This window comes from Sphingomonas sp. DMC6, assembly GCF_056314225.1.
Window position 1 is genome coordinate 1 of record NZ_JBQUYT010000003.1, and the last position, 55,541, is coordinate 55,541.

The 55,541-nt window shown below is 66.0% G+C and carries 57 protein-coding genes and 1 tRNA gene (1 of these 58 running past the window's edge); 27 read left to right on the forward strand and 31 right to left on the reverse strand.

Annotation, left to right across the window (positions count from 1 at the left end):
* Positions 1-222: 222 nt before the first annotated feature.
* The gene (locus ACT53M_RS07275) at positions 223-1,725 is read left to right on the forward strand and encodes a lipopolysaccharide biosynthesis protein (RefSeq protein ID WP_476232413.1); all 1,503 of its coding nucleotides are present in this window, start codon (positions 223-225) and stop codon (positions 1,723-1,725) included.
* 6 nt (positions 1,726-1,731) lie between these two features.
* Here the strand turns inward: ACT53M_RS07275 and ACT53M_RS07280 are convergent, their stop codons facing one another.
* Entirely contained in the window at positions 1,732-2,160 is a 429-nt protein-coding gene (locus ACT53M_RS07280) for a CBS domain-containing protein (protein ID WP_476232415.1), read from the reverse strand.
* Between the two features lie 74 nt (positions 2,161-2,234).
* Here ACT53M_RS07280 and ACT53M_RS07285 point away from each other — a divergent pair, with 74 nt between their 5' ends.
* Positions 2,235-2,531, forward strand: a complete 297-nt coding sequence (locus ACT53M_RS07285) for a hypothetical protein (RefSeq protein ID WP_476232416.1) — start codon at positions 2,235-2,237, stop codon at positions 2,529-2,531.
* Between the two features lie 3 nt (positions 2,532-2,534).
* On the opposite strand, the gene ACT53M_RS07290 is transcribed toward ACT53M_RS07285, so the two are convergent.
* The 11 genes from ACT53M_RS07290 to ACT53M_RS07340 form a co-directional block, all read right to left on the reverse strand.
* The gene (locus ACT53M_RS07290) at positions 2,535-4,082 is read right to left on the reverse strand and encodes a DUF4139 domain-containing protein (protein ID WP_476232417.1); all 1,548 of its coding nucleotides are present in this window, start codon (positions 4,080-4,082) and stop codon (positions 2,535-2,537) included.
* Positions 4,083-4,086: 4 nt separating this feature from the next.
* The gene (locus ACT53M_RS07295) at positions 4,087-5,484 is read right to left on the reverse strand and encodes a DUF4139 domain-containing protein (protein WP_476232418.1); all 1,398 of its coding nucleotides are present in this window, start codon (positions 5,482-5,484) and stop codon (positions 4,087-4,089) included.
* 95 nt (positions 5,485-5,579) lie between these two features.
* Complete coding sequence (locus tag ACT53M_RS07300) at positions 5,580-6,263, reverse strand: Fe2+-dependent dioxygenase (protein ID WP_476232420.1); 684 nt, start codon at positions 6,261-6,263, stop codon at positions 5,580-5,582.
* Entirely contained in the window at positions 6,257-6,955 is a 699-nt protein-coding gene (locus tag ACT53M_RS07305) for a tetratricopeptide repeat protein (protein ID WP_476232422.1), read from the reverse strand. The genes ACT53M_RS07300 and ACT53M_RS07305 overlap by 7 nt, the downstream gene beginning before the upstream one ends.
* A 4-nt stretch (positions 6,956-6,959) precedes the next feature.
* Entirely contained in the window at positions 6,960-9,497 is a 2,538-nt protein-coding gene (locus ACT53M_RS07310) for a TonB-dependent receptor (protein WP_476232423.1), read from the reverse strand.
* A 135-nt stretch (positions 9,498-9,632) separates the two neighbouring features.
* Positions 9,633-9,953, reverse strand: coding sequence for a hypothetical protein (locus ACT53M_RS07315; RefSeq protein ID WP_476232425.1), 321 nt, complete (start codon positions 9,951-9,953; stop codon positions 9,633-9,635).
* Between the two features lie 337 nt (positions 9,954-10,290).
* Positions 10,291-10,884 (reverse strand): hypothetical protein, encoded by a 594-nt coding sequence (locus ACT53M_RS07320; protein WP_476232427.1) that lies wholly within the window; start codon positions 10,882-10,884, stop codon positions 10,291-10,293.
* Complete coding sequence (locus tag ACT53M_RS07325; RefSeq protein ID WP_476232429.1) at positions 10,881-11,417, reverse strand: glycoside hydrolase family 108 protein; 537 nt, start codon at positions 11,415-11,417, stop codon at positions 10,881-10,883. Before ACT53M_RS07325 ends, ACT53M_RS07320 begins: the two co-directional genes overlap by 4 nt.
* A 144-nt stretch (positions 11,418-11,561) precedes the next feature.
* The gene (locus ACT53M_RS07330) at positions 11,562-11,780 is read right to left on the reverse strand and encodes a ribbon-helix-helix domain-containing protein (protein WP_476232430.1); all 219 of its coding nucleotides are present in this window, start codon (positions 11,778-11,780) and stop codon (positions 11,562-11,564) included.
* 52 nt (positions 11,781-11,832) lie between these two features.
* On the reverse strand, positions 11,833-13,659 hold the full coding sequence (gene cobT / locus ACT53M_RS07335) for a cobaltochelatase subunit CobT (protein WP_476232432.1): 1,827 nt from the start codon (positions 13,657-13,659) through the stop codon (positions 11,833-11,835).
* 68 nt (positions 13,660-13,727) lie between these two features.
* Entirely contained in the window at positions 13,728-14,612 is an 885-nt protein-coding gene (locus ACT53M_RS07340; RefSeq protein ID WP_476232434.1) for an SPFH domain-containing protein, read from the reverse strand.
* 458 nt (positions 14,613-15,070) lie between these two features.
* On the opposite strand from ACT53M_RS07340, the gene ACT53M_RS07345 reads away from it, so the two are divergent.
* Positions 15,071-16,624 carry a CpaF family protein gene (locus ACT53M_RS07345; RefSeq protein WP_476232435.1) on the forward strand — a complete coding sequence of 518 codons (1,554 nt, stop codon included), beginning with the start codon at positions 15,071-15,073 and terminating at the stop codon, positions 16,622-16,624.
* Between the two features lie 71 nt (positions 16,625-16,695).
* The gene (locus ACT53M_RS07350) at positions 16,696-17,700 is read left to right on the forward strand and encodes a hypothetical protein (RefSeq protein ID WP_476232436.1); all 1,005 of its coding nucleotides are present in this window, start codon (positions 16,696-16,698) and stop codon (positions 17,698-17,700) included.
* Here ACT53M_RS07350 and cobS read toward each other — a convergent pair.
* Together cobS and ACT53M_RS07360 are read right to left on the reverse strand one after the other, a co-directional pair.
* A complete protein-coding gene (gene cobS / locus ACT53M_RS07355) occupies positions 17,697-18,701 on the reverse strand; it encodes a cobaltochelatase subunit CobS (RefSeq protein WP_476228718.1) in 1,005 nt (334 codons plus the stop codon). The two genes, ACT53M_RS07350 and cobS, sit on opposite strands and share 4 nt — an antisense overlap.
* A 77-nt stretch (positions 18,702-18,778) precedes the next feature.
* Positions 18,779-19,465 (reverse strand): winged helix-turn-helix transcriptional regulator, encoded by a 687-nt coding sequence (locus ACT53M_RS07360; protein WP_476232437.1) that lies wholly within the window; start codon positions 19,463-19,465, stop codon positions 18,779-18,781.
* Positions 19,466-19,542: 77 nt separating this feature from the next.
* Between ACT53M_RS07360 and ACT53M_RS07365 the strand changes: the two genes are divergently transcribed.
* Genes ACT53M_RS07365 through ACT53M_RS07395 form a run of 7 tightly spaced genes read left to right on the forward strand, consistent with a single transcriptional unit; the run spans position 19,543 to position 23,270 of the window.
* Entirely contained in the window at positions 19,543-19,974 is a 432-nt protein-coding gene (locus ACT53M_RS07365) for a VOC family protein (protein ID WP_476232438.1), read from the forward strand.
* A gap of 16 nt (positions 19,975-19,990) precedes the next feature.
* Entirely contained in the window at positions 19,991-20,221 is a 231-nt protein-coding gene (locus tag ACT53M_RS07370) for a DUF4287 domain-containing protein (protein ID WP_476232439.1), read from the forward strand.
* A 47-nt stretch (positions 20,222-20,268) separates the two neighbouring features.
* Complete coding sequence (locus ACT53M_RS07375; protein ID WP_476232440.1) at positions 20,269-20,751, forward strand: VOC family protein; 483 nt, start codon at positions 20,269-20,271, stop codon at positions 20,749-20,751.
* Positions 20,752-20,767: 16 nt separating this feature from the next.
* The gene (locus tag ACT53M_RS07380; RefSeq protein ID WP_476232441.1) at positions 20,768-21,439 is read left to right on the forward strand and encodes a glutathione S-transferase family protein; all 672 of its coding nucleotides are present in this window, start codon (positions 20,768-20,770) and stop codon (positions 21,437-21,439) included.
* Positions 21,440-21,450: 11 nt separating this feature from the next.
* Positions 21,451-21,807, forward strand: a complete 357-nt coding sequence (locus ACT53M_RS07385) for a DUF1428 domain-containing protein (RefSeq protein ID WP_476232442.1) — start codon at positions 21,451-21,453, stop codon at positions 21,805-21,807.
* Positions 21,808-21,840: 33 nt separating this feature from the next.
* Positions 21,841-22,614, forward strand: coding sequence for a VOC family protein (locus ACT53M_RS07390; RefSeq protein WP_476232443.1), 774 nt, complete (start codon positions 21,841-21,843; stop codon positions 22,612-22,614).
* Positions 22,611-23,270 carry a glutathione S-transferase family protein gene (locus ACT53M_RS07395; protein ID WP_476232444.1) on the forward strand — a complete coding sequence of 220 codons (660 nt, stop codon included), beginning with the start codon at positions 22,611-22,613 and terminating at the stop codon, positions 23,268-23,270. Before ACT53M_RS07390 ends, ACT53M_RS07395 begins: the two co-directional genes overlap by 4 nt.
* Before the next feature lie 57 nt (positions 23,271-23,327).
* On the opposite strand, the gene thiL is transcribed toward ACT53M_RS07395, so the two are convergent.
* The 4 genes from thiL to hisG form a co-directional block, all read right to left on the reverse strand.
* On the reverse strand, positions 23,328-24,227 hold the full coding sequence (thiL, locus tag ACT53M_RS07400; RefSeq protein ID WP_476232445.1) for a thiamine-phosphate kinase: 900 nt from the start codon (positions 24,225-24,227) through the stop codon (positions 23,328-23,330).
* A 250-nt stretch (positions 24,228-24,477) separates the two neighbouring features.
* Complete coding sequence (gene nusB, locus ACT53M_RS07405) at positions 24,478-24,939, reverse strand: transcription antitermination factor NusB (RefSeq protein WP_476232446.1); 462 nt, start codon at positions 24,937-24,939, stop codon at positions 24,478-24,480.
* A gap of 14 nt (positions 24,940-24,953) precedes the next feature.
* Positions 24,954-26,240 carry a histidinol dehydrogenase gene (gene hisD / locus ACT53M_RS07410; protein WP_476232447.1) on the reverse strand — a complete coding sequence of 429 codons (1,287 nt, stop codon included), beginning with the start codon at positions 26,238-26,240 and terminating at the stop codon, positions 24,954-24,956.
* Positions 26,237-26,887: an ATP phosphoribosyltransferase gene (gene hisG, locus ACT53M_RS07415; RefSeq protein WP_476232448.1), complete on the reverse strand. Its 651-nt coding sequence runs from the start codon at positions 26,885-26,887 to the stop codon at positions 26,237-26,239. The genes hisD and hisG overlap by 4 nt, the downstream gene beginning before the upstream one ends.
* A 61-nt stretch (positions 26,888-26,948) precedes the next feature.
* Between hisG and ACT53M_RS07420 the strand changes: the two genes are divergently transcribed.
* Positions 26,949-28,034 (forward strand): DUF2332 domain-containing protein, encoded by a 1,086-nt coding sequence (locus ACT53M_RS07420; protein WP_476232449.1) that lies wholly within the window; start codon positions 26,949-26,951, stop codon positions 28,032-28,034.
* A 4-nt stretch (positions 28,035-28,038) separates the two neighbouring features.
* On the opposite strand, the gene ACT53M_RS07425 is transcribed toward ACT53M_RS07420, so the two are convergent.
* The 3 genes from ACT53M_RS07425 to ACT53M_RS07435 form a co-directional block, all read right to left on the reverse strand.
* On the reverse strand, positions 28,039-28,941 hold the full coding sequence (locus tag ACT53M_RS07425) for an alpha/beta fold hydrolase (protein WP_476232450.1): 903 nt from the start codon (positions 28,939-28,941) through the stop codon (positions 28,039-28,041).
* An 85-nt stretch (positions 28,942-29,026) separates the two neighbouring features.
* Positions 29,027-29,926 (reverse strand): pirin family protein, encoded by a 900-nt coding sequence (locus ACT53M_RS07430; protein WP_476232451.1) that lies wholly within the window; start codon positions 29,924-29,926, stop codon positions 29,027-29,029.
* A 102-nt stretch (positions 29,927-30,028) separates the two neighbouring features.
* The gene (locus ACT53M_RS07435; protein ID WP_476232452.1) at positions 30,029-30,313 is read right to left on the reverse strand and encodes a BolA family protein; all 285 of its coding nucleotides are present in this window, start codon (positions 30,311-30,313) and stop codon (positions 30,029-30,031) included.
* 89 nt (positions 30,314-30,402) lie between these two features.
* On the opposite strand from ACT53M_RS07435, the gene ACT53M_RS07440 reads away from it, so the two are divergent.
* The 8 genes from ACT53M_RS07440 (at position 30,403) to ACT53M_RS07475 (ending at position 38,463) form a co-directional block, all read left to right on the forward strand.
* Entirely contained in the window at positions 30,403-30,966 is a 564-nt protein-coding gene (locus tag ACT53M_RS07440; protein ID WP_476233221.1) for a J domain-containing protein, read from the forward strand.
* 321 nt (positions 30,967-31,287) lie between these two features.
* Positions 31,288-33,477 carry a sodium-translocating pyrophosphatase gene (locus ACT53M_RS07445; protein WP_476232453.1) on the forward strand — a complete coding sequence of 730 codons (2,190 nt, stop codon included), beginning with the start codon at positions 31,288-31,290 and terminating at the stop codon, positions 33,475-33,477.
* 201 nt (positions 33,478-33,678) lie between these two features.
* Positions 33,679-33,897: a translation initiation factor IF-1 gene (infA, locus tag ACT53M_RS07450; RefSeq protein WP_003049127.1), complete on the forward strand. Its 219-nt coding sequence runs from the start codon at positions 33,679-33,681 to the stop codon at positions 33,895-33,897.
* A 13-nt stretch (positions 33,898-33,910) separates the two neighbouring features.
* Positions 33,911-34,480, forward strand: a complete 570-nt coding sequence (locus ACT53M_RS07455; protein ID WP_476232454.1) for a Maf family protein — start codon at positions 33,911-33,913, stop codon at positions 34,478-34,480.
* A complete protein-coding gene (locus tag ACT53M_RS07460; RefSeq protein WP_476232455.1) occupies positions 34,473-35,423 on the forward strand; it encodes a ribonuclease E/G in 951 nt (316 codons plus the stop codon). The genes ACT53M_RS07455 and ACT53M_RS07460 overlap by 8 nt, the downstream gene beginning before the upstream one ends.
* A 4-nt stretch (positions 35,424-35,427) precedes the next feature.
* Positions 35,428-35,610, forward strand: coding sequence for a DNA gyrase inhibitor YacG (locus ACT53M_RS07465; RefSeq protein ID WP_476232456.1), 183 nt, complete (start codon positions 35,428-35,430; stop codon positions 35,608-35,610).
* Between the two features lie 29 nt (positions 35,611-35,639).
* A tRNA-Phe gene (locus tag ACT53M_RS07470) sits at positions 35,640-35,715 on the forward strand.
* Complete coding sequence (locus tag ACT53M_RS07475) at positions 35,683-38,463, forward strand: glycosyl hydrolase 115 family protein (RefSeq protein WP_476232457.1); 2,781 nt, start codon at positions 35,683-35,685, stop codon at positions 38,461-38,463. The genes ACT53M_RS07470 and ACT53M_RS07475 overlap by 33 nt, the downstream gene beginning before the upstream one ends.
* On the opposite strand, the gene ACT53M_RS07480 is transcribed toward ACT53M_RS07475, so the two are convergent.
* On the reverse strand, positions 38,439-39,344 hold the full coding sequence (locus ACT53M_RS07480; protein WP_476232458.1) for a PEP-CTERM sorting domain-containing protein: 906 nt from the start codon (positions 39,342-39,344) through the stop codon (positions 38,439-38,441). The genes ACT53M_RS07475 and ACT53M_RS07480 overlap by 25 nt on opposite strands.
* Positions 39,345-39,617: 273 nt before the next feature.
* On the opposite strand from ACT53M_RS07480, the gene ACT53M_RS07485 reads away from it, so the two are divergent.
* Complete coding sequence (locus ACT53M_RS07485; RefSeq protein WP_476232460.1) at positions 39,618-41,084, forward strand: S41 family peptidase; 1,467 nt, start codon at positions 39,618-39,620, stop codon at positions 41,082-41,084.
* 10 nt (positions 41,085-41,094) lie between these two features.
* Here the strand turns inward: ACT53M_RS07485 and ACT53M_RS07490 are convergent, their stop codons facing one another.
* Entirely contained in the window at positions 41,095-41,742 is a 648-nt protein-coding gene (locus tag ACT53M_RS07490; protein WP_476228692.1) for a TetR/AcrR family transcriptional regulator, read from the reverse strand.
* A 98-nt stretch (positions 41,743-41,840) separates the two neighbouring features.
* Between ACT53M_RS07490 and ACT53M_RS07495 the strand changes: the two genes are divergently transcribed.
* From ACT53M_RS07495 to ACT53M_RS07510, 4 genes are all read left to right on the forward strand, one after another.
* Entirely contained in the window at positions 41,841-43,040 is a 1,200-nt protein-coding gene (locus ACT53M_RS07495; RefSeq protein WP_476232462.1) for an efflux RND transporter periplasmic adaptor subunit, read from the forward strand.
* 5 nt (positions 43,041-43,045) lie between these two features.
* Positions 43,046-46,225, forward strand: a complete 3,180-nt coding sequence (locus tag ACT53M_RS07500; protein WP_476232464.1) for an efflux RND transporter permease subunit — start codon at positions 43,046-43,048, stop codon at positions 46,223-46,225.
* An 11-nt stretch (positions 46,226-46,236) separates the two neighbouring features.
* The gene (locus tag ACT53M_RS07505; RefSeq protein ID WP_476232465.1) at positions 46,237-47,664 is read left to right on the forward strand and encodes an efflux transporter outer membrane subunit; all 1,428 of its coding nucleotides are present in this window, start codon (positions 46,237-46,239) and stop codon (positions 47,662-47,664) included.
* Positions 47,665-47,725: 61 nt separating this feature from the next.
* On the forward strand, positions 47,726-47,995 hold the full coding sequence (locus ACT53M_RS07510; RefSeq protein WP_476232466.1) for a hypothetical protein: 270 nt from the start codon (positions 47,726-47,728) through the stop codon (positions 47,993-47,995).
* Positions 47,996-48,181: 186 nt separating this feature from the next.
* On the opposite strand, the gene ACT53M_RS07515 is transcribed toward ACT53M_RS07510, so the two are convergent.
* The 3 genes from ACT53M_RS07515 to ruvB form a co-directional block, all read right to left on the reverse strand.
* Positions 48,182-48,649, reverse strand: a complete 468-nt coding sequence (locus ACT53M_RS07515; RefSeq protein ID WP_476232467.1) for a GreA/GreB family elongation factor — start codon at positions 48,647-48,649, stop codon at positions 48,182-48,184.
* Complete coding sequence (gene mgrA, locus ACT53M_RS07520; protein ID WP_476232468.1) at positions 48,646-49,707, reverse strand: L-glyceraldehyde 3-phosphate reductase; 1,062 nt, start codon at positions 49,705-49,707, stop codon at positions 48,646-48,648. The genes ACT53M_RS07515 and mgrA overlap by 4 nt, the downstream gene beginning before the upstream one ends.
* A 77-nt stretch (positions 49,708-49,784) precedes the next feature.
* Complete coding sequence (ruvB, locus tag ACT53M_RS07525; RefSeq protein ID WP_476228683.1) at positions 49,785-50,810, reverse strand: Holliday junction branch migration DNA helicase RuvB; 1,026 nt, start codon at positions 50,808-50,810, stop codon at positions 49,785-49,787.
* 92 nt (positions 50,811-50,902) lie between these two features.
* Between ruvB and ACT53M_RS07530 the strand changes: the two genes are divergently transcribed.
* The gene (locus ACT53M_RS07530) at positions 50,903-51,793 is read left to right on the forward strand and encodes an NAD(P)-dependent oxidoreductase (RefSeq protein WP_476232469.1); all 891 of its coding nucleotides are present in this window, start codon (positions 50,903-50,905) and stop codon (positions 51,791-51,793) included.
* Between the two features lie 203 nt (positions 51,794-51,996).
* Here the strand turns inward: ACT53M_RS07530 and ACT53M_RS07535 are convergent, their stop codons facing one another.
* Together ACT53M_RS07535 and ruvA are read right to left on the reverse strand one after the other, a co-directional pair.
* On the reverse strand, positions 51,997-52,554 hold the full coding sequence (locus ACT53M_RS07535) for a DUF4337 domain-containing protein (protein WP_476232470.1): 558 nt from the start codon (positions 52,552-52,554) through the stop codon (positions 51,997-51,999).
* Positions 52,555-52,732: 178 nt separating this feature from the next.
* Positions 52,733-53,329, reverse strand: coding sequence for a Holliday junction branch migration protein RuvA (gene ruvA / locus ACT53M_RS07540; protein WP_476232471.1), 597 nt, complete (start codon positions 53,327-53,329; stop codon positions 52,733-52,735).
* A gap of 231 nt (positions 53,330-53,560) precedes the next feature.
* Here ruvA and ACT53M_RS07545 point away from each other — a divergent pair, with 231 nt between their 5' ends.
* Positions 53,561-54,001 (forward strand): hypothetical protein, encoded by a 441-nt coding sequence (locus ACT53M_RS07545; protein ID WP_476232472.1) that lies wholly within the window; start codon positions 53,561-53,563, stop codon positions 53,999-54,001.
* A 41-nt stretch (positions 54,002-54,042) separates the two neighbouring features.
* Here ACT53M_RS07545 and ruvC read toward each other — a convergent pair whose 3' ends face one another.
* The 3 genes from ruvC to ACT53M_RS07560 form a co-directional block, all read right to left on the reverse strand.
* Complete coding sequence (ruvC, locus tag ACT53M_RS07550) at positions 54,043-54,531, reverse strand: crossover junction endodeoxyribonuclease RuvC (RefSeq protein ID WP_476232473.1); 489 nt, start codon at positions 54,529-54,531, stop codon at positions 54,043-54,045.
* A 23-nt stretch (positions 54,532-54,554) separates the two neighbouring features.
* Complete coding sequence (locus ACT53M_RS07555; RefSeq protein WP_476232474.1) at positions 54,555-55,298, reverse strand: YebC/PmpR family DNA-binding transcriptional regulator; 744 nt, start codon at positions 55,296-55,298, stop codon at positions 54,555-54,557.
* Positions 55,299-55,379: 81 nt separating this feature from the next.
* A protein-coding gene (locus ACT53M_RS07560) for a DUF2312 domain-containing protein (RefSeq protein ID WP_476228678.1) crosses the window boundary here: on the reverse strand, positions 55,380-55,541 show its 3' portion. Its footprint extends 75 nt past the window's final position; only the last 162 of its 237 coding nucleotides appear in the window; the start codon falls outside the window, past its right edge — the gene reads right to left on this strand; its stop codon occupies positions 55,380-55,382.

Sequence of the window (55,541 nt, forward strand, 5' to 3'; positions counted from 1 at the left end):
CAAAGAGCGACAAAAACCGACGCTGCGCCTCTCCCCTTTTTCTCGGGGCGGCCGCCGCGCCTGATTTTCGGTGACCGCCGCGCCGTCCAGTGAAGTGCACCGCGTCGGTGGAGCGGCTTCTATGCGGGGCTTTTGATTCGGTCAACACCGATTTGAAACTTTCTGTCTTTTTTTTGAAACCGCCCCCGAAACCCGCAGAAAACCGCGCTTTACGCCTTCTCAATGGGTCTGGGGCATACCCGCAGCGTGACCGAAACCACTGCCCAGACCCCGAATCAGCCCGTGGAATCGCTGCGCGAACAGGTGCGCAGCGCCGTCATCTGGCGTTCGGGCACCCAGATTCTGGGCCAGATGCTCACCTGGGCATCGACCTTCCTCGTGATCCGGATCCTCAACCCCGCCGATTATGGCCTGTTCGCGATGACGCAGGTGATTCTCGTTCTGCTCAACATGCTGAACGGCTATGGGCTGGCGAGTGCACTGATCCAGCGCGGCGATGCAGACGCCCATGCCCAGCGCCAGCTGTTCGGCATGTTGCTGCTGCTCAATGGCGGCCTGGCTGCGATACAGGTGATCGCCGCGCCACTCGCCGCCGCTTATTATCGCCAGCCGATCGTCGCCGAACTGCTGCGCGTGCAGGCGCTACTCTATCTGGCAACGCCATTCATCGCGCTTCCCTATGCACTGCTCGCGCGGACGATGGACTTCCGCAAACAGGCGCAGGTCAATTTCGTCTCCTCGCTGGTCGGCGCCTGCACGGCGCTGACCGGTGCGCTGTCGGGCTGGGAGATGTGGACGCTGGTCGCCGCGCCGATCGCGCTGTTCGCGACGCGCGCGATCGGGATGACGATCGCGGCACGCTCGCTGATGTGGCCGAGCTTCAATTTCCGCGGCGCCGGCGACATTGCCCGCTATGGCGGGGTGATGGCAGCGGGGCAGATTTTCTGGTTCCTGCAGAGCCAAGCCGATGTGTTCATCGCCGGCCGCATGTTCGATCCGCACACGCTGGGCATCTATACGACCAGCCTGTTCCTCACCCAGATCTTCGTATCCAAGTTCGTGCCGCCGCTGAACGAAGTGGCTTTCTCGGCCTATGCGCGGATCAAGACAGACCGCGCCGCCGTGGCATCCGCCTTTGTGAAGGGTGCGCGGCTGATCATGCTCGTGGCGATGCCCTTCTATCTGGGGCTGGCAGCGACGGCCGAGCCGCTGGTCGCCGTCGTGCTCGGGCCGAAATGGATGCAGGCGGTGCCGATCGTCCATTGGCTGGCGCTGGCGATGCCGATGATGACGCTGCAGATTCTGTTCGCCCCGGCGAGCGACGCCTGCGGGCGCCCCGGGATCAGCGCGCGCAACGGCGCCACCGGGGCCTTGCTGCTGCCGATCGCCTTTCTCGTCGGGGTGCATTGGGGATTGATGGGGCTGGTGGCGGCATGGTTCGCCGCTTACCCCTTCTACCTCGCGATTTCGGCGCACCGGACCCTGCCGGTGATCGGCGTGCGGCTGGCAATGCTGGTCGAGGCGCTGGCCCCGCCCGTGCTGGCGGCAGCGGCGATGGCGCTGCTTGTCGCCATGGTCGATCACGTGCTGCCGCCGCTGCACCCGCTGCCGCGGCTGGCGCTGCTGGTGACGACGGGCGGCGCCAGCTATGGCGGGCTGCTGCTCGTCTTCGCCCGGCCGGCGCTGACCGAAGCGGTTGCGCTGGTGCGCCGGCGCGGGCGCTAAGGCGCTTCAGGCCGCCTGGATATAAGCGCGCATCGCATCGGCTTCCGACTCGATCCGCTCGATCCGGTACTTCACCAGATCGCCGATCGACACGAAGCCGATGCACGCCTCGCTGTCCACCACCGGCAGATGGCGGATGCGTCGCCGCGTCATCAGCGCCAATGCGCCGAGCACGGTTTCCTCGGGACCGACGGTGATCGCCGGGGCAGTCATCACTGCGGATACCGGCTTGTCGAGCGCGTCGGCGCCCTCCCGCTCAAGGCAGTAGATCACGTCGCGTTCGGAAAAGATCCCGGCCACCTGACCGCGATCGATTACCGGCACGGCACCGATCCGCCGTGTCGCGAGCAGCGCTATCGCTTCTCTTACGCTGTTGTTGGCGGCGATCGACACCACGTCGCGCCCTTTGCCTGCCAGGATTGCCGCGATGGTCATCGCATTCTCTCCTCAAACGGCTGTGCTATTTTTTGGACGTTGTTTGTCCCACGATTCGTCCCCAATTGCAAAGCATGGAACAGCGCACCGGCCTCGACGATCCCGATTATGCCGCCTTTGCCTGGGGGCGGTTCCGCCGCATCCTCGGCTGGATGGCAGTGGTGGCGGTGCTGGCCGCGCTGGCGGCCGAATATTGGCTGTACTGGTCGATGGGCGAGCTGTACCTTTTCACCGCCATCGCGACCTTTTTCGGCGTGTTCCTGACGGTGATGATGGCAGCGGCGCTGATGGGGCTGATGTTCCTCAGCTCGGGGAGCGGCCATGATGCGCAGGTCGAAGACCCGCTGAAGGGCGAAGTCGACCTCGACTGAGGCTCAGCGACCGACCTTCAGCGACAGGTTCAGCGTGACAGTGCCGTTGGCGGGAATCGTGACGGCCCAGGTCTTCATGCCCTTGCGCTCGACCAGCTTCGCGCTGGCGGTGGCCCCGCGATAGGGGATCGGCAGTTCGAACGTGACGGGCCGGTCATAGGCATTGCTGACGGCGATGCGGTAGTCAGCATGACGGCGGTCGGCAGGCAGCGCGGTGACGGTGTAACGCACATCGCTCGCCGTGCCGGGGAGAAACTCGACGTCTTCGCCAATGGCCCGATCCGTCAGGTTGCTTTCGCCGATCAGCAGCGACTGGTCGCCATGCGGCGCGAACAGGGCAACCTTGCCGGCGGGCAGCGGCAGGCCAAGCCCCTCGGCGGTCTTGTTCTCGGCGCGCAGCACCAGCGTGGCGGCGCGCGCGGTGGGGCGCTGGTCGGCGGCATAGGGAAAGGACCAGAATTCGCCGCGATAGATATGCGCGACCTTCACCCGCTCGCGGTGGAGCATCGCCACCTGCTTGGTCGAAAGGGCGGCGACCGTCACCGGCTCAGGGACCCGATAAAGCTTGAGGTCGCCCAGATCCTCCTGTTCGGCCATCATCGCAGGCTCAGCGAGCCTCTTCGCACGCATACCGGTTACGACGATGTCCATCGCAGGCGGCGCGGGTGCCGGCGCCGCCATCATCACCTCCGGCGGCGCGGGCAAAGACTGAGACACGTCGCTCGTGGTCCCCATCGGCCAGCATTGCAGATGCAGTTCGGGTTCCGGCCCGGACGGCAGTTGCGCCGAGCGCCCCTTGTTCGGCTTGCCCGCCACGGCGGCCGTGCGGGCATCGGCAAAGCCCTGCGACCCGCCATTCTGCACCGTCAGCCAGGCGAACAGGTCGAGCGTCTCGCCATCGGGCGCAAGTTCGGCGACATAATTGGCATCCCAGTCGAAGCCCTGCGCCAGATAGGAAAGCTGCACCGTCACCGTCTGGGCGGCGGCGCTGTCGGTCGTCACCGACAGCGTGGGCTTGGCGGCAAGATCGGCCGGGACACCGGGATAGCGGATCGCCTCGGGCAGGCCCGAACAGCCCAGCGCTTCCACCCCTGCCGCCGTCGTCAGCACCACCCCGTCCGCCGGTCCTGACTGGATGACGCCCTCGCTCTCGGTCACCTTGCCGGTGGCGGGATCGGTGCGGCGCACCGTCACCCGGCGTTTGAGATAGGCATCAACCAGCGCGGCCGGCGACAGCAGCCGGGCATCGCGATTCTTCTCGCCCACGCCGCGCGGCAGGCCGGTGACGATCGCGGTTTCGGGCATCCTCCCTTCGGACACGCCGACGAAGCGGATCACCGAAGAACCGGCGGGAAGCGTGATCGTCCGTGTCTCGGTAACCAGCGCATAGCCGCCGGGCCAATAGCGCGACATAGGCCGGTCGCCGCGATCGGGGTCGCGATAGAGCGTCACCGCCACACTGTCGGGCTTTTCCGACACGACCAGCGCCTGTGCCGCCGCCGGCGCGGCTGCGACCAGCGCGGTCAAGGCAAGGGCGATGCGCGCCAGCATCGGATCAGTAGCGCGTATCGAACACCACGGTCACCGATGCCTTGCCATTGGCGGGCACCGGCACCTTCCACTCCATCCGCTCCGCCGAGACGCGCTCGCCGGTCAGGCTCTGGCTGGTGATGCGGACATCGCCCCACAGACCGTTCTGCGCGAGATCGACCGTCACCGGCTCCGGCCGCGCATTGGTGAAGTCATAGCGCATCGTGGTCGTCCAGCGCCGGCTCGACTCGCGCTTGCGCTCGACCACCGTCGCCTTGCCCTTCACGTCGAAAGCGTCGCCGGTACGGATCGCCATGGCCGATCCCATCGGCGCGGCATCCACCCGGCTCTCACCGATGAACTGCGGCTCGCCGCGCTTGTCGCGCATATAGACGCGGATCGTGCCCGAGGGCAGCTGATCACCCAGCCCGCCGTTCCGGGAGGTCGAGAATTTGAGCACGCTCGCGGCGCTGCGAAACTCGTCCTCGCTCGCCAGCCAGCCATTGACCCATTCATAGGCCTTGCGCGCCGGCGCGCCCTTCACGTCGAGGAAGCTGACCTGCTTCTGCTGGGCATTGGCGATCGTGGTGCGGTGGCCGAGCGGATAGAGATAATAGTCGCCAAGTCTTTCGCGGGTGCTGGTCTCGGTCCCCGCCTCGTCGATCGTATCGTCCCCGCCCTGGCCGAACTGCGGCATTTCCCGCCGTCCGCCGCCGTTGTTGGGCTTGCCTGCCACCAGCAGCACATCGGCGTTGCGATAGGTGGTGCCGGTGTTGTTGGTCAGCGTGATCCAGCCCTGCATGTCGATCGCGCCCCTGGCTTCGTCGAACAGCATCACATAGTCGCTGGTCCAGCCCAGCCCCGGCGTCAGATAGCTGAGCGATGCCGGCACGCGGCCGCCCTTCGCCACCTGCAGCGTCACCGACAGCGTCGGGCGGGCACGGAGATTTTCAGGCACCTTGTCGAAGATCACGCGGACGGGAAGACCGTCGTCGCGCAGCACTTCGATACGGTTGCCGATCTGGAGCACGACGCCGCCATTGGCCGCCAGCACCCGCGCCTGTTCGCGCGTTTCCGCGCCCGTCGCCGGATTGGTGCGAACGATGGTGATGACCGAACCGACCGCCTTTTCCATCAGCTTGCCGGGCGTCAGCAGATCATAGTCGAAATTCTGTTCGACAATGCCGATACCGGAGCCGGACAGCGTCACCGTCTCGGGCCGGATCTGCGCCGATACGTCGGGAAATTCCTGGCGGGTGCGGCCGGCGGTCAGGTCGAGCTGGCGCACATCCTGCACCAGCGACTGGCCGTTCTGATAAATGGTGATTGCCAGGTCGCCCTGTGCGCTCTGGTCGGGGGCGGGGATTTCCTGTGCCTGCGCTGCCAGCGGGCATGCCGCAACGAGCCACATCAGATGCCGCATCACCATCCTCCCCCTTGGTTGGTCGAATCCCATGTAGCAGGTTGAAGGCCCTGCGACAGCGCTATTTTCCCGTGCCGTTTGCGACGGGCGCCGGCCTAGGCATCCGCCCAGCGGCGCAGCAGATTGTGATAAACGGCAGTCAGCTCCACCACCTGCGCATGCCCCTGCCCCAGTTGCCCGGCGAGCGACTGGATCGACCGGTCGAGATCGAGCAGGATGCGCCGTTCGCCATCATCGCGCACCATCGACTGCAGCCAGAAAAAGCTCGCCACCCGCGCCCCGCGCGTGACCGGCGTCACCTGATGCAGGCTGGAAGATGGATAAAGCACCGCATGACCGGCAGGCAGCTTGACCGACTGGCCGCCGAACAGCCCGTCGATCACCAGCTCGCCGCCGTCATACGCCTCGGGCGGTTCGAGAAAGACCGTCATCGACAGGTCCGAACGGATGCGAAAATCGCTGCCGCGCTGGATGCGGATGGCGTTGTCGACATGGGTGCCGAACGTCTGGCCCCCGGCGTAGCGGTTGAACAGCGGCGGAAACACCTTGAGCGGCAGCGCGGCGGCAACGAACAGCGGCGAGCGCGCCAGCGCATCGAGAATGATCGCGCCCGCCTGGCGATGCGCGTCGCTGCCTTCGGGCAGTTGTTCGTTGCGCTTGGCCAGTGCCGATTGGGCACCTGACGTAACATTGCCGTCTATCCATTCGGCTGCATCGATAATGGCGCGGACCTGCGCGACTTCCTGCGGAGCCAACAGGTCGGGAATGGCGATCAGCAAAGATGTGTCTCCAGTTCGGGCCAGGGCGAGGCCCGCAGCCATGCCCGCCCTTTTTCAAGAAATGCCGGCGTGGCCGTTTCGCGACAGCGCGCCAGCCAGTGCGCAGCGGCGTCTATTTCGCCCGCCTGCGCCAGCATCCGCGCATGGTTGAAGGCGCCGCGAAAATCGCCTCCCTCTGCCGCGCGCGCATAGCATTCGGCCGCCTTTGCCATGTCCTGCGACACCACCCAGCCATCTTCATGGAAGCTGCCGACATAGTTGATGGCCTTGGCATTGCCCATTGCGGCGGCCTTCTCGAACCAGGCGAGCGCGGCGGCCTTGTCCTCGGTCAAGCCCTCGCCCAGCGCCAGCGCGGTGGCGTAATTATACATGCCCCAGTCGAGCCCGCGTTCGGCAGCGACGCGGAAGCATTCGGCAGCGCGAACCTTGTCCACCGCCACGCCCCAGCCGAGGTCGTAACAACGCCCCAGCATGTTGAGCGCCATCAGATGGCCGGCACGGGCGGCCCGCTCGAACCAGCCGAACGCCTCGTGTGCGCGCCCCTCGTCCAGCAGCATCTGGCCCCATACGGCCTGCGCCTCGCTGACGCCGGCCTCTGCGCCTTCCCGAATGAGCGCCGCCCGCGCCCCCGGCGAACCGGAGAGGCGGGCGGCGATTTCCTCGGCCGTCAGGGTGTCGAGCGCAGGGGCCAAGGGATCAGAACTTCACATTGATGGTCGCCAGCGCCGAGCGCCCCGGCGCGATGGTGGCGTAATGCGACGTATAGGCCTGGGTATAATAGGTCTTGTCGGTCAGGTTCTGGACATTGACGCTCAGCTGGATACGCGGCGTGATGTCGTAGCCCATCCGCGCGTCGAAGCGCCAATAGGACGGCACCGAGCGGAGCAGCACGATCGTCGCCGGGCTGACCGTGACAACGCCGTTCGCATCCTGCGTTGCGGCGCGGTTGTCCTGATACCCGCCATAGACGCGGCTGGTGTAGAAAGCGCCGCCGCCCAGGGTGAGCCGGTGCACCGGCTTCAGATCGGCCCACAGGGTGAAGCTGTCTTTCGCGGTCTGGGTCGCCTGACGACCGGTGTTGACCGAAGGCACTAGCACCGTCTTGGCCTTCTGGTTCCCCACTGCGGCCGCAGTCAGCGCCGTGAAGCCGCCATCGACGATCACCGGATCGAGATGGGTATAGCCGCCGAACACGCTCAGCCACTTGGTGATATTGCCGTTGAAGGTCAGCTCGACGCCGCGGATACGCCGCTTGCCTACAAACTGGACGGTGTTGTCCGCACCGGTGACCCGGGCATTGTCGGTGTCAGTCTGGAACAGCGCGGCGCCCAGCGCCAACTGGTCCTGGAACAGGCTGGCCTTGGCCCCGACCTCGTACGACTTGGTCTTCTCGACCTTCAGGCTGTCGAGCAGCGCAGCGGCGCTGGTGGTGGTGCCCAGCGTATTGGCATCCTGCCCCTCGCCTAACAGGCTGTTAGGCGGCGTCGCAGCGGTGGCGTAGCTGGCGTACAGGCTGGTGTTCGCCGTCGGCTTGAACACCAGGCCGGCCTGACCGTTCACCAGATCGTCGGTACGGCTGAGCGAGAAGGTGCTGGTGGCGCTCACCGGCTGGCCCGGCGTCACCTTCGACGTGAAGTGGTCGTAGCGCAGGCCGAGATTCAGGATCAGTTGCGGCAGCAGCGTGATCGAATCGAAGCCATAGACCGAGACGGTATGCGCCTCGTTCTGCGTTTCTTCGATCGGCAGCGTGCGGACGATCGGCGACGTCGTGGTCGACGTGTCGCTGGCATAGTTGACCCAGGGATCGTTCGGGTTCGCATTGAACACGCTGGCGCAATAATAGCGCGCGATCGTTGCCGCGTTGCAGCGGGGGCTGGTCTGGCTGCCGGTGGACAGGATTTCAGTGCCGGCGCTGTTGAGATAGCCGCGCGTTACAAAGGTACCGCGCCGGGCCTTTTCCCAGCTTATTTCGGTACCGACCGAGAAGCTGTGCTTCACCGATCCCGTTTCCACGGTGCCGTACAGGTCCGTCTGGTTGGTCAGGTTCTGGGTATAGCCATAGCGGGTATTCGCGCGGCGCCAGACATAACCGCCGGTCAGGACATCGCCGCGCGCGCCCGCCGGACCGCTGGTCGGATTGGCGGTGGCGGTGCCATAGACATTGCCGGTGCTGTCGTCCGGCAGCGTGTAGATATAGGCCTGGTCGGTATAGGTGTAGCGCGCGGTGTTGCGCAGCGTGACGCCGCCAAAGTCATGCTCATAGCGCATCGTCGCCTGATGCGTTTTGGCATCGCGGAAGTCGCGGCTGGTAACGCCGTAGAAGCGGTTTCGCGAGACATTGCCCGATACGCCCCCGATGGTCGTGAAATTGCCGACCACCGGCTGGTTGAGGATGTTGCCGGTGCCCGGCGCATTGGCCAGCGCATAGCGGAACGGGATGCCGCTGTCGGGCATCTCGTGGCTTTCGAGATAATAATAGGCAACGGTCAGCCGGCTTTCGGTGCCCATACCCAGCGTGACCGACGGCGCGATGCCCCAGCGGCGCTGCCAGATCGAATCGCGACCGGCCACATCCTGATCGTGCCACAGCGCAGCGACGCGAACGCCGATCCGGTCGGTGACGTTCTGGTTCACGTCGAGCGTGAAACGGCGATAGTCGGCCGTGCCATAGCTGGCGGAGGCGGCCATGAAGTTGCCGGCAAGCGGCAGCTTGGAAATGATGTTGATCGAACCGCCTGCACTGCCACGGCCGCCGAGCGTCGAATCCGAACCGCGCACGATCTGCACCTGCTCGGTCGCGAACACTTCGCGCGTCTGCGACGAGGTATCGCGCACGCCGTCGACGAACATCGATCCCTGGCTGTCGAAGCCGCGAATGAACGGCCGGTCGCCGATCGGATTGCCGCCTTCCGCAGCACCAAAGGTGATGCCGGGCACGGTGCGCAGCGCATCGGCAAGCGAGGCTGAGGCGGTTTGCTGGATCACGTCTTCGGACAGAACCACCACCGATCGCGGCGTGTTGACGACGCGCGCAGTCGCTTTCGGCCCGACCAGTTCTTTCGCCCGGGTTCCGGTGACGACCACCTGCTGGCGATCCTGATCGTCCGCACCCGGATCTTTCTTGCCGTCGGCGTCCGCATGGGCGGGCGCGGAGGCGACGAAACCCACACAGGCAAGTGCCAGGAAGGCGGGAACACGAGGCGAGACCAGTGGCTCGGAACGCAGCTGTACCAAGGAGAGACCCCCAAAAATTGTTGTTGGGGCCTCGCTATTGCGACTTGTTCGCAGAGTCAACGCTAATGCGAGCGGTTTGCAAAAATCGGCGCTATAAGGGTCCAATTAGCGTTTTTGGTTCGTTATATTGCACGATCACGCCCATTTGGCGTGTAGTGCCGTGCCGGCAGCTGCCAGGCTGACCACCAGCAGAACCGCCGCGACGGTTTCACGCTTCGAATGGCAGTTCCATTCCCAGAAGCGATAGCCCGCAAAGACCGGCATGTTGCGCCGCCTGCCGCCGCCGAACTGCTCGATCCACTGATATTCGCGCTGGGTGATCTCCCGCGCCACGCACACGGCCGTGGCGCAAAACGCGCCCAGCCAGCTACCCGCCACGACATCGACGCCGAGTGCTCGGGCAAGCAAAAGAGTGGCGGCCTGGATCAGCAAGGCGAGTGGCAGATGTGCGAACATCTGCAATCAACGGCCGGAAATGCGACGGGTTCAAGGGGTGCACATCGGCTGTCGCACTTGGCTGGCTCGGCAGCGGCTCAGCTTGGGCAGCAAGCGGCGCGCGTCGCCGACCGTCCTTCTGTACCGCGGGGTCGCTTTACCGCGTCGGGCTTGCGCTTGGCCCCGGGCTTGGCGGGGGTGCCGAACAGGTTCTCACCTCGCCAAGGATGATCGCCGAGCCGAATGCCAAGACAATTACGGCCAGCGATGCGAACGCCAGCCCTGAATCCGTCGTCGCGAACGGGCTGTCGTCGCGCGACGATGTGTTTTGCTGGTCCGCCATGGTCGGTTACCCTCCTTAGCCCGGCAGTGTCGTCGATTTTGGCGGCGTGCTTGCTTCGCCCAGAATGGCCGTCTTCTCCTTCGAACCGACGCTCGACCCATAGTAGAAGGCAATCACCGATGCCCAGCCGGTGCCCAATATGCCCAGCAGCGTCTGCAGCACCGGATTGCTCTGCGACGCCTGGTTGCAATAGGCGACCAGAACGATGGTGAGGAGAAACCCGACCGTCACCACATAGGCGAGATAGGCATTGGTGCGATCATTGGTCACCTGTTGCCGCTGCCGGGCGTTGGCGCGATCGCCGGCAGCATCCAGTTCTCGCTGAATCAACGCCTGCCGCGCCTTTTCCGCGCTGTCGGCGCCGATCTCCGCAAGCTGCACCTCCATGTTCGCGGTATAGCGGCGATAATCGGCTTCGGCCGCGGCGATCTTCAGCGACTTGGAATCGTCCGCCTGTTTCAGCGCGGCGACAAGGGCTTCGACGCTCGCATCCTCGTCCCCCAGCACCGCGCGGGCTAGCAGACGCAGCGCCAGAGCGGCATTGCGGCCGGCAAGTGCTGTCGCAAGCTGGGAGGAGACGGGCGAAATCAGCGCGATGAGGTCGTTCATGACGTGCTCCCCTCAGGCGCCGTGAGGATAGAAACGGCGCGGTTGATCCACCCCTGCAGGAAACGAAGCTGTGTGGCATCTTTGCTGACGATTGCCGCATAGCGCTGGATTCGCAGGCCCAGCACCTTGTTTGCCACATTCGCAACCTCCGGCTCGCCCAGCGCCCTGAGCGCCTGAAGCGTCTGGTCGCCCATGATTCCATCGACCGTGACGCCCAGCGCCTGTTGCAGAAACTTGATCGCGGTCTTCGGCCCATGCAGCACGCCGGTATCGACCAGCACCCATCGAAGTCGGACATTCGCAATCCCGTCAAAGCCGGGCGCCATGATATAGGACTGGACGTAGATCGCCTTCGCCTGATCTCGCGATAAGTTTTTGACTTCGTCGACCGTGGCTAGACGTGGCGGATTGAAGGTCTGACCCAACACGCCGGCGGTAATACCAAAGTTTGTGGCACCACCACGGTCCGCCGGATCGTTGACGAACCCGCCTTCGTATTGAAAAATCGCATTGATGATGTCGTCGTTCGTCACGTTGCGCCCCCCGCCGCCCGAAACGATAGCCTCCGAAGCCGACCGCCCCCGAAAACGGGCAGGCAGGCACTCGAAGTACGCGCAGAGAAATAGCATGATCTCGCGCCACCGACCGGTACTAAAAGTACCGATCTGGGCCTGATCTTATAATGTCTGTGCGCTTTGCCGCGTCATCAGCCAGGTGCGAATCGCGCTGGCAAGGTTCGGCGGCACCTCGCCGCCGATTCGGGCATGATCGATTGCCGCAACCAAGGCGCTGAGCGGCAGGCCGGCATCCGCCGCGGTTTGTTCGAGTGCAGCCCAGAAAATCGGTTCAAGGCTGATCGACGTCTGATGGCCGGCAATGGTGATCGACCGTTTCACCGGCCCGTGAAAGCCCCCCGGCGGCGGCAGTATCTCCGGCACCGCCACCGCGTCACTCGGTGTCGAACAGCGCCGCCAGCTGCTCGACCATCGTGCCGGCGAGCTGTTCGGCATCCATGATCGTCACGGCGCGCTGGTAATAGCGCGTCACGTCATGGCCGATGCCGATCGCGGCCAGTTCCACCGGCGAGCGCGTCTCGATCCAGCCGATCACTTGCCGCAAATGGCGTTCCAGATAGGAGCCCGAATTGACGGACAGCGTCGAGTCGTCGACCGGCGCGCCGTCGGAAATCACCATCAGGATCTTGCGGTCCTCGGGCCGGGCGAGCAGCCGGGCATGCGCCCAGAGCAGCGCCTCGCCGTCGATATTTTCCTTGAGCAGACCCTCGCGCATCATCAGGCCCAGCGACTTCTTCGCGCGGCGCCACGGCTCATCGGCCTGTTTGTAGATGATGTGGCGCAGGTCATTGAGACGCCCCGGCTGCGGCGTGCGCCCTTCCGCCAGCCATTTTTCGCGCGCCTGGCCGCCCTTCCACGCGCGCGTGGTGAAGCCGAGAATCTCGGTCTTCACGCCCACCCGCTCTAGTGTGCGCGCCAGAATATCTGCGCTGATCGCCGCAATCGAGATCGGCCGGCCGCGCATCGACCCCGAATTGTCGATCAACAGCGTCACCACCGTGTCCTTGAATTCGGTATCGCGCTCGACCTTGTAGCTAAGCGACTGCATCGGGTTGACCACCACGCGCGCCAGCCGCGCTGCGTCGAGCAGGCCTTCGTCCTGGTCGAAATCCCAGCTGCGGCTCTGTTGCGCCATCAGCCTGCGCTGCAGCCGGTTGGCCAGCTTGGTGACAGCGCCCTGCAAATGGACGAGCTGCTGGTCGAGATAGGCACGCAGCCGCTCGAGCTCGTCGGTGTCGCACAGGTCGGTCGCGGCGACGACTTCGTCGAACTGGGTGGTAAAGGGGCGATATTCGAACTGCGGCGGCAGGTCGCTCCACGGGCGATTGGGGCGCACCGGCATCATGCCGTCCTCGCCGTCATCGCCGGGCTCGCCATCGCCATCGTCCATCGCGTCGGAGGCGTCCTGTTCGCCTTCCTCGCCCTTTTCCGATTCACGCTGCTCGCCGCGCGCCTCGGTCTGGCCCTCGCCCTGCTGCGACTGGGCTTCGCCTTCGTCTTCGCCCTGTTCCTGCTGGTCCTGCTCGCCCTCTTCCTCGCCGCCATTTTCGTCGGCTTCGTCGGGAACCATGTCACCTTCGGTCAGCTCGAGATCCTCGAGCAGCCGGGTCGCGAGCTCGGCAAAAGCGCGCTGATCGTCGATGGCCGTCGCGAGCGCATCGAGATCGGGTCCGGCGCGATCCTCGATCCAGTCGCGCACCAGCGCCAGCCCCAGCGCTGCGGCAGCGGGCGATTCGCGGCCGGTCAGCCGCTCGCGCACCATCAGCCCGACGGCAGTGGACAGCGGCACTTCGTCGCGCGTCCGCGCCCGGCCGATCGGGTCGGAGCGCAGCCGCATGGCGAGCGCATGTTCCAGATTGTCGGCGATGCCGGCATAGCCGCGCGCGCCCAGTGCCTCGACACGCGCAGTTTCCACGGCGTCATAGACAGCGCGTGCCGTCGCCTCCCGGGGAGCGCTCCGGCTATGCATCGTCGCATCATGGTGCCGCATGCGCAGCGCGAAGCTGTCGGCAAAGCCCCGCGCCTCGGCCACCTGTTCGGGCGGCAGGGTGCGCGACGGCGTCGGCACCTTGATCGTCTTGCCGCTCTGGAAGGGCGCATCGGCCGTGAAGCCGAACTCCAGCTCGGCATTGCCCGAAAGGGCGCGGGCGGTTCCCGCCAACACGTCGCGAAACCGATCGAGAGGGGAATCCTGCGCCATCCTCCCCACATGCCCCCGCCCCCGCAGAAGTCAAGGAAGCGCCGGCATTGCTGCCGGCGCTCCATGGGTCACTTGATGTCCAGAAAAGGCAGCGGCCCCGACCCGGTATAGGTCGGCAACTGGCCGTTCCATTTCTCCACCGCGCGCAGCCGGACGATTTCCGGATTGGTGCGGATCGCCTCCGCCTCGACCTGGATCGCCTTGGCATCGCCCTCGGCCTTGGCGATGCGCGCCTCCGCATTGGCTTTGGCGGTATCGACATTGGCCTTGGCTGCCAGCGCCGCCTGTTCATTGGCGATCTTGGCGTTGATCTGGTTGAGCACCGCCTCCGGCACGACGATGTTGCCGGCCCAATAGATTTGCTCGACCTGCAACCCCACCGGCGCGAAGAACGCCTGCACGCGGCGCGTGGCGGTGGTGATCAGCTCGGCCTTGTGCGTACCATAGATCTCCTCGACACCGAGCTGCGCCGCCCGCTCGACGATCGCGTTGCGGATCGCATTGCGCAGCGGCCCGGCGATGATCTGGTCCATATCCGTGCGATAGCGCTGGAACAGGATCGACGCCCTGGACGGATCGACGTGATAGGAAACGCCCACATCCGCCCGTAGCGACAGGCCGTTCTTGTCCTGGAAGGTGAATGCCTCGTCGATCTCGCTCTGCTCAGTCTTCGACGCGGTCCAGGTATAGGTGCGCGTAAACACCGGATATTGATAGATATGCGTGCCCGGCATCGCGATGTACCAGCCGACCGGCAGCGATTCCGGTCGCACGCCACCGGCGATGTTGTTGACGCGGATACCAACCTGGCCCGGTTCGACGCGCGCAAAGCTGCACATGCCGAAGATCACGACCGCAATTGCAATCCCGATCCACAGCCATGTCCGCCCCAACAGGCGGCCCAGCCCGATGCGCGGCAATCCGCCGCCGAAAGTCCCCGGTTCGTAAGCCATTTTCGATTTTCCATGCGATTGGGGGAAGAGCGTCCCCCGGCGCCGCTTTCGGGCGCGCGCGGCCCCATGTCGCCCGCGCAAAGCCTTGCGCGCGGCCGAGCGTATCGGACACGTGGTTCGATGGTCAGGTGGAGGTCGGGCGGGATGCGCGGCTGAACAGCTTCAGTCACGCAGGCAGGACGACACAGCAACAGCCAAATCGCGGTACAATTCCGTTTGAGAAGCGGAACGCCACAATCCTACAGCTCAAGCCAAAACGTCGCTAATGCCTGCTCCTTGTCCAGCACCGAATGCAGCGCCGAATCTACGCTTTCTGTTGGCGCTTGCAAGCGAAACTGGATGGCCCCGCGCACCCGACGCCGGCGCGCGGCGCACCCTCCGGGTCAGCCGCGTAGTTAGCTAATTTTCAAGGCTTATGGCTTAATTCGTCCCCTTCGCTGGGGGTGAAGAGTTTTGCGATGAGCGCTTTCGGACGACGCAGTGGAATGGGTGGCGGCATGACTGGCCGTCCTGCCTTTGGTGTCGCGCGGCCCATGCAGGGTTCCGCGCCGGGCCGGCCCGAGCCGCTGCCGGCGGGGGGCGAGCAGTTCCCGCCAATCAACAGCGTGCCGCTGCCCGGTCAGTCCACGGTCGACCCCATGGCGGAGCGCGATCCCAGCGGCCCCAGCATGACGAGTGCCGACGCCATGCAGCGCCTTGCCGATCGCCAGGCGCTTTCGGGCGAGGCCGGCAACTCGCGCGGCGAAGGGTTCGAAGCGTCGATCCACCGGATCAAGGAACAGGTGCTGCCGCGCCTCCTTGAGCGCGTCGATCCCGAAGCCGCAGCCACGCTGAGCAAGGACGAGCTGGCCGAGGAATTCCGCCCGATCATCGGCGAAGTGCTTGCCGAACTGAAGCTGACGCTCAACCGGCGCGAACAGTTCGCGCTCGAAAAGGTGCTGGTTGACGAGTTGCTCGGCCTGGGCCCGCTCGAGGAACTGCTCGCCGATCCGGCGGTCAGCGACATCATGGTCAACGGCCCGGAACAGACTTATGTCGAACGCAAGGGCAAGCTCGAGCTGGCCAACATCCAGTTTCGCGACGAGGAGCATCTGTTCCAGATCGCGCAGCGCATCTGCAACTCGGTCGGCCGCCGCGTCGACCAGACCACGCCGCTGGCCGACGCCCGCTTGAAGGACGGCAGCCGCGTCAACGTGATCGTGCCGCCGCTCTCCCTGCGCGGCACTGCCATCTCGATTCGTAAATTCTCCGCCAAGCCGATCACGCTCGACATGATGGCCAAGGGCGGGTCGATGTCCGAACGCATGGCGACGGCGCTCAAGATCGCCGGCGCCAGCCGCTTCAACATCGTCATCTCGGGCGGTACCGGTTCGGGCAAGACGACGATGCTCAACGCGCTGTCGAAGATGATCGACCCGGGCGAGCGCGTGCTGACCATCGAGGACGCGGCCGAACTCCGCCTGCAGCAGCCGCACTGGCTGCCGCTCGAAACCCGCCCCCCGAATCTGGAGGGTCAGGGCGAGATCACCATCCGCGACCTGGTCAAGAACGCGCTGCGTATGCGCCCGGACCGGATCATCCTGGGCGAAATTCGCGGCGCCGAGTGTTTCGACATGCTCGCCGCCATGAACACCGGCCACGACGGATCCATGTGTACGCTCCACTCCAACAGCCCGCGCGAGGCGCTGGCGCGTATGGAGAACATGGTGATGATGTCGGACATCAAGGTGCCCAAGGAAGCGATCAGTCGTCAGATCGCAGACTCGGTCGACCTCATCATCCAGGTAAAGCGCCTGCGCGACGGTTCGCGCCGCGTGACCAATGTGACCGAAGTGATCGGCATGGAAGGCCCGGTGATCGTCACCCAGGAACTGTTCAAGTTCGAGTATCTGGACGAAACCGCCGACGGCAAGATCATCGGCGAATATCGCTCGATGGGCCTGCGCCCCTATACGCTCGACAAGGCCAAGCAGTTCGGCTTCGACCAGGCGCTGCTGGAGGCCTGCCTCTAGGCAGCAGCGTCTGTGGTTCCTGCGGAGGATGTGCTAGACAAGGCCCGCCCTGTTTGCGTCGGGAGCCCCGCATGATCGCCGTCCGCCAGCCGCAAATCCCGCGCGTCGCACGCCGCCTGTTGCCGCTGCTGGTGCTGCTCGGCGCGGCGTTGGCAATGCGGACCCCGCTGGCGACGGCATATCCGCTGGCCGCCGGGCTGGTGTTCCTGTGGGTCGCCAGCGATACGCGCATGCTGACACTCATGGCGCAGACGCCGCGTCACCGTCCCCGTCCGCGCGATATGGTCGCAACGCTGGCAGCGGCCGTGTTCGCGTTTCTTGTCGCAGCACCATCGCCGGTGCGCGCCGCCGTGTTGGCATTGCCGGTCCTGCCGATCGTGCTGCTCGCCGTGCTGTCGCTGCATTTATGCTGGAGCCTGATGGCGGCGCAGGCGGAGTTTCGCCGCGCCGATCGGGAGCGCTTTGTTGCCGCCGCTTCGGAGCTGCTGCCCGCGCCGCTGGTCCGGCTGGCTGCGGCCGAGTTGCGGCTGCTCCACCTTGCCCTGTTCCGCTGGGGCGCTCCACCCGATGTGCCGGAGGGGTGCCGCGGCTTTGCCTATCATCGTCACCTGACCCCGATGGCGGTCACCCTGCTGAGCCTGCAGGCAATCGAAGTGGCGATCCACCATCTGCTGCTCGCGCACTGGAGCCGCTGGGCCGCCTATATCCTGTTCGTGGTGAGCGATGTCGGGCTGGTTTACATGATCGGGCTGATCAAGTCGTTCCGGCTGCGCCCGGTGCTGCTGACGCCGGAAGGCGTGCAGGTACGCACCGGCATCGCGATCGACCGGTTCGTCGCCTGTAGTGACATCGCCGCAGTCGAGACCCTGTTCGATTCCGCGCTGGTCAAGGACAGCGGTACGCTGAATGCCGGACTGCTCGCCTGGCCGAACATCGTGCTGCGCCTGAACAGCCCGGTCCCCCGCGGCAAGCTGCTGCGCCCGCGAGCACCGATAACGGCGATCGCCTTCCGCCTCGACGATCCCGATCCGTTCGTCCGCGCACTGCGCTGGCAGCTCGGGAATGGCGCCGTTTAGGCGCGGCCGACCACACTCTCGGGCAGGTCCTTGCCGAACACGCGCTGATAATATTCAGCGACCTGTGCCCGCTCCGCCTCGTCGCACTTGTTGAGGAACGACAGGCGGAAGGCGAAGCCGATGTCGCCGAAGATCAGCGCGTTCTGCGCCCAGGTGATCACGGTACGCGGGCTCATCACCGTCGAGATGTCGCCGTTGATGAAGCCGCGGCGGGTGAGTTCGGCCACGCGGACCATGTTCTCCACCGTCTCCTTGCCGCCCGGCTTGTCATATTCGCCGGACTTGGCGAGCACGATCTTCGCCTCGGTCGCGGCGGGCAGATAGTTGAGCGTGACGACGATGTTCCAGCGGTCCATCTGGCCCTGGTTGATCTGCTGCGTGCCGTGATACAGGCCGCTGGTATCGCCAAGACCCACCGTGTTGGCGGTCGCGAACAGGCGGAACCAGGGGCTCGGGCGGATCACCCGGTTCTGGTCGAGCAGCGTCAGCTTGCCTTCGGTTTCCAGCACGCGCTGGATGACGAACATCACGTCCGGACGGCCGGCGTCATATTCGTCGAACACGAGCGCGGTCGGCGTCTGCAGCGCCCAGGGCAGCAGGCCTTCGCGGAATTCGGTGACCTGCACGCCGTCCTTCAGCACGATCGCGTCGCGGCCGATCAGGTCGATACGGCTGATATGCGCGTCGAGATTGATGCGGATGCACGGCCAGTTCAGCCGCGCCGCCACCTGTTCAATGTGCGACGACTTGCCGGTGCCGTGATAGCCCTGGATCATCACCCGGCGGTTGTGGGCAAAGCCCGCCAGCACCGCCAGGGTAGTATCCGGATCGAACACATAGGCGGGATCGAGATCCGGCACCCGCTCGTCCGCCTCGCTGAAGGCGGGCACTTCCATGTCGATGTCGATGCCGAACAGCTCGCGCACCTTCACCATCTTGTCGGGCGCGTCGAGGATCGTGGAATCCCGGCTGTCGGGCAGAGTGTTGGGAATGTCGGCCATGGGTCTTCAAATCCTTGAGTCCGCCCGGACCTAGAGGCTTGTTTGCCGCACTGCAACCGCATGGTCCTCGGCTGGCATCAGGGAGCGACTTTTGGCGGCAACAGGAACAACGTCGCGAAATCGGCTGCGCGCGGGATGTCCCCCTCAACCACAAACCGCCCTTCGGCGAGCGCGACGGCGAGCGGCATGGTGCCGAACAACACCGGCAGGAACTGGTTTGGTTCCCCGACGAACACCGCCTCCGCACCGTCCAGCGTGCCGCGCGTGATCGCAAGCGCCGCGTCCGCCAGGGTGGCGAGATAGCATTCTTCGCCCAGCCGGAACCCGATCCGTCCCGCCCAGCCAGCCGCCTTGTCGGGCAGCATCAGCATCCGCAATGCCAGCATCAGCGACACGCGCGAAAAGGGCAATGTCGGGTCATGCCGCGCTGAACTGAGCGCCCAACGCCCCATCGCCAGGATCATGGGCTCGGCGGCATAGCCCCAGGGAGTAAGCGCATAGACCTGTACGCTGGCGGGGGGCGGGAGCTTTTCGCGAACCAGCAGCCCGTCCGCTTCCATTTCGGTAAGCCGCTGCGTCAGCACGTTGGCGCTGAGGCCTGGCAGGCCGGCACGAATCTCCCCGAAGCGCCGTGGCCCCAGCAGCAACTCGCGCACGATGAGCAGCGCCCAGCGCTCGCCCACAAATTCCAGCGCCAGCGCGGCGCCGCACGCATCGCCATAGCGGCGTTTCTGATACAGATTAGTTAGTTTTTCTAACGACACAGTTGCTTTTTAGGATCAGCGGGGGCACGGATCAAGCGCGCCGCGACTCGAAGCGTGGCCGAAATGGGAGAGACGACATGGTACAGCCGGTGTTCGTGAACCTGCCCGTCGCCGATGTGGCGCGTGCGACTGCCTTTTACGAGGCGATCGGCTGCACGATGAATCGACAGTTCAGCGGCCCCACCGCCAGTTCGATGGTGTTTTCGGAAGCGCTGACCTTCATGCTGCTCCACCGCGATTATTTCCAGACCTTCACCCCGCGCGCCGTCGCCGATGCACATGCCGTGACCGAGGTGCTGATCGCCTTGCCGTGCGAGGACCGCGCAGCGGTCGATGCAATCGTGGAAGAGGCCGTCGCCGGTGGTGGCAGCGGCGACATCCGCCCGGTGCAGGAACTCGGCTTCATGTACGGCCGGACCTTCACCGATCCGGACGGGCATGTGTTCGAGCCGTTCCACATGGACCTTGCGGCCATGCAGGCTGCCATGGCCGCAGCCGAACCCGCCTGAACCCGGGAGCGCCCATATGTCTTTCCAGGCCTATCTCGACAACATTCAGGCGAAGACCGGCTGCAGCCCCGACGATTTCCGCACCTATGCGGCGGAGAAAGGCTGGACCGATGCGTCCGGGCTGCGCGCAGGGGTGAAGGCGGGTACGATCGTTGCTGATCTCAAGGAACAATATGGGCTGGGCCATGGGCACGCCATGGCAATTGTCGCGCTGCTGAAGGGGGCAAAGCGAGAGGGCGACGCGTGACGGCCACCTGCCCATCCCCTGCCTGAACGGCACGAATGGAGACGCGCATGCACCAGAAGATCACGCCCTGCCTGTGGTTCGACGGCGAAGCCGAACAGGCCGCACAATTCTACGTCTCGCTGCTCCCCGACAGCCGGATCGACCGCATCGTGCGCAGCCCAATGGACTATCCCGCAGGGGGAGAGGGCGCGGTCCTGCTGGTCGAGTTCACCCTGGCGGGCCTCAGCTATGTCGGCCTGAATGCGGGGCCGAATGCCAGCTTCACCGATGCCGTCTCGTTCCAGATCCATACAGAAGATCAGGCGGAAACCGACAGGCTATGGGATGCGATCACCGGCAGTGGCGGCGCGGAAATTGCCTGCAGCTGGTGCAAGGATCGCTGGGGGCTGCGCTGGCAGATCGTACCGAAGCGGCTGACCGAACTGATGGCGGACCCTGATCGCACCCGCGCCGGCCGGGCGATGCAGGCGATGATGGCAATGACCAAAATCGATATCGCCACACTCGAACGCGCCGTCGAACCCGCCTGATCGGAGAAGCCCTGCCATGCCCATCGACCCGAACAGCCCGATCGAAATCGTCACGCTCGACTGGGTGCCCGATTTCGCCCGCGGTTTTGTCCGCGACTATCGCGTCCGCTGGGCGCTGGAGGAGGCGGGCATCCCCTATCGCATCGAGACGATCAGCACGATACGCCGGCCGAAAAGCCATTATGCCGAGCAACCGTTCGGCCAGGTGCCCGCCTATCGCGAAGGCGATATACGCATGTTCGAATCGGGTGCGATCGTGCTCCATATCGCCGAGCGTTCGGAGGCCCTGCTCCCCACCGATCCGGTAACGCGCGCCCGGGCGCAGTGCTGGATGTTCGCTGCGCTCAACAGCGTCGAGCCGATGCTGCTCGAACTCACCAATGTCGACACCTTCTCGCGCGACCAGCAATGGGCGCCGCTGCGTCGACCCAGCCTGGTCGCCGCAATCGACAAGCGGCTGGGCCAGCTTGCCCGGGCGCTGGGCGAGCGCGACTATCTGGAAGGCGACTTCACTGCCGGCGATCTGCTGATGGCATCGGCACTCCGCGCGCTGGAGCATACCGACATGCTCGCCGCGCACCCGAACCTCGCCGCCTATCAGCAACGCTGCCTGGGCAGGCCGGGCTTCGTCGCCGCCCACACGGCGCAACTCGCGGAACTCAAGACCGAAATGCCGCAACTCTCCTGAGGAGAAGGACCATGGCGTATCTCGACGGCTATGTGATTCCGGTGCCCGAAGCAAACCGCGATGCCTATACCGCACTTGCCGAAACCACGGCGCGCCTGTTCCTCGAATTCGGCGCCACCCGCGTGATGGAGACATGGAGCGAGGATGTGCCCCACGGCACCGCGACCGACTTCTACCGTGCTGCCCAGGCCGAAGAGGGTGAGGCGATCGTGCTCGCCTGGGTGTTGTGGCCCGACAAGGCGACGCGCGATGCCGGCTGGCACAAGCTGATGGAGCACCCCGACATGCAGGACCGCACCACGCCGTTCGACGGCAAGCGCATGTTCTGGGGCGGCTTCGAACCGATCGTCGACCAGGGCGAAGGCTGAGCCGCACACCACCGTCCAGCAGGGGAGGAAGCGATGACCGAGCAGCACAACAGTTTCATCTGGTACGAACTGATGACGCGCGACGCCGGCGCGGCGACGGCCTTTTACGCGGCCGTCACGGGCTGGACCATCGCCCGGCCCGATCCCGGCGGCCTCGACTATCGCATGATTTCGGCAGCCGACGGTGCCGTCGGAGGGATGCTCCAGCTCGACGACGCCATGACCGCAGCCGGCGCCACCCCGTGCTGGCTCGGCTATCTGGGTGTCGCCGACGTCGATGCCGCCGTCGCGGCGATCACCACGGAAGGCGGCAAGACGCTGGTTCCGCCCTGGTCGGTGCCAGGCATCGGCCGCATCGCGATGGTCACCGATCCGCAGGGCGTCCCCTTCTACGTTATGCGCGGTGCGACCGAAGGCGCTGTCAGCACTGTCTATCAACGGCGCGGCCCGGGCCATGTGAGCTGGAACGAACTGCTCACGCCCGATGCGGAAGGCGCGCTGGGCTTCTACCATCGCCAGTTCGGCCTGACGCGGCTGGGCGGGATGCCGATGGGCGAGATGGGCGAATACAGCTTTATCGGTACGGACGCGCCGATCGGCGCGATCATGCGCTGCCCGCCGGGCGGCAGGCCGGGCTGGAACTTCTACTTCCGTGTCGACGATGTCGATACCGCGAAGGACCGGGTGACGGCAGCGGGCGGCACCGTCGTCAACGGCCCGATGGACGTACCCGGCGGCGAGCGCGTGCTGCAGGCGGTCGCCCCCGACGGCGCGACGTTCGGGCTGGTCAGCGGAGTGCCGCAATGAGCCTGGACCTGTTCGGCCATCCACTTTCGTCTTACACATGGAAAGCGCTGATTCCGCTTTATGAGAACGGCACGCCGTTTCGCTTCCGTCCGCTCGGGCCGGACCAGGCGGAGAACGGCGCCGAACTTGCTCGCCTCTGGCCGCTCGCCAAATTCCCCTTGCTGGTCGATGGCGAGCGGGTGGTGATGGAATCGAGCATCATCATCGAATATCTCGACCGTCACCATCCCGGCCCGGCCCCGTTGATCCCCGCCGACGCGGACGCGGCGCTGGAAGTGCGGATGCTCGACCGCATCTTCGACAACCACGTCATGGGGCCGATGCTGCGGCCGGTGGTCGATGCCAGGCGCCCACCCGAACGGCGCGATCCCGTCGAGGTGACTGAGGCAGGGGCGGCTCTGGAATGCGCCTATGCCTGGCTGGAAGACTGGCTGGAGGGCCGCGAATGGGCGGCCGCCGGCGCCTTCACCATTGCCGATTGCGCGGCCGCACCGGCATTGTTCTACGCCGACTGGGTGCACCCTATCGGCGAGGCCTACCCCCGGCTCCTCGCCTATCGGGCGCGGCTGCTCGCACGCCCCTCGATTGCGCGCTGCGTCGAGGACGCACGACCCTATCGCCCGCTCTTCCCGCTCGGCGCGCCCGACCGGGACTGACGAACCCATCGCACCAGGGGAATCCCATGGGCTAACCACCGCCACGGCAGCCCTCATTTAGCCGTGCTGGAATCCCAGTCGTTCGGGTAACGGTACCGGGATCGCGCCGTCGTACAGCGCGATCCCCTCGCCGGCCTCGAACCGCCCCACACAGGTGGCGGCGAGCGGCAGACGGACGCCCGAGGGCAGCGCGAACAGCAGCTCGTAATCGTCCCCCGCCGTCGCAGCCGCCAGCCGCGCGGCGCGGTCTTCGCCCTCGGCATCGGCATAGGCGAAGGAAAGCGGCACTGCGCCGAGGTCGATGCGGACCTTCAGGCGGCTGGCCGCGGCCATACGCGCGGCGTCGATCAGCAGCCCGTCGGATACATCCATCATCGCATGGACCAGCGGCGCCAGGGCGCGACCTTCGGCAAGGCGTGGTATCGGCCGGCGATAGCGGGCGAGCAGCACCGGATCGCCCTGCCCGGTTTGCGCGACCCGCAGCCCCGCACCACCATCGCCGATCGTGCCGGTAACGCAGAGCAGGTCGCCCGCCTGCGCCCCGGTGCGGCACGGCGCAATAGTCGAGCGGCCGAGCGCGGTAAGCGACAAGGTGCGCGGTGCGCCGGCCGGGGCCTTCACTGTGTCGCCGCCAAGCAGTGGACAGTCGAACCGCGCCAGCGCTTCGCCCAGCCCGGCAAGGAAGGCGGCGTCCCATGCTTCATCGCCCGCGAGCGGATAGCCGAGCAGCACGCCCTCTGGCACTGCGCCTTTGGCGGCGAGGTCGGAGAGGTTCACCGCGAGCAGCTTCCAGGCGATGTCGCCGGGCGGATCGCCTGGGAGGTAATGCACGCCTTCGACCAGCACGTCATGCGTGACGACCAGATCGCCGAGCACGGCAGTATCATCGCGCAACGCCCGCGCGCCGGGGTGGAGCGGCAAGGTGCGCAAGGCGGCTAGGAAGGCGGATTCGTTCATCGGGTAGGCTCCCGATCCTTGCCTTTAGCGCCCAAGCGTAAAGTCTGCGCTCCCCTCCCTGCTTGCAGGGAGGGGCCGGGGGTGGGTGCGAGGGCGCCAGCCCGAGCGGCAACGCCGCAGCAAAAGGCCCCGTCCGGGGCATCGAGCCCCGGCCGGGGCCAAACCCACCCCTTGCTCCCCTCCCTTTCAGGGAGGGGAAGAATAAAGGCATGATATGCCCGTCCCACCCCGATCCGGGCAGGTGCCGGCATCATCCCCGCACCGCCTTGGCGATCGCGTCGAGGATGCCGTTGACGAACCCCTTTTCGCGGCGGTCGTAAAAGGCGTCGGTCACGTCGAGATATTCGCTGATTACGGCGCCCGTCGGCACGTCCTTGCGCGCCATCAGCTCATAGGTGCCGGCGCGCAGGATCTGGCGCATCGGCTTGTCGAGCCGGTCGAGCGACCAGTCGGCGGAAAGCTTGCTGGCGATCATCGCGTCGATCTCGTCGCGGCGCGCATCGGCGCCGGTCACGATGTCGTCGAAAAAGGCGATGTCGGCCTCGGCATATTCGATATCCTCGATCACCGCGCCCAGCCGGTGCTGGTGGAACTCGTGGAGCAGCGCGGGCACCGAGGTGCCCTCCATCTCGCGCTGGTACAGCGCCTGCACGGCGGCGAGGCGCGCGGCGGCGCGGGCCTTGGAACGGGACTTTGCTTGGGTACTTGCCATGATTCTCTATTCTATCACGATAAACGGATCGCCACCGACTTTGCGTGAGCGGGCAGCCCTTCGGCCGTAGCCAGCGCGACCGCAGCAGGGCCGATCGCGGCGAGCCCCGAGACGTCGAGGCTCAGGAAAGACGTGCGCTTCATGAAATCGAGCACCGAGAGGCCCGACGCGAAGCGCGCGCGCCGCCCGGTGGGCAGCACATGGTTGGGGCCGGCGACATAATCGCCCACCGCTTCCGGCGTATAGCGGCCGAGGAACACCGATCCCGCATGGCGGACCATGTCGAACAGCGCCTCGGCATCGTCGCAGGCGAGTTCGAGATGCTCGGGCGCCAGCCGGTCGACCAGCGGCATCGCCTCGACCAGTGCAGGTACGACGATGATCGCACCGTTCGCGTCCCAACTCGCCCGCGCGGTGACGGCGGTGGAAAGCTGCGCGATCTGCGCGTCGATGGCGGCGGCGACCCGGTCGGCAAAACCGGCATCGTCGGTGAACAGGATCGACTGGCTGGTCGGGTCATGCTCGGCCTGGCTGAGCAGGTCGGCGGCGATCCAGTCGGGATCGTTCTTGCCGTCCGCGACGACAACGATCTCGGACGGCCCCGCCACCATGTCGATGCCGACCACCCCGTACAGCTGCCGCTTAGCCTCGGCGACCCAGGCATTGCCGGGGCCGGTGACGACATCAACCGGCGCGATCCGCCCGGTGCCATAGGCGAGCGCAGCAATCGCCTGCGCACCCCCGACACGGTAAAGCTCGTCGACCCCGGCGACATGCGCGGCGGCGAGCACCAGCGGGTTCACCTCGCCATTGGGCGTCGGCGTCACCATCACCAGCCGGCGCACGCCCGCCGCCTTGGCGGGGATCGCGTTCATCAGCACCGAGCTGGGATAGGCCGCGCGGCCGCCGGGCACATAGACCCCCGCTGCGTCGACCGGGCTCCAGCGCGCGCCGAGACGGATGCCCTGCGCATCGACTTCGTCGCGGTGCTCGGGCCGCTGCTTGGCATGATAGGCGGCGATCCGCTCGGCCGCGAGTTCCAGCGCGTCGCGAAGCTCGGGCGCCAGCCCCTCATAGGCAGCGAGACAGTCGGCGCGGTCGATCGTCCACCCCGAGCGATCGAGATCATGCTTGTCGAACAGCCGCGTCAGGTCGCGCAGTGCGACATCGCCTTCGTCGCGCACACGCTTGATGATGTGCGTGACATTGCGCGCAACGTCATCGTCCGCCTCGCGCCGGGCGTTGACCAGCGCGGTGAAGGCATCGGCGAAATCCGCCGTGGTCGAATCCAGCCGGATCACGCCACCGCCCTCCGGAACCCGTCCACCAGCGGCACCACTTCGCTCGCCCGCGTCTTGAACGCGGCGCGGTTGACGATCAGCCGGCTGGTCACTTCGGCGATCACTTCCACTTCAACCAGCCCGTTTTCCTTGAGCGTCCGCCCCGACGACACCAGATCGACGATGCGCGGCGCCAGCCCCAGCACCGGCGCCAGTTCCATCGCGCCGTTGAGCTTCACGCATTCCGCCTGCACGCCACGCGCCTCGAAATGGGCGCGGGTGATGTGCGGATATTTGGTCGCGACGCGGACATGGCTCCAGCCGCGCGGATCGTCCAGCTCGGCGAGCGCTACGGGCTCTGCCACGGAAATGCGGCAATGGCCGATGCCGAGATCGACCGGCGCGTACAGCTCCGAATAGTCGAATTCGGCGAGCACGTCGGAACCGACGATCCCCAGATGCGCCGCGCCATGCGCCACAAAGGTCGCGACATCGAAGGCGCGCACGCGGATCAGGTCGATCGCGGGATTGTTGGTCGCGAAACGCAGCGCGCGCGAATTCTTGTCGGAAAAGGCCGCCTCGGGCACGATGCCGACAGCCGCCAGCAAGGGCAGCGCCTCTTCGAGGATCCGGCCTTTCGGCACGGCAAGGATCAACGGCTCGGTCATGGGTGCGGGGGCTTTACTTGTGCGGGGCCATGGGCGCAACACGCGCCAAAGGGAGAAGCGCATGGCCAGCGAAACCAAAAACCGCAAGAGTTTTGCCATTCAGGCCGGCTATTGCGAGGCCATGGCCGCGCCGATCACCGCGCGCATCTGCACCGCACTGGGCCAGGGGATCACCCGGAACAGCGAAACCGGGCGCCGCGTGCTCGACTGGCCGGGCGAGCCGGTGGCCGATGCGCTGGTACTGCGGCTGGTCGGCGGACTGCACGCGCTCCACCGCCGCGGCGTGCCGGAACTGCGCCGCATCTTCACCGGCGGTGAAACGGACATAGGGCGGATCGGTGCTACGCTGGATGGCGTGCTTTCGGCCTATGACTTCACGCTGCTACCCTGGCTCTACGGCCCGCCCCAGACGAACGAGGCGGGCCGCTCTGCCGGGCTGATGACCGGCATTCTCCATCTCGCCGCCCGCTATGGCCCGCGCTTCGAGGTGCTGGAAATCGGGTCGAGCGGCGGACTCAACCTGATGCTCGGCCGTTATCGCTTCGATCTGGGCGGGGTTGGCGTCGGCCCGGTCGCCTCGCCGGTAAAGATCCGCCCCGAATGGCGCGGCCCGCCACCGCCCGCCGCGCCGGTGGCGATCGTGTCGGCACGCGGTGTCGACATCGCCCCGCTCGACCTGAGCGGCGAGCAGGATGCCGAGCGGCTCCAGGCCTATTGCTGGGTCGATGCCGTGGAGCGCCAGACCCGGCTGGATGCCACCATCGCAATGCTGCGCGCCGAACCCGTCACGCTGGACAAGGGCGATGCAGGCGATTGGCTGGCGGCCCGCCTTGCCGAACCGCAACCCGAAGGCGTGACCCGCGTGCTGATGCACTCGGTGGTCTGGCAATATCTGCCCGACGCCACCCAGCACCGGATTGCCGATATGATGCAGGCCGCCGGCGCCGCCGCCAGCGCGGAACGCCCGCTCGGCTGGGTGATGATGGAGCCGAACCGAGACCTCCACCGACACGAAGTCCGCGTGCGCGGCTGGCCAGGCGACAGGCCGATGGAACTGGTCGCCCTCACCCACGCCCATGGCGCCTGGGTGGAGGGACTGGCGCCGCCCTATGAAACCCGCCCCTATGTGATGCGCCTAGAAACCTGAAATTCTAGCGAGGGCCGCGCCTGCCCAGCCAGTCGAGCAGCGCCTCCGTCACTTCGGCGGGCGCCTCCCACGGGATGAAGTGGCCGCCCTCGCGAATCGGCACCAGCGTATAGTCGGGGATCAGCGTCTCCAGCCCGTCGAGCAGGCAGGGCAGCAGGCCGCGATCCTTCATGCCCCAGATCACGAGCGTCGGCTGCGGCTGGAGCGGAAACGGCCCGTCGATCCAGCCCGGCCGCTCCGGCGTCTCGTCCATTGCCGGCACGATCAGTTGCGTCGCGCGATACCAGTTGAGCATCGCCGTCAGTGTGCCCGGCTGGCTCCACTGCGCCAGATAGATCGCCTTCTCCTCCGGCGGCACGGTGACCCCCAGATGCTCGCCGAACAGCGAGAGCAGAAACTGTTCGAGCGCACTGCGGTCGGGCGCGCGGTCCAGCTCGGTTTCGCGGAAGAAGCGGATATACTGGCTCGCCTTGCGCTGCGCCGCGTCGTCGAACAGCTTGCGCTGGAACACCTGCGGATGCGGCGCATTCAGAATCGCCAGCCGGGCGATCCGGTTCGGATTCTGCAACGCCGCCATCCAGGCGATCGCCCCGCCCCAATCATGTCCGACCAGCGCGAACCGGTCGATGTCCAGCGCATCCGCCAGCGCCAGCAGGTCGGCGGAGATCTTGTCGGGCGTGTAGTTGGTAACGCCGTCGGGCTTGGAGGAACCGGCATAGCCGCGCTGATCGGGTACGATCACACGATAGCGTTCCGCCAGAGCGGGAATCTGGTGACGCCAGGTGCGGTGCGATTCGGGAAAGCCGTGCAGCAGGATCACCGGCGGATTGGCCGCATCCCCGACCAGCGTCACGTCCAGCGCGACGCCGGTAGACAACGCAATCCGTTTGCATTCGCGCTCGATCATGCAACTCCCCCAGTCCCGGGCGGTTCGTACCGCTTCTGAACCGAAAAGATGCGCCGACCCGAAGGTTCCTGCAAGTGAAGGAAATTTACGGGTAGCTGACGGTTTTCGGCACTTCAGGTATCGGAATGAATTCCTTGTCGTCGCCGGGCACCTTGGGGAAGGCGCCGGCCTTCCAGTCTTCCTTGGCCTGGTTGATGCGGTCGCGACTCGACGAGACGAAGTTCCACCACACATGGCGCGACGTCTGGAACGCCTCGCCGCCGCAGAACATCACCCGCGCGCCGCGTTCGGAGCGGAGCGTCGCGCAAATGCCGGGTCGCAGAATGTAGAGCGTGGTCGGCACCAGCGGCATGCCGTCCAGGCTGGCCTCGCCGGTCGCCACATAAAGCGCGCGCTCGTCCGCTGCCGGGTCGATCGGCAGGCTGGCGCCGGCTTCCAGCGCAATATCGGCATAGATGGTCTGGGCGTAAGTGGTGGTCGGCGCAGCAGCACCCCACAGCTCGCCCATGATCACCCGCGCCCGCGCACCATGCGCCTCGACGATCGGCAAATCGCCTGCCGCGACGTGCTCGAACGCCGGATCACATTCCTCCACCGCTTCGGGCAGGGCAAGCCAGGTCTGGATGCCGGACAGTTCGGGCCCCTTTTCCCGCTCGGCAGAAGGCGAGCGTTCGGAATGGGTGATGCCGTGCCCGGCAGTCATCAGGTTGACCGCGCCGGGCTCGATCGTCGCAAAGGTGCCGAGCGAATCGCGATGGTCGATCGCCCCGGCGAACAGATAGGTGACGGTCGCCAGATTGATGTGCGGGTGCGGCCGCACGTCGATACCCGTGCCGACATCGAGGATCGCCGGCCCCATCTGGTCGAAGAAGATAAACGGGCCCACCATGGTGCGCGGCCGCGACGGTAGCGTGCGGTGCACCTTGAAGCCGCCCAGATCGTGCGTGGTCGGCTCGATCGTCTGGGTAATAAGGTCGTCGCGCATGCTCGCTCTCCCGTTGATCGCACGGGGATAGCGGCTCGCGCCGCTATAGCCCAGCCAAACAAGAGGATAGGTTCGGCAACGCTCCGTTTCGCGGGCGCCCGCTCACTCGCCCGGCGCGGTCGCCCGGATCGCCAGCGCGTGGATGCGCGTCGCCAGCAGGTCGGCCAGCGCCTGGTTGACCAGCCGCTGGCGCGCCACCCGTGACAGACCGGCAAAGGCGGGGCTTTCGATGGTGACGCTGAAATGGCTTTCGCCGGTTCCGTCATCGCCCAGATGGCCGCGATGCTGAGCACTGTCATTGCTGACGGTGAGCTGCGACGGGTGGAGCGCATGGGTGAGGCGGTCGGCGATCAGATCGGCCAAAGGGCCGGTGGCGAGGTCAGTCATCGCGCCTATATAGGCGGTTTGTTCGAGGGAGTCGCGTGGCCAGCCAGCAGCCGAAAAGGGATCGTCCGAATGCCCGTTTCCATGGTCGTGTGGAAGCGGAGGGAAGATTGTGCGCAGAGCCGGGCTGCACTGCCCCCGGCGAGTTTCGCGCGCCGCCGCTGGAAGGGGCGCATCGCAGTTTCGACGGACCGCCGCCGTTCCGCTGGCTGTGCCTCGATCATGTCCGCGCGTTCAACTCGGGCTATAACTTCTTCGCGGGCATGAGCCCCGACGAGATTCACGAGGCGCAGCGCCCGATCGCCGGCTGGGAGCGCGAGACGCGCGCGTTCAGCGCCACCGCCGGTGCCGACCATCCCCCGCGCTGGGCCGATTTCGCCGATCCGCTCGATGCGATCGGCGCCCGCTTCCGCGACCGGATGAAGGACCGCGGCGAGCGCAAGGACGGCAAGCCGCTGTCGGGCCGCGACCGCGAGGCGCTGAAAGTGCTCGACCTGACGATCGACGCCGACCGCACGGCGCTGCGCAAGCGCTATTCCGAACTGGTCCGCAAATATCACCCCGACCGCAATGGCGGCGACCGCAGCCACGAGACCCGGCTGCAACGGGTGATCGAAGCCTATCAGCAGCTCAGGGGTTCGCCCGCCTTCGCGTGAGGCGGCGGCGCCCGCTCGCGGGAGCCATCCAGTTTCGCTCTCCTCCCTGACAAGGGAAGGGCTGGGGGTGAGTGCGCGCGTCTGCGCGCTTCTAAAGACCCCCTTCCTGGTCGACAGCGACTCCCGCCGCCTGCGACGGCGGACCCACCCCCGCCCCCTCCCTGCAAGCAGGGAGGGGAGCAAAGGACCAACTGCCGAAGGGCTGCCCCCACCGGGAACGCTTGCCTTGCCCCTGCTTTACTATACGCTCCTTCCCACGCGACCGAGACCACGGTACACGCGGCGCGTGTCGCGACCCGCAACAGGGGAGGACAATACGCAATGACGATCGTTTATTTCGCCATCGTCTGCGGCCTGATCGCCGTCGCCTATGGCTTTCTGACCAGCCAGCAGGTGCTCCGCGCACCGGCGGGCAACGCCAAGATGCAGGACATCGCCGCCGCCATCCAGGAAGGCGCCCGCGCCTATCTGGGCCGGCAATATCGTACCATCGCGATTGTGGGCGTGCTCGTCGCGATCGTGTTGTTCGCCACGCTGGGGCTTATCCCGACCATCGGCTTCCTGATCGGCGCGATCCTGTCGGGCGTCGCCGGCTTTGTCGGCATGAACATTTCGGTGCGCGCGAATGTCCGCACCGCAGAGGCGGCGCGCGGCAGCCTGCAGGGCGGGCTTACCCTCGCCTTCCGCTCCGGCGCCATCACCGGCATGCTGGTGGCGGGACTGGGCCTGCTGTCGATCGCGGTGCTGTTCTGGTATCTGGTCGAGATTGCCCATCACGCGCCGGGCGACCGGCTGGTCGTGCTGACCCTCTCCACGCTTGCCTTCGGCGCCTCGCTGATCTCGATCTTCGCGCGACTGGGCGGCGGCATCTTCACCAAGGCGGCCGATGTCGGCGCCGATCTGGTCGGCAAGGTCGAGGCCGGCATTCCGGAGGACGACCCCCGCAACCCCGCCGTGATCGCCGATAATGTCGGCGACAATGTCGGCGACTGCGCGGGCATGGCCGCCGACCTGTTCGAAACCTATGTCGTGACGCTGGGCCTCACCATGGTGACGATCGCGCTGCTGATGCGCGGGCTCGATCCGGTGCTGCTCACCAAGCTGATGGCGCTGCCGCTGCTGGTCGGCGGCGTGTGCATCCTCACCTCGATCCTCGGCACCTATATGGTCCGCCTGGGCGGCAGCCAGTCGATCATGGGTGCGCTCTACAAGGGCTTCTGGACCACCGTCATTCTCGCGGTCGCGGCGATCTATGGCGTCACTTATTATACGCTGGGCGGCGACCTGCACACGGCGATCGGTTCGCTTGGCGAGCCCGCGTCGATGCTGAGCGACGGCACACTTTCCGCCGATGCGGTCGCGGCAAGCGCGGCGATGCCGAACGTGACCGGCATGGGGCTGTTCTGGTGCATGATGATAGGTCTGACCGTCACCGGCCTGCTGGTGTGGATCACCGAATATTATACCGGCACCAACTTCCGGCCGGTGAAGTCGATCGCCAAGGCGTCGGTGACCGGGCACGGCACCAACGTCATCCAGGGCCTCGCCATCAGCCTTGAGTCGACCGCGCTGCCGACGCTGGTGATCGTGGTCGCGGTGATCGCCACCTATCAGATCGCGGGCATCCTCGGCGTGGCCTTCGCCGCCACCGCGTTGCTGGCACTGGCCGGCATGGTGGTCGCGCTCGACGCCTATGGTCCGGTGACCGACAATGCCGGCGGCATCGCTGAAATGGCGGGGCTGGAGGACGAGGTTCGCCACAAGACCGACGCGCTCGACGCGGTGGGCAACACCACCAAGGCAGTGACCAAGGGCTATGCGATCGGCTCGGCGGCACTGGCGGCGCTGGTGCTGTTCGGTGCCTATACCACCGATCTCGACCATTATCACGACGCGCTGGGGCTGACCGGACCGGTCAACTTCTCGCTGTCCAACCCCTATATCATCGTCGGCCTACTGCTCGGCGCGCTGCTCCCCTATCTGTTCGGCGCGTTCGGCATGACTGCGGTGGGCCGCGCGGCGGGATCGGTGGTGGAAGATGTCCGCAGCCAGTTCCGCGACAATCCCGGCATCATGGCAGGCACCAGCCGGCCCAACTATGCCCGCACCGTCGACATCGTCACCAAGGCAGCGATCCGCGAGATGATCGTGCCCTCTCTGCTGCCGGTGCTGAGCCCGATCCTCGTCTATTTCCTGATCGCCGCGGTGGCGGGCAAGGAACAGGGCTTCGCCACGGTCGGGGCGATGCTGCTGGGCGTGATCGTATCCGGCCTGTTCGTCGCTATTTCGATGACGAGCGGCGGCGGCGCCTGGGATAACGCCAAGAAATATATCGAAGACGGCAATTACGGCGGCAAGGGCAGCGATGCCCACAAGGCCGCCGTCACCGGCGACACGGTCGGCGATCCCTACAAGGACACCGCCGGGCCGGCGGTGAACCCGATGATCAAGATCACCAATATCGTGGCGCTACTGCTCCTCGCGGCACTCGCGGGCGGCGGCACACACTAGAGCAAACCTACTAACCCGTGTTCCCCTCCCGCTTGCGGGAGGGGAGTTTTTGCCGCAATCGCCCCCGCTCTTGCCTTCCCGCCCTCAAATCGCCATCTCATGCGCGTAGAGGCGTGCGCTTACCGCGCCGCCTTCCCTTTTTCCCTTCAGCGCTGTAAGGGCGACGCACTTTTACGCGCGCTTATCCTCGAGAGGCATTTTTTGGCCAAAGAAGAACTGCTTGAAATGCGTGGGCAGGTTGTGGAGCTTCTCCCCAACGCCATGTTCCGCGTCCGGCTTGAGAACGACCATGAGATTCTCGGCCACACCGCCGGCAAGATGCGCAAGAACCGCATCCGCGTGCTGGTGGGCGACGAAGTGCTCGTCGAGCTGACGCCCTACGACCTGACCAAGGGCCGCATCACCTATCGCTTCAAGTAAGCAGGCGCGGCCCATGCGGCTCGTGCTCGCTTCCACTTCGCCGCGACGACGCGATCTGCTCACCCGGATCGGCGCCGCGCCAGACCGCATCGCCGCTCCGGATGTGGACGAAGATGTCCGTCCCGGCGAATTGCCGCGACCTTATGTCCTGCGTGTCGCCACCGCCAAGGCGCATGCGGTCGAACGTGCTGCGGACGAGATCGTCCTGGCCGGCGACACCACCATCGCAGTCGGCCGCCGCATTCTCGGCAAGCCCGAAGACGAAGCCGATCTGCGGCGGATGCTGGCGCTGCTTTCCGGCCGTCGCCACCATTGCCTCTCCGCCGTCTGCCTGATCGGCCCCGACGGCAAGGCCCGCACCCGCCTCTGCGATACGATCGTCGCGTTCAAGCGGCTGAGCGAAGCCGATATCGACTGGTACGTTGCCAGCGGTGAAGGCATGGGCAAGGCGGGCGGCTATGCCATTCAGGGCAAGGCGGAGGCGTTCGTGCGCTTCCTGTCCGGCAGCCATTCGGGCGTGGTCGGCCTGCCGGTGTTCGAGACCCGCGCACTCCTCGCCAGCGCCGGCTATTCCCTTGGCTGAGTGGCTGTACGAGGCGGGGATCGGCGAGAACCGCGCCGCCCTCGTCTCGCGCGGTACCATCTGGAAGGCGCGGATCGAGCTTGCCGGCCCAACCGTGCGCGTCGGCGCCGTCTGCACGGCTCGTCTGACCGACAAGTCCACCGGCAAGGTAACGCTTGATCAGGGCGGTGAGGCACTGTGCGATCCGCTGCCCAAGGGCATTACCCAAGGTGCTGCGCTGAAGGTCCGGATCGTGCGGGAGGCAATTCCCGAACCCGGCCGCGCCAAGCTGCCCAAGGCCGTCCCCGCCCCCGCCGATGCCGAACCTTGCGACGGCCCGGACCTGCTCGCCCGGATCACCGGCAGCAGCCACCCGGTCCGTACGCTCCGCTCCCATGAACCCGATCTGCTGGAGGAAGCAGGCTGGTCGGAAGTGCTGGAGGAAGCGTGGAGCGGCGAAATCGCCTTTGCCGGCGGGGCGCTGCGCATGTCGCCGACCCCGGCGATGACGCTGTTCGATGTTGACGGCGCCGCCCCTCTGGAGCCGCTGTCGATCGCCGCCGCACACGCCGTCGCCCGCGCGATCGAGCGGCTGGGCATCGGCGGGTCGATCGGCATCGACTTCCCGACGCTGAGCAGCAAGACCGCGCGGGTTGCCGTGGCGGAGGCGATCGACGCTGCCCTGCCCCAGCCGTTCGAGCGCACCGCCGTCAACGGCTTCGGCTTTCTCCAGATCGTCCGCCGTCGCAGCCGGCCCTCGCTACCCGAGCTGCTCCACGCCGATCCGGTCGGCGCCGCCGCCCGCGCCGAGCTGCGCCGGCTGGAACGCCTTCCCCCACCACCGCCGGCCACCCATATGTTGGACAACAGAATCGCCCGCCGCCTGGCGCGCGAGCCCGAATGGACCGAAGCGCTGGCGCGCCGCATGGGCGGCGCGGTTCAGTTCGTGAGCCCCAAGGAGTAACCCGATGCCCCGCGACGCCTGCCCGATCTGCGGCAAGCCTACCGCCCCGGAATTCAAGCCCTTTTGCAGCCGCGGTTGCAAGGATCGCGACCTGTTGCAATGGTTGGGCGAAGGCTATCGGGTTCCCGGGGAGCAGGTCGATCCAAATGCACATTCAGGGCTGGACAGCCACGATTCGCGCGACTAAGACGCGCGCTCCCCGGCGACCGCCGGTGTGCCCAGGTAGCTCAGTTGGTAGAGCATGCGACTGAAAATCGCAGTGTCGGCGGTTCGATTCCGTCCCTGGGCACCACTTCTCCTCCTTTCCGCAGCCACCCTGTCGTCGGCTGCACAGGCGCAGTCACAGGCCGTGCTGTTCGATGGCCATGCGGTGCCGACGATCGTCCATGACGATGCGACCTCGGCAAGGCTGGTCAGCGAACTGCTCGCCCGCGACCTCACCGCGCTGACCGGCCATAGCCCCGCGGTTTCGGGCGACCTTGCGCAATGCGACCGGCTTTGCGTGGTGATCGGCGCACAGGACTCCGCACTGATCCGCGCCGCCGCCAGCGATGCCGGTGTCGATCTGTCGGCGCTGGACGGCCAGTGGGAGCGCTATGTCCGCGTGCTGGCGCGGTCGAAGCAGCATCCCGGCCGCCGCTATCTGCTGATCGCGGGCTCCGATCCGCGCGGGGCGATCTGGGGGGCGATCGACCTGACCCGCGAACTGGGCGTTTCCGCCTGGGAATGGTGGGCCGATGTCACGCCGCGCCACGCCGACCGGCTGGTGGTCGACGGGCGGCGTATCCTGTCCGACGCGCCGTCGGTCCAGTATCGCGGCATCTTCCTCAACGACGAGGATTGGGGGCTGCAGCCCTGGGCTGCGAAAACCTATGAACCGGAAACCGGCGATATAGGCCCGAAAACCTATGCCCGCATCTTCGAGCTGATGTGGCGCCTGAAGGCCAATCTGATCTGGCCGGCGATGCACGAAAGCACCAGGCCGTTCTACCAGATCCCCGGCAATGCCGAAGTCGCGCGCGATTATGCCATCGTCGTCGGCACCTCGCATGCCGAACCGATGATGCGCAACAATGTGCGCGAGTGGGACGAGGCGAAGGACGGGCCGTTCAACTTCTTCACCAATCGAGACCGCATGGTCGCGTATTGGCGCCGTCGCGTCGATCAGGTGAAGGCTTTCGAGAATGTCTATACGATCGGGCTGCGGGGCAAGCATGACTCGGCGCTGGAAGGCGCCCGCACGCCCGAGCAGGCGCGCGACGCCACGGTCGATGCCATCGCTGTCCAGCGCGACCTTCTCGCCGCGGCGCAGGGCAAACCGGCCACGCAGGTGCCGCAGGCGCTGACGCTCTACAAGGAAGTCCTAGACGTCTATCGCACCGGGCTGAAGGTGCCCGATGATGTGACGCTCGTATGGCCCGAGGACAATTACGGCTATATCAACCAGTTGCCGACCGCCGCCGAACGAGCGCGGTCGGGCGGGTCGGGCGTATATTACCACATCTCCTATTGGGGCCGCCCGCACGACTATCTGTGGCTGGCGACGACGCATCCGGGGCTGATCCGCGAGCAGATGGAGCGTGCCTGGACGCTGGGCGCGCGCAAGCTGTGGGTCGTCAATGTCGGCGACATCAAGCCGGGCGAATATCTGGCGAACTACTTCCTGGACCTCGCCTTCGATGCGCGGTTGCTCGGCAAGCCCGCGCGAGCACATCTCGCCGACTGGGCTGGGCGCCAGTTCGGCGCGGCCGCGGCGCAACCCGTCGCCGACATATTGATGGACTATTACGACCTCGCCTTTGCGCGGAAGCCCGAATTCATGGGCTTCAGCCAGGTCGAGCCCGAGACGCCGATCCGGATCGGTGATTTCGTGCGCTCGGGCGGGGACGAGGCGCAGGCGCGGGTCGCCCGCTATCAGGCGCTGGTGGCGAAGGCCGAGGCACTGGCGGCGACACTGCCCGCCGATCGGCGCGACGCCTATTTCCAGACCGTGCTCTATCCGGTGCGGGGCGCCGCCAATCTCAACCTGCGCAATCTGAAGCTCGATCTTGCCGCGCTCTATGCCCGTCAGGGCCGGGCCAGCGCCAATGCCTATGTCGATCAGGCACAGGCCGCGCATCAGGCGATCGTCGCCGATACTGCCGCCTATAATACGCAGGTCGGCGGCAAGTGGCGCGGCATCATGGACATGGCGCCGCGCCGGCTGGCGGTGTTCGCCGAGCCCGCCTATCCGAAGATCGCGCTGCCGCCGGTCGGCCAATGCGGCGCCGATGCCGCGACCCTGCGCTTCACGCCCGGCATTGCCGAAACGCGGTGGCTGACCGTCTATGGCAAGGGCGCGGTAAGCGACTGGACGCTGGAGGGGTTGGCCGGCGTCGAAGTCACGACGCGGCAGGGGCGGCTCGATGCCGGGAACGGCTATGAGATGCGGGTCGCGCTGCAGTATGACGGCAAGGGCAATGTCGCGCCCGGCAAAATCCATTGCCAGGGCACGATGGTCTATCTCGAGCCGGTGATGCTGCCCTTCCCCGGCGGCGATGCGACGCCCGAAGTGAACCGGATCATCTCGATAACGCCTGCCGACCGCGCAGTGGCGCCGGGCGGCGCCTGGGAACGCATCGAGGGCCTTGGGTCACGCGGCGCTGTGCTGCGCAGCCGGCTCGACCTCGCTTCGAGTACGCGCGCTGACGCGGTGGCGCCGGTCGTGCTACCCTTCCGGCTTGCGACCAGGGGCGACGCGCAGTTGCGCATTGTCGCACTGCCGGTGCATCCGCTCACTGCTGCCAACGGATTGCGGCTGGGCGTGCGCGTCGATGCCGGACCGGTCACCGTGCTCGACTATGAAACCCATGGCCGCAGCGACGAGTGGAAGGCGAATGTGCTGTCGAACAGCGCGGCGCGCACGCTGCCGCTGGGTCAGCTAGCCGCCGGTGCACATCGGGTAGAGCTGTACGCGATGGACCCCGGCTTCCTGCTCGACCGGGTCGATGTGCGCCTCGACGGTGCGCCCGATTATTATGGCGCGCCGCCGACCCGCTGAGCCGCCAGTTCGGCAGCGGCAACCTCGCGCAACCGCCGGGCCGCATCGGGGCTGATGCCGAGGTCTTCGGCGGCATGTTCCTTGCCGGCGAGCGAGCGCGGGTCGGCGCCGGTGATCGCGCCGAATTCGACCAGCGCCTCCAGATAATAGCCCTCCGCGCTGGCGTGATACTGGTCCCAGGTCCACAGGCTGATCTGGCCAAAGGCGATACCGTCATAGGGATTGGGATCGGCCAGCCGGTCACGGATTGCCCGGTTGAAGGCGGTGCCGACGGGCAGCACCGCGTGGATACCGGACCCATTTCCCAAGGCCAGACGATTGGCGGCGAGCAAATCCTCGGCCATGCGGAAGATCGACTGGCCATGCCAGTGACCGCCCGGGCGATAGGTAATGTCGGGCCGCGACCATGTCGCCACCAGATCGACTTGCGCGGCGGGGTTGCGGCGATGGAACAGATCGGCCAGCGCCCGGGCGGCGGCAAGATGGCGCGTGGGATCGCCCGGCCGCTCGGCATCCAGCGTGCTATACCCCTGCAGCACCACCACATCCCAAGGACGGTCGATCAGCGCACGCTTGTTGGCCAGGTGCCAGGCAAGATCCTTGCCGGGCGAGGTTTCGAGGCTGACCTGCCAGTCGAGATGCAGCGCATCGGCAAAGCTCTTGAACAGCGCGGGCACACCGCCGATCCGTTCCATATTCAGGTCGGCGACGTGGCTGGCGTGATAGCGCAGCACCGGCGAATTGGCCCCGAAGGTGAAGCTGTTGCCGACGAACAGGATGGTACGCGCCTCAGCAACGCCGCTGAGCCCGGCAAGGACGAACAGCGACGCGACCAGCCATCGACTGCGGCGCAGAACGCCGCCAAAGAGCATAGCAGACATAAGGCCATTTTGCCGCCTGCCGCCCGCCCGCACAACCGGCGATGACAGTCGAACGGCACGCCTCATATTTCCGGGGTCAACTGGTTCATGCGCAACTATATCCCCGACGCGAAAACTGCATTTCACCGAACACTGCCATTCTGAACGTTAATTATGGCATTTTGCACCGCTCATCATAATAAAAACGGCCGGTGACATCTTGTCATTGCTGCCGAAGTGGGCTGAAATTTACCAACCGCGCAATCATCGCGCGGGCCGGGGAGCAAAATATATATGTCGGCAGCGCGTTCGGGGGTTTCGGTCGTGGTACTGGCCGCGTTGCTGGCGAGTTGCGGCGGGGGCGGAAGCGGGGGATCGGTATCCCAGCCCGGCACCAGCACGGCCCCGACACCCACGCCACCCCCGACGCCTACGCCCACTTCGGCCGCCTGCACCCTGCGCGCGCGCGAGGATTGGCTGCTCGCCGCAATGCGTGAATGGTATCTGTTCCCGGAAACGCTGCCGGCGACGCTGGATCCGACGCCTTATAGCAATGCGAGCGACTATCTCGACGCACTGACCGCCACCGCCCGCTCGCAGGGGCGCGATCGGCATTTCACCTATCTGACGTCAATCGCGCAGGAAAATGCCTATTATTCGTCCGGTTCGAGCGCCGGCTACGGCTTTCGCCTTGCCACCGACGGCGGCACCGGAATCTGGGTGATCGAAAGCTATGAAGGCACCAGCGCGCTGCAGGCGGGCATCGATCGCGGCACCCAGATTCTGGCGATCGGTACCAGCAGCAGCAATCTCCAGAACGTCAGCGACATCATCAACAGCCAGGGGCTGGACGGCGTAACCGCTGCGCTGGGGCCCGACACCGCCGGCACGACCCGCGCGCTGCGCGTTCAGGATCTGAACGGCGCCACGCGCACGGTTTCCGTGACCAAGACCGACTTTACCCTCGCACCGGTTTCATCGCGATATGGCGCACAAATACTGACCGATCCGGTCAGCGGCGGGCGCGTTGGCTATGTCAATCTGCGCACCTTCATCAGCACCGCCGAACCGGCCTTGCGCAGCGCCTTTTCGAACTTCAAGGCACAAGGGATCACCAATGTGATCGTCGACCTGCGCTATAATGGCGGCGGACTCCTATCGATCGCGCAGCTGTTCGGCGACCTGCTGGGCGGTGCGCGGACGACCAGCGATGTGCTCAACTATACGGCGTTCCGGCCGGAAAAGTCCGCCAATGACGAGGTCCGTTACTTTGCGCCCCAGCCCGAATCGATCGCGCCGACGCGCATCGCCTTTATCGGCACGCGGGGCACAGCGTCGGCGAGCGAGCTGGTGATCAATACCCAGATTCCCTATCTCCACGCCAATGCCGCGCTGGTCGGCACCAACACCTATGGCAAGCCGGTCGGCCAGATTGCGCTGGACAAGCCGGAATGCGACGACCGGCTGCGCGTGATCGCCTTCGCGACCCAGAATGCCAACCATCAGGGCAATTATTTCAGCGGCCTCGCCAATACGGTGGAGGCAAGCTGCAGCGCGATCGACGACATTTCCTATCCGCTGGGCGACCCGCGCGAGTCATCGATACGGGCCGCACTCGATTTCGTCGCCGGGCGCAGTTGCAGCCGGATCAGCAGCACTGCCAGCCTGAGTGTCGAAAGCGTCGGCACCAAACGCGAACGCCTGCTGCTGTCGCCGGCGCGGCCCAGCCCCGTACAACGCGACGTGCCCGGCTCCTTCTAGACGCTAAAGATCAGGCGGCGATGTCCTGACTGCGATGCATGGCACGCATCGCGGCAACCTCCTTGCGGACCATGTCGAGCGCCAGTATCGCAATCTGGCTACCGGAATCATCCCCTGCGATCAGGCGCCGCTGGGTGATTCCTAGCGACATCGCCATCAGGAGATCGGCAAGAGCCCTGCGTCGCTCCGCCAGTTCTTCGCCGGGCGCGAGTGCAGCCATTGCCGCGTACATCGCGCTCTCCACGTCGCGACGAACCTCCTCGAAGACGGCGGCCACCCGGCCGTTGCGCGCACATTCCGCAATGATCTCCCCCAGCAGCGGATCGGAATCGTCCCGTCCCGAATCGAGAAAATCGGCGATCCACCGCCAGATCAGGTCCGCGTCACCGTGCACGATTCCGCGCTGCAACGAATCATGGTCGAGAAACTCCAAGCAGTCGGCTTGGACGATGGCCGCCACAATCTCTTCCTTGGATGCAAAATCCCGGTAAATCTGCCCTACCGCGACCCCTGATTCCTTCGCGATCTGCGCGACGCCGGTTGCATGAAAACCGTTTGCAACAAACAACATGCGCGCTGCAGCAATGATTCGCTGCCGACGCGCCTCCGCCCGATTGCCGCTCGCCCCATGCTCCTCACCCACGACTGACACCTTCATTTGCGCCTATAATTCCTTCTTGACCCGGTCACTTGCTTCGCAGTAGCGGCGAATGTGAGCGAACGTTCACTCACATATATCATTCGGCAGGCATACGCATGACATTTTTTCGTCACTCCACGCCGGCTCTGGCACTTCTGCTTGCCGCTTGTGGCAGCCAGTCTCCACAACAGGGTGCTCCTGGTGGCCCCGGCGGGGCAGGTGCTGGTGGTCCGCCGCCGGTTTCCTTTGTGACCGTCCAGCAACAGGCTGTCACGCTGACGTCCGAGTTGCCCGGGCGGACTTCGCCCTTTGAGACGTCTGACGTACGGCCGCAGGTGAACGGCATCATCGAAGCGCGGCTGTTCACCGAAGGCGACATGGTACGCCAGGGCCAGCCCCTCTACCGGATCGATGCCGCGCCCTATCGCGCGCAGGTCGCCAGCGCGCGCGCCACGCTCGCCCGTGCCCAGGCATCGATCGCGACGAGCGAAGCGCTGGCGCGTCGTTATGGCGAACTCGTCAAGATCAACGCGATCGCCAAGCAGGACTATGAAAACGCCGTCGCAGCCGCCGCACAGGCACGCGCCGATGTCGCGGCCCAGCAGGCGGCGTTACGCAATGCCGAGATCGATCTGGGCCGTACACTGGTCCGCGCGCCGATCAGCGGCCGGATCGGGCGCTCGCTCTACACGACGGGCGCGCTGGTATCCGCGGCCCAGGCGGGTGCACTGACGACCATCCAGCGCCTCGACCCGATCTATGTCGACATCCAGCAGTCGAGCGCCGACATCCTCAAGCTCCGCCAGCAGATCATGGCCGGCAAGGTATCGCGCGATGGCAATGCCAAGGTGCAGTTGATCCTTGAGGACGGCAATACCTATGGCCCGGAAGGCGAGATGCGTTTCGCCGATGTAACGGTCGATCCGAGCACCGGCAGCCAGGTGATCCGCGCACTGTTCCCTAATCCGAACGGGCTGCTGCTGCCCGGCATGTTCGTGCGTGCGCGGCTTGCCCAGGGAACCCAGCAGAGTGCCATGCTAGTTCCCCAGCGGGCCGTTAGCCGCGACGAGCGCGGCAATCCGCTGGTTATGGTGGTAGGCGCTGGCAACAAGATGGAACCCCGCCCGATCCAGACCAGCCGCACGTCCGGCGACAACTGGGTGGTCACCAGCGGGCTGAAGCCCGGGGACAAGGTGATTGTCGAAGGTGCGATGATGCTGCGCCCGGGGATGCCGGTAACGCCGCAGCCTTGGAACCCGAACGCCAAGCCGGCGGCCGGCCAGCCGGGCGCCCCGAACACTGCACAGGCGAAGTAAGGTCCATGTCGCGCTATTTCATCGATCGCCCCATTTTCGCATGGGTTATCGCGATCATCCTGATGCTGGCAGGCCTGCTGGCAATCCGCAGCCTGCCGATCGCCCAGTTCCCCGAGATTGCACCGCCGGCAGTCTCGATCACGGCGACCTATCCAGGCGCGGACGCGCAGACACTGGAAAACACGACGACGCAGATCATCGAACAGCAGATGAAGGGGATCGACCACCTTCGCTACTTCTCGTCGTCCTCGTCCTCCTCCGGTACGGTTACGATTACCCTCACCTTCGAGCAGGGAACCAATCCCGACATCGCCCAGGTGCAGGTGCAGAACAAGCTGCAGGCGGCCACACCACTGCTTCCCCAGGAAGTACAGCAACAGGGGCTGCGCGTTGCCAAGGCAACCCAGAATTTCCTGCTGGTGGTCGGTCTCTATTCGGAAAATGGCGCGCATAATGGCGCAGATCTTTCCGACTATGTCGTCGCCAAGCTGCAGGATCCGTTGTCGCGGGTCTCCGGCGTGGGCGATACCGAAGTGTTCGGCTCGCAATATGCGATGCGTATCTGGGTCGATCCGGTCAAGCTGACCAACTACGCGCTGACCGTGGACGACGTGACCCAGGCGATCCGCGCGCAGAACGCGCAGGTCTCCGCCGGCCAGCTCGGCGCGTTGCCGGCACCCAAGGAGCAAATGCTCAACGCCACCGTCTCTGTACAGTCGCGCCTGACCACGCCAGACCAGTTCGGCGCGATCCGCCTGAAGAGCGGCAGCGACGGTTCAGTCGTCCGGCTACGCGATGTGGCGCGGGTGGAAATCGGCGCCGAAGTTTACGGCTTCGACGTGCAATTCAACGGCAAACCGTCAACCGGCATTGCTATCAAGCTGGCCCCGGGGGCGAATGCGCTGACCACCGTCGATGCAGTGAAGGCACGCGTGGCGGAGATCGCCAAAACCTTCCCTAGCGACATCAAGGTCATCTATCCCTATGACTCGACGCCGTTCGTGCGGCTTTCGGTCGAACAGGTCGTCCACACGCTGATCGAGGCAGTCGTCCTCGTCTTCCTGGTGATGTTCCTGTTCCTGCAGAATTTCCGCGCCACGCTGATCCCGACGATCGCCGTGCCGGTAGTGCTGCTCGGCACCTTCGCGGTGATGGCGATCGCCGGCTTCTCGATCAACACGCTGACACTGTTCGGCATGGTGCTGGCGATCGGCCTGCTCGTCGACGATGCCATCGTCGTCGTCGAAAATGTCGAGCGCCTGATCGTTACCGAACATCTCAGTCCCGTCGATGCCGCGCGCAAGTCGATGGACGAAATCTCGAGCGCGCTGGTCGGCATCGCGATGGTGCTGTCTGCCGTATTTGTTCCGATGGCGTTCTTCGGCGGATCGACCGGCGTGATCTATCGCCAGTTCTCGATCACCATAGTCTCGGCAATGGTGCTCTCGGTGTTCGTCGCATTGATCCTCACTCCGGCGCTTTGCGCAACGATCCTCAAGCCGCACGATCCGAGCAAGCTTGAAGGCCATGGTCCGCTCGCCCGCTTCTTCCGCTGGTTCAACGAGAAGTTCGACCAGGGGCAGGCGCGCTATGAGAAAGGCGTGCGCGGTACCACGCGGAGCTGGAAGCGGTCGGCACTGGTCTATCTGCTGATAATCGGCGGCATGAGCTTCCTGTTCCTGCGCCTGCCATCGGGCTTCCTGCCGGACGAAGACCAGGGCATCGTTCTTGCGCTGGTTCAGGGCCCCTCGGGCGCGACGTCGGCGCGCACCGAGAAGGGTCTCGCGATTATCCGCAACCACTTCCTCCAGAAGGAAGCGGGCAATGTGCAGGGCGTGTTCACGATAAACGGTTTCAGCTTTGCGGGCGCGGGCCAGAATAGCGGCCTCGCTTTCATTCCGCTGAAGGACTGGAAGGAACGCCGCGGCAGCGCCAATTCGGCGCAGGCGATTGCCGCTCGCTCCATGGCGACATTCAGCCAGTATCATGACGGGCTGATCTTCGCGACGACGCCGCCAGCGGTACAGGAACTGGGCAATGCCACGGGCTTCGACCTGCAGCTCGTCGATGTCGGAGGACTGGGCCACGAAGGACTGCTCCAGGCGCGGAACATGATGCTGGGTATGGCGATGCAGAACCCCAAGCTGGTCGGCGTCCGCCCGAACTCACTGGAAGACGCGCCGCAGCTCAAGGTCGATATCGATCAGGACAAGGCAAAGGCGCTGGGCCTCGACCTCGGATCGATCAACAGCACGATCGCGACCGCCTGGGGCGGCAGCTATGTCAACGATTTCATCGACCGTGGCCGCGTCAAGCGCGTCTATGTTCAGGCCGATGAGCCCTATCGCCTGCGTCCGGAGGACATCGCCAGCCTGTACGTCCGCAGTCCTACCGGCACGATGGCGCCGTTCACCGCCTTCTCGACCCTGTCGTGGCAAACGGCGCCGGTGCAGCTCACGCGCTATAACGGCCAGCCGGCGATCGAGATTCTGGGTGCCCCCGCCCCCGGCGTTTCGACCGGCGATGCGATGGCAATCATGGAATCGATTCATGCCAAGCTGCCGCCGGGCACGGCGCTCGAATGGACCGGCCTCTCCTATGAGGAAAAGGCCTCGGGCGGCCAGGCACCTGCGCTTTATGCCCTGTCGTTGCTGATCGTGTTCCTGTGCCTTGCTGCGCTGTATGAAAGCTGGTCGGTGCCACTGTCGGTTATCCTGGTGGTGCCGCTGGGCGTTATCGGCGCGCTGCTGGCGGCCTGGCTGACGGGTCTCGGCAACGACATCTATCTGCAGGTCGGCCTGATCACCACGATCGGCGTGTCGGCGAAGAACGCGATCCTGATCGTCGAGTTTGCCGAGGAACGGATGCGCGAAGGCATGTCGGCGTTCGACGCCGCGATCACCGCCGCCAAGCTCCGTCTGCGGCCGATCCTGATGACCAGTCTGGCGTTCGTGTTCGGCGTGCTGCCGCTCGCGATCTCGACGGGCGCGGGTGCCGGCGGTCAGCACGCGATCGGCCGCGCGGTGGTGGGCGGTATGCTTTCCGCCACCGTATTGGCGATCTTCCTGGTGCCGATGTTCTTTGTGGTGGTGCGAGGCGCGTTCGGCGGCCGCAAGACCAAGCGAACGGAGACACCGACAGAACCGCACGACAATGGCGGCGCCAATGCGCCGCAGGGAGCCTGAAGGCCGTGAATATGCGTATCCCCACCCTTGTCGCGCTGGCCGCAGGCACCTTGCTGGGCGGCTGCAATCTGGCGCCGCATTATGCCCGACCCGAAGCGGCCGTACCGGCGGCGCTGCCGCAGGGCAGCGGCATCTATCCCGCCGCCGCGACGGACGCGCCCGACATCAGCAAGATCGGCTGGCGTGACTTCTTCGTCGACGAACGCCTGCGCAAGGTGATCGCGCTGGGCCTCGCGAACAACCAGGATCTGCGAATTGCCGCAGCCAATGTGCTGCAGGCCCGCGCACAATATCGCGTCCAGCGCGCAGACCTGTTCCCGTCCGTGTCGGCCAGCGGCAGTGGCACCTACACCAACACGGCGTCCTTCGCCGCCAGCACGGGCGGCGCCACGGGCAGCGCTGGCGTCAAGGATGTCCAGAGCTTCACTGCCAATGCCGGCGTCTCGTCGTTCGAGCTCGACCTGTTCGGCCGCATCCGCAACCTCAGCCAGGCGGCGCTGGAACAATATTTCGCGACCGAAGAAGCGCAGCGAGCCACCCGCGTCGCCCTGATCGGCGAAATCGCCGGCGCATGGCTGACGCTGGCGTCCGACCGGGACCAGCTCGCCATCGCCCAGCGCACGCTGAAGACGTTCGAGCAGACGCTGGAACTGACGCGCGCCCAGTTCCGCACCGGCGTGGCGTCGGAGCTCGCCTCGCGCCAGGCGGAAACCAGCTATCAATCCGCGCGGAACGATGTGGCCGTACTGCAAACGCAGATCGCCCGGGACCTCAACGCGCTGCAACTGCTCACCGGCGCGCCGGTGCCGGAGGCACTGCAGCCGGAGGCATTGGGCGACAAGCCGGCGACGATCGACACGCTGCCCGGTGCGCTGCCTTCGGACATCCTGCTGCGTCGTCCCGATGTGCTGCAGGCGGAACATCGGTTGATCGCCCAGAACGCCAATATCGGCGTGGCGCGGGCGGCGTTTTTCCCGCGCCTGTCGCTCACCGCGACGATCGGCACGATCAGCCCGTCGCTGCGCCAGCTGTTCGGCACCGGCACGGGCACCTACTCGGTTGCGCCTTCGGCAACATTGCCGCTGTTCGACTTCGGGCGGAACCAGGCCAATCTGGAAGCCGCCCGTGCGGCGCGCGAAGGGGCAGTCGCCAACTACCAGAAGACCATCCAGACCGCTTTCCGCGAAGTATCCGATGCACTGGCGCAGCGCGGCACGATTGACGAGCAACTGTCCGCCCAGACGGCGCGGGCAGAGGCAGCGGCGGTGGCAGCGAAGCTGTCCGACGCGCGCTACCGCGCCGGGGTCGATTCGTTCCTGACCGCGCTCGACGCGCAGCGTAGCGCCTATGCGGCCGAGCAGCAGCTGGTCAGCACCCGGCTGAGCCGCGCGAACAATCTGGTCACGCTCTACCGCACGCTGGGGGGCGGGCTCGAGTAACTGCTTGTCAGGGGATCAAATCTGCATATCGTTACAACTACAAAAATAGGAGAGTGATGCAGTGTCCCCCGACGAGTCGCCGACCAATCCAGGCGAAGAGAGCCTGATCATTCTGGAGAGTCTGCTATGCCTGATGCGCGAGAAAAATCTGCTCTCGCGCCGCGACATCGAGCTTCTCTGCGCGAAGGTCGAGCGGCGGGCCGAAGGCATCAGCAAGAATCCGCTGCCCTGCCGGTCGGAAAGCGCCCATGTCGCGCATAACTATCTGCGCAAGCTGAACGACTACCTCGGCCAGCGTTATGGCGGCAAGCACGCGAAGCATCTGAGCTGAGAGCCGATCGGGCGACAGGCCGCCCGTATGGGCTGAACAATCGGCACTAGCCGGCTGCAATCACACCCATTTTGGACCGGCTTCTCGGCCCCGACCGTGCAGAACATGGCATAGGTCCGGGGCTGGCGATTCCCCGCAAGCATCCTCCTCCGGCCCGCGACCCCGGAGGAGGATTACGGGGATCCATCACCCGTCGATCTGCTCCACGGCAACGATTTCGATCGCTTCTGTCCGTCCGTTGAAGTCCACGCGCTCGCCAACCTCGGCGCCGAGCAGGGCGTGCGCCAGTGGTGCCTGGAACGCCAGGCGGTCGATCGCCGGATCGGCCTCATCATGACCGACGATTTCGATCTGGCGCTCGCGGGTGCCCATCCGGATGCGCACCCGCGCGCCGATACCGGCCGTTCCTGCTTCGATCGGCGGCGCCAGCTGCGCCGTGGCGCGCCGGGTATTCCAATAGCGCAATTCGCGCTTCAGCCCCTCCCGCGCCTCCTCGTCGGCCTCAGCAGCGATGGCGCCTTCGAGCCCGTCGATCTTCGCCGCGATCAGCGCGAGCCCGCGCGCCGTGACGAGATTGGGTCCGGGCGGCAGCGGCAGCTCGAACTTCGGTTCCTTATGTTCTTCGTCGCTCTCGCGGCGGAAGGCGACACTCATCGCTGGGGCAGTTCCTCTAGGGTGGACGAAACCTTCCAAAGATCGATCGCGCCTTCGGTTGCATGGGCATCGATTTCCGCCAGTTCCTCGGGCGAAAAATCGAGATTGTTCACGGCATCGAGCGAATCGTCGAGCTGCTCCACCGTGCGCGCGCCGACCAACGCGGAGGTGACGCGGGGATCGCGCAGCACCCAGGCAATCGCCATCTGGGCCAGCGTCTGGCCCCGACGATCGGCGATGGCGTTCAGCGCGCGGATGCGAGCGATATTCTCGTCGGACAGCAGCCGCTGGTTGAGCGATCCACCCTTTGCCGCGCGGGCATCCTCCGGCACGCCGTTCAGATATTTGCGCGTCAGCATGCCTTGCGCCAGCGGCGAGAAGGCGATGCAGCCGGTGCCGAGGTCGGCCAGCGTGTCGAGCAGTTCGCCTTCGATCCAGCGGTTGAGCATCGAATAGCTGGGCTGGTGGATCAGCAGCGGTACCTTATACTCCGCCAGGATCGCGGCGGCCCTGCGCGTCAGCTCGGGCGAATAGCTGGAAATACCGACATAGAGCGCCTTCCCCTGGGCGTGGATCTGCGCCAGCGCCCCCATCGTCTCTTCCAGCGGCGTCCTGGGGTCGACGCGGTGCGAATAGAAGATGTCGACATAGTCGAGGCCCATCCGCTTCAGGCTCTGGTCGCACGAGGCGATCAGATACTTCTTGCTGCCACCCACGTCGCCATACGGCCCCGGCCACATGTCCCACCCCGCCTTGGTCGAGATGATGAGTTCGTCGCGGTGGCCGGCAAAGTCGGTGGCGAGCACGCGCCCGAAATTCTCCTCGGCCGAGCCATAGGGCGGGCCGTAATTGTTCGCGAGATCGAAGTGCGTCACGCCGCGATCAAACGCGCGGCGCAGCATCGCGCGGCCGTTTTCGAACACATCGGCGCCACCGAAATTCTGCCAGAGCCCAAGACTGATCGCCGGCAGATCGAGCCCGCTGACGCCGCAGCGGCGATAGGGCATCCGCCCGTCATACCGGGCCGGGTCGGCATGCCAGGGCTGAGGATAGGCCATCGTAGAACTCCATGTGAGGCTGGGGAAACGCGGCACCGGGCGGGAAGTGCCGGAACAGGAACGGGCTGCGGCCGCCACTATCCGTCGAACAGACCGTCCTGCGTTCCCGCGGGCGGGTTGAGCCCGAGATGCTTCCAGCCCGCCGGGTTGAGGCACCGCCCGCGCGCCGTGCGCGCGACGAGGCCGAGCTGGATCAAATAGGGTTCGATCACTTCCTCTATCGTGTCTCGCGGTTCGCTCAGGCCCGCCGCCAGGGTTTCCACCCCCACCGGACCGCCGCGATAAATGTCGGCGATCATGGTAAGATAGCGCCGGTCCATCGCGTCGAGGCCCAGCGCATCGACTTCCAGGCGGGTGAGCGCCGCATCGGCGACCTTGGCATGGACCACATCCTCTCCGAGCACATTGGCAAAGTCACGCACCCGGCGCAGCAGCCGGCCGGCGATACGCGGGGTGCCGCGCGAGCGGCGGGCGACTTCGCGGGCACCATCGGGCGCGATACCGAGCCCGAGCAACCCGGCGGCGCGCGTTACCACTCGCTCCAGCTCGTCGACCGTGTAGAATTGCAACCGCACCGGAATGCCGAAGCGATCGCGCAGCGGGGTCGTCAGCAATCCCTGCCGCGTCGTCGCGCCGACCAGCGTGAAGCGCGGCAATTCGATCCGCACGCTACGTGCCGACGGGCCTTCGCCGATCATCAGATCGAGTGCGCGGTCTTCCATCGCCGGATACAGCACTTCTTCCACCGCCGGGTTCAGCCGGTGAATCTCGTCGATGAACAGCACATCACCGTCCTCGAGATTGGTGAGCAGCGCGGCGAGATCGCCCGACTTGACGATCACCGGGCCCGAGGTCGAGCGGAACCCCACCCCCATTTCGCGCGCGATGATCTGGGCGAGGGTGGTCTTGCCTAGCCCCGGCGGGCCGAAGAACAGGACATGGTCGAGCGCGTCGCCGCGCGCCTTGGCAGCATCGATGAACACGCGCAGATTTTCACGCGCCGCCTTCTGGCCGACAAACTCGTCCAGGCTTTTCGGCCGCAGTGCAGCGTCAATATCTTCGGCGCGGCGGCCGGCGGTGAGGAGGCGGTCGGAATCGGTCATGCGATCAGGTCCGTGTAGCGGCCGCAGGCGCGCCGGTCGATGGCGCCCGGCAGGACTCGCCAAGCCGAGCGGAGAGGCGCATCACCTCGACCATGGCCGATCTGTACCTCGCCACCCGCGTTTCGGACACACTGCACCGCGCACTCGCCGCGCGCTTCACGCTGCACGAGGGCAATCCGCCGCCCGAAACGCGCGCGATCGTCGGCGGCGGGCAGATGCGGCTCGACGCCGCGCTGCTCGCCCGCTTGCCGGCACTGGAGATCGTCGCGGTGCATGGTGTGGGGTATGACGGGCTGGATCTGGATGCATTGCGTGCGCGCGGCGTGCGCGTCACCACCACGCCCGATGTGCTGACCGAGGACGTCGCCGATCTTGCCATCTCGCTGATGCTGGCGGTGCAGCGCCGCGTCGCCGCGAACGATCGCGCTGTACGGGCGGGTGGCTGGGCCGTGCCGCTGGGCCGGCGCGCAAGCGGGCGCCGGATCGGCATTTTCGGGCTGGGGAAGATCGGCAGCGCTATCGCCGCACGCGCCGCGCCGTTCGCGGCCGAACTGCTCTACAGTGCGCGGAACCCGAAATCGGTACCGTGGCGCTTCGTGCCCGACATCGGCGCACTGGCGGAGGCAAGCGACGTGCTGATCCTCGCCGCGCCCGGCGGCCCCGACACCGACCGCATCGTCGATGCACGGGTGCTCGACCGGCTGGGACCGGCGGGCCTGCTGATCAATGTCGCGCGCGGCAGCCTGGTCGACGAGGCCGCACTGATCGCCGCGCTGGCGGCAGGCCGGATCGCCGGCGCCGGACTCGACGTATTCGCCGACGAGCCTCAGGTGCCCGAGGCGCTTTGCGCGATGGAGCAGGTGGTGCTCGCTCCACATCAGGGCAGTGCCACCGAGGAAGGGCGCGCGGCAATGGCGGCGCTGGTGCTGGCGAACCTCGACGCGTATTTCGCCGGCAAGCCGCTGCCGACGCCGCTGGCTTAGGCGCGACCGAAATGAAGTGAGTGACCGCTCCGACGCTGCGCCCCCCTCCCGCTTGCGGGAGGGGTCGGGGGAGGGACCGAAGTGGAAGGAGCGCGGATAGCGCTCAGCCCCTCCTCTGCCCCCTCCCGCAAGCGGGAGGGGAACAGAAGCGGGCAGGCTCTCCCCTTCCCCTTTCTGGAGAGAGCCAAAGGCCAACCCTCGGTTCACCCCAGCACCGTGCTCAGCACATCGGGGTGGAAGCTCCAGCCGAAAAAGCCGCACAGCCCCATGAGCAAGCCGAACGCGCCGAACACCCAGGCGACTGCCAGCAGCCAGCCGGTTTCCGACAACGCCGCTACCGCCGAGATCGAAATCGCCGTGGCGATCGCCGCCTCGCTGGCATCGAACTGGTCGTCATGCACGTTGAGCGCATCGTAGAGCGCCGTCTTCGCCTTGGCCTGTTCGGCGAGCTTGGGCGCCTCGGCCTTGTATTTGGCGATATCGGCATCGAGCCCGCGCAGCACCGGCGCCGCCCTGGCCGGATCGGCGGCGAGCAGCGCAATCTCCGCGCGGCTGGTTTGGGCGAGATGCTGCTTGGTCTTGGTCGCCTGATATTCGTTCCACAGATCGACCGAGGCGGACTCCGCCTGCTCCATCGCCTGGACGATATTGCCGTCCTTGATGCCGCAAACGCCGGTGAAGACCGACAGCGTCACGACGGTGATCGCCACCTTGCGGTTCAGGCGCTTGTCCTTGGCTTCGGCGGAAACTTCGATTTCCATGACGCTTTCTCAGTTAGGGGTAAGCAGCCCGCCTTCGGACGGCAGGGCAATCGTAGTTGGCGAATGGGGACGGCGGCGCATCAAAAACAACTGTCATCCCGGCGAAAGCCGGGATGACGCGGTCCTTTCGCGCAATGCGGTTGCGCCGCCCGAGACCGGAAGGCGTGCAGAACGGGTCTCACTTCGCCGCCTTGCGCAGCGCGAGGCGGACCAGCGCGTCGAGCGAGGCCGCCGGGCCAAGCTCGTCGCTGGCGGCGTTCACCGCTGCGCTCGCCTCGGCGGGCTTGAAACCCAGGTTGAGCATGGCGGAAACCGCATCCGCCGCCGCGCCGCCGCTGGGCACAGCAGTTGCGCCCGTGCCGCCCAGCGCCAGCCCGCCCGCCTTGTCCTTCAGCTCGTTGACGATGCGCTGGGCAAGTTTCGGCCCCACGCCGTTTGCCCGGGCGATCGTCGCCGCATCGGCGCGGGCGACGGCGGTGCGCAGTTCCTCGGGCGCGAGGATCGACAGGATCGCCAGCGCGACCTTCGCGCCTACGCCCTGCACGCTGGTGAGCAGCTTGAACCAGTCGCGCTCATCGGCAGTGGCGAAACCCATCAGGCGGATCGAATCCTCGCTGACCAGCATTTCGGTATGGATCGTCACCAGTTCGCCTGTGCCGCCGAGCTTGTCGAGCGTCTTGGCCGAGGCGCCGACCAGATAGCCGACGCCGTTCACGTCGATCACGGCATAGTCCGCACCGCTGGCCGCCAGCGTACCGCGCAAATGGGCGATCATCGCGTGTGCTCCGGAGGCAAAGTTGAGGAAGTTGAGGGTATCGCGCGTATGCGCGCGAGGGCTGCAAAGCGCAGCAGGACGAGGCGAGGGCCGGGGCGGATGGTTCGGGTCACATCCGGTACATAAGCGGAACACGGTCAGGTAGGAAAGCCGAAATCGGCGGGCGGGGGCTGGTGTAGACCGCACGGGCTTCCCACTTGTGCGCCGGTACATTCGGGAACGGGGGCAATAGTGGAAGCAGCTCTGGCGTTGCTGTGGCTGGCGCTGATCGCGGCTGGCGACACGCCGATCGGGCGATGGATGCGGCGCGGGCTTGTTGAGGCGCCGGCAGCGTGGCTGGGGCGCCGGTCGCGCGGCGACCTGTTGCTGGCGCTGATCCTGCTGGTGGGCGCGGCAACCATCCTGTGGCTGATGCAGGACGAAGGCAGGCTGTTGCTGGGCATGTGCGGGCCGGACGTGGTGAGCGCAATCGGCATGTTCGAAATCAGCACCTGGCTCGACGCGCTGGTCACCGTGGTGGCGATGGGATCGGCGCTGCGCGTGCGCGGCGTGCGGCAATGGGTGACGATGCGCCTTCCTGTTCGCCGTCCTCGCGCGGCACGTACCAGGCGAATCCGGCGTCCGGCCGCTGCGAACGACAGCGAGGAAGGACCGACCGCGCTGGCGGCGTGAGATTGCCGGACCATATTCCGGCAGGACGGCGATATACGCCGTTACCGCAGGCCCATGCGCGCGCTGGCAAGATGATGGGCGTGGCAGATCGCCACCGCCAGCGCGTCCGCCGCATCGGCGCCGGCGATCTTCACGCCCGGCAGCAGGCGCGAGACCATAGCGTGAACCTGTTCCTTGTCGGCACTGCCGACGCCGACCACCGATTTCTTGACGGTGCTCGGCTTGTATTCGCCGACCTCGATCCCGCCGCGTGCGGCGGCGCACAGCACCACGCCGCGCGCCTGGCCGAGCTTGAGCGTCGACTGGGCGTTGGAGTTGACGAACACTTCCTCGACCGCCGCCGCCTGAGGCGCGTGATCGGCGATCAGCGCCGCCAGCATCGCATCGAGATGGGCGAGCCGGCGCGGCAGCGGTGCCTTGGTGTCGGTGACGAGCCGGCCATTGGCGACATGGCTCAGCCGGTTGCCCTGGGCACGGATAAGGCCCCAGCCGGTGGTGCCGAGGCCGGGGTCGAGGCCGAGGATGATCAACGCCCCTCCCCTTTCCGTTCAGATCAGCCCAGCTTCTCCATCACGTCGTCGGGCACTTCGTAATTGCCCCAGACGGTCTGGACGTCGTCGTCGTCGTCGAGCGCGTCGATCAGCTTGAACAGCGTCGCGGCATCGTCGGCGCCGACGGTCACCATGGTCTGCGGCCGCCAGGCGAGCTTGGCGCCTTCGGATTCGCCGAGCACCGGCACCAGCGCCTTGGCGACTTCGTGCAGGTCGCCCTGGGCGGTCCAGATCTCGTGGCCGTCCTCGCTGCTCGACACGTCCTCGGCGCCTGCCTCCAGCGCAGCCTCGAACACCTTCTCCGCATCGCCTGCGCTGGCGGGATAGGTGATCAGGCCCATCCGGTCGAAGCCGTGGCTGACCGAGCCGGCCGTGCCGAGATTGCCGCCATTCTTCGACACCGCCGTGCGCACATTGGTGGCGGTGCGGTTGCGGTTGTCGGTCAGGGCCTCGATGATCAGCGAGACGCCGCCGGGGCCGAAGCCTTCGTAGCGGATTTCTTCGTAATTCTCGCCTTCACCCTTGCTCGCCTTGTCGAGCGCGCGCTGGATATTGTCCTTGGGCATCGACTGCGCCTTGGCGGCGTTGATCGCGGCGCGCAGGCGCGGGTTCATGTCCGGATCGGGCAGGCCAGACTTGGCCGCCACCGTGATTTCGCGGCTGAGCTTGGAGAACATCGCCGAGCGCTTCTTATCCTGCGCGCCCTTGCGGTGCATGATGTTCTTGAATTTGGAATGGCCTGCCATGGTGAACCCGAAATGCCTGCAATAGGGTGTGGAAAGCGCTCGCCTTAGCGCGGATAGCCGGCGAGCGCCATGTGCGCGGGATTAGATGCCCAGCGCCTGCTTGTAGGTTTCCAGCAGCATCTCGGCCTCTTCGCGGTGATGCTTCTCCATCTTGCGCAGGCGGACGATGCTACGCATCGTCTTGACGTCGAAGCCGGTCGACTTTGCTTCGGCATAGACGTCCTTGATATCGTCGGCGATGCC

Bases quoted from the DNA above. Each gene is read 5' to 3' on its own strand.
- ACT53M_RS07275 (WP_476232413.1), top strand. From the start codon at position 223: ATGGGTCTGGGGCATACCCGCAGCGTGACCGAAACCACTGCCCAGACC.
- ACT53M_RS07280 (WP_476232415.1), bottom strand. From the start codon at position 2,160: ATGACCATCGCGGCAATCCTGGCAGGCAAAGGGCGCGACGTGGTGTCG.
- ACT53M_RS07285 (WP_476232416.1), top strand. From the start codon at position 2,235: ATGGAACAGCGCACCGGCCTCGACGATCCCGATTATGCCGCCTTTGCC.
- ACT53M_RS07290 (WP_476232417.1), bottom strand. From the start codon at position 4,082: ATGCTGGCGCGCATCGCCCTTGCCTTGACCGCGCTGGTCGCAGCCGCG.
- ACT53M_RS07295 (WP_476232418.1), bottom strand. From the start codon at position 5,484: ATGCGGCATCTGATGTGGCTCGTTGCGGCATGCCCGCTGGCAGCGCAG.
- ACT53M_RS07315 (WP_476232425.1), bottom strand. From the start codon at position 9,953: ATGTTCGCACATCTGCCACTCGCCTTGCTGATCCAGGCCGCCACTCTT.
- ACT53M_RS07320 (WP_476232427.1), bottom strand. From the start codon at position 10,884: ATGAACGACCTCATCGCGCTGATTTCGCCCGTCTCCTCCCAGCTTGCG.
- cobT (WP_476232432.1), bottom strand. From the start codon at position 13,659: ATGGCGCAGGATTCCCCTCTCGATCGGTTTCGCGACGTGTTGGCGGGA.
- ACT53M_RS07340 (WP_476232434.1), bottom strand. From the start codon at position 14,612: ATGGCTTACGAACCGGGGACTTTCGGCGGCGGATTGCCGCGCATCGGG.
- ACT53M_RS07345 (WP_476232435.1), top strand. From the start codon at position 15,071: ATGAGCGCTTTCGGACGACGCAGTGGAATGGGTGGCGGCATGACTGGC.
- ACT53M_RS07350 (WP_476232436.1), top strand. From the start codon at position 16,696: ATGATCGCCGTCCGCCAGCCGCAAATCCCGCGCGTCGCACGCCGCCTG.
- cobS (WP_476228718.1), bottom strand. From the start codon at position 18,701: ATGGCCGACATTCCCAACACTCTGCCCGACAGCCGGGATTCCACGATC.
- ACT53M_RS07365 (WP_476232438.1), top strand. From the start codon at position 19,543: ATGGTACAGCCGGTGTTCGTGAACCTGCCCGTCGCCGATGTGGCGCGT.
- ACT53M_RS07370 (WP_476232439.1), top strand. From the start codon at position 19,991: ATGTCTTTCCAGGCCTATCTCGACAACATTCAGGCGAAGACCGGCTGC.
- ACT53M_RS07375 (WP_476232440.1), top strand. From the start codon at position 20,269: ATGCACCAGAAGATCACGCCCTGCCTGTGGTTCGACGGCGAAGCCGAA.
- ACT53M_RS07380 (WP_476232441.1), top strand. From the start codon at position 20,768: ATGCCCATCGACCCGAACAGCCCGATCGAAATCGTCACGCTCGACTGG.
- ACT53M_RS07385 (WP_476232442.1), top strand. From the start codon at position 21,451: ATGGCGTATCTCGACGGCTATGTGATTCCGGTGCCCGAAGCAAACCGC.
- ACT53M_RS07390 (WP_476232443.1), top strand. From the start codon at position 21,841: ATGACCGAGCAGCACAACAGTTTCATCTGGTACGAACTGATGACGCGC.
- ACT53M_RS07395 (WP_476232444.1), top strand. From the start codon at position 22,611: ATGAGCCTGGACCTGTTCGGCCATCCACTTTCGTCTTACACATGGAAA.
- thiL (WP_476232445.1), bottom strand. From the start codon at position 24,227: ATGAACGAATCCGCCTTCCTAGCCGCCTTGCGCACCTTGCCGCTCCAC.
- nusB (WP_476232446.1), bottom strand. From the start codon at position 24,939: ATGGCAAGTACCCAAGCAAAGTCCCGTTCCAAGGCCCGCGCCGCCGCG.
- hisG (WP_476232448.1), bottom strand. From the start codon at position 26,887: ATGACCGAGCCGTTGATCCTTGCCGTGCCGAAAGGCCGGATCCTCGAA.
- ACT53M_RS07420 (WP_476232449.1), top strand. From the start codon at position 26,949: ATGGCCAGCGAAACCAAAAACCGCAAGAGTTTTGCCATTCAGGCCGGC.
- ACT53M_RS07425 (WP_476232450.1), bottom strand. From the start codon at position 28,941: ATGATCGAGCGCGAATGCAAACGGATTGCGTTGTCTACCGGCGTCGCG.
- ACT53M_RS07430 (WP_476232451.1), bottom strand. From the start codon at position 29,926: ATGCGCGACGACCTTATTACCCAGACGATCGAGCCGACCACGCACGAT.
- ACT53M_RS07435 (WP_476232452.1), bottom strand. From the start codon at position 30,313: ATGACTGACCTCGCCACCGGCCCTTTGGCCGATCTGATCGCCGACCGC.
- ACT53M_RS07445 (WP_476232453.1), top strand. From the start codon at position 31,288: ATGACGATCGTTTATTTCGCCATCGTCTGCGGCCTGATCGCCGTCGCC.
- ACT53M_RS07455 (WP_476232454.1), top strand. From the start codon at position 33,911: ATGCGGCTCGTGCTCGCTTCCACTTCGCCGCGACGACGCGATCTGCTC.
- ACT53M_RS07465 (WP_476232456.1), top strand. From the start codon at position 35,428: ATGCCCCGCGACGCCTGCCCGATCTGCGGCAAGCCTACCGCCCCGGAA.
- ACT53M_RS07480 (WP_476232458.1), bottom strand. From the start codon at position 39,344: ATGTCTGCTATGCTCTTTGGCGGCGTTCTGCGCCGCAGTCGATGGCTG.
- ACT53M_RS07485 (WP_476232460.1), top strand. From the start codon at position 39,618: ATGTCGGCAGCGCGTTCGGGGGTTTCGGTCGTGGTACTGGCCGCGTTG.
- ACT53M_RS07490 (WP_476228692.1), bottom strand. From the start codon at position 41,742: ATGAAGGTGTCAGTCGTGGGTGAGGAGCATGGGGCGAGCGGCAATCGG.
- ACT53M_RS07495 (WP_476232462.1), top strand. From the start codon at position 41,841: ATGACATTTTTTCGTCACTCCACGCCGGCTCTGGCACTTCTGCTTGCC.
- ACT53M_RS07500 (WP_476232464.1), top strand. From the start codon at position 43,046: ATGTCGCGCTATTTCATCGATCGCCCCATTTTCGCATGGGTTATCGCG.
- ACT53M_RS07505 (WP_476232465.1), top strand. From the start codon at position 46,237: ATGCGTATCCCCACCCTTGTCGCGCTGGCCGCAGGCACCTTGCTGGGC.
- ACT53M_RS07515 (WP_476232467.1), bottom strand. From the start codon at position 48,649: ATGAGTGTCGCCTTCCGCCGCGAGAGCGACGAAGAACATAAGGAACCG.
- mgrA (WP_476232468.1), bottom strand. From the start codon at position 49,707: ATGGCCTATCCTCAGCCCTGGCATGCCGACCCGGCCCGGTATGACGGG.
- ruvB (WP_476228683.1), bottom strand. From the start codon at position 50,810: ATGACCGATTCCGACCGCCTCCTCACCGCCGGCCGCCGCGCCGAAGAT.
- ACT53M_RS07530 (WP_476232469.1), top strand. From the start codon at position 50,903: ATGGCCGATCTGTACCTCGCCACCCGCGTTTCGGACACACTGCACCGC.
- ACT53M_RS07535 (WP_476232470.1), bottom strand. From the start codon at position 52,554: ATGGAAATCGAAGTTTCCGCCGAAGCCAAGGACAAGCGCCTGAACCGC.
- ruvA (WP_476232471.1), bottom strand. From the start codon at position 53,329: ATGATCGCCCATTTGCGCGGTACGCTGGCGGCCAGCGGTGCGGACTAT.
- ACT53M_RS07555 (WP_476232474.1), bottom strand. From the start codon at position 55,298: ATGGCAGGCCATTCCAAATTCAAGAACATCATGCACCGCAAGGGCGCG.